The organism is Paraburkholderia sp. GAS448, from assembly GCF_050435685.1.
Taxonomy (GTDB): domain Bacteria; phylum Pseudomonadota; class Gammaproteobacteria; order Burkholderiales; family Burkholderiaceae; genus Paraburkholderia.
The window spans coordinates 1-53,896 of sequence record NZ_JBNDKT010000039.1 but is presented as its reverse complement, the minus strand read 5'-3'; the positions used below and the strand labels follow the sequence as shown (position 1 = coordinate 53,896).

Annotated in this window: 67 protein-coding genes and 1 pseudogene (1 of these 68 cut by a window edge); 28 read left to right on the top strand and 40 right to left on the bottom strand. The window is 61.1% G+C overall.

The window, feature by feature from the left end:
- The 18 genes from P3T23_RS39435 to P3T23_RS39350 all read right to left on the bottom strand — a co-directional run.
- On the bottom strand, window positions 1-242 hold the beginning of the coding sequence (locus P3T23_RS39435) for a hypothetical protein (RefSeq protein WP_429321467.1). It extends 535 nt beyond the left edge of the window; 242 of the gene's 777 nt are visible here — the first part of the coding sequence; the start codon lies at window positions 240-242; its stop codon lies off the left edge, out of view.
- Between the two features lie 111 nt (window positions 243-353).
- Window positions 354-2,780 (bottom strand): hypothetical protein, encoded by a 2,427-nt coding sequence (locus P3T23_RS39430; RefSeq protein WP_429321466.1) that lies wholly within the window; start codon window positions 2,778-2,780, stop codon window positions 354-356.
- Between the two features lie 283 nt (window positions 2,781-3,063).
- On the bottom strand, window positions 3,064-3,459 hold the full coding sequence (locus P3T23_RS39425; protein ID WP_429321465.1) for a hypothetical protein: 396 nt from the start codon (window positions 3,457-3,459) through the stop codon (window positions 3,064-3,066).
- Between the two features lie 139 nt (window positions 3,460-3,598).
- A complete protein-coding gene (locus tag P3T23_RS39420; protein WP_429321464.1) occupies window positions 3,599-3,826 on the bottom strand; it encodes a hypothetical protein in 228 nt (75 codons plus the stop codon).
- A 97-nt stretch (window positions 3,827-3,923) separates the two neighbouring features.
- Window positions 3,924-4,379, bottom strand: a complete 456-nt coding sequence (locus tag P3T23_RS39415; RefSeq protein WP_429321463.1) for a hypothetical protein — start codon at window positions 4,377-4,379, stop codon at window positions 3,924-3,926.
- A gap of 162 nt (window positions 4,380-4,541) precedes the next feature.
- Entirely contained in the window at window positions 4,542-4,820 is a 279-nt protein-coding gene (locus tag P3T23_RS39410) for a hypothetical protein (RefSeq protein ID WP_429321462.1), read from the bottom strand.
- A gap of 97 nt (window positions 4,821-4,917) precedes the next feature.
- A complete protein-coding gene (locus tag P3T23_RS39405; RefSeq protein WP_429321461.1) occupies window positions 4,918-5,148 on the bottom strand; it encodes a hypothetical protein in 231 nt (76 codons plus the stop codon).
- Between the two features lie 286 nt (window positions 5,149-5,434).
- Window positions 5,435-5,794, bottom strand: coding sequence for a hypothetical protein (locus P3T23_RS39400; RefSeq protein ID WP_429321460.1), 360 nt, complete (start codon window positions 5,792-5,794; stop codon window positions 5,435-5,437).
- A gap of 240 nt (window positions 5,795-6,034) precedes the next feature.
- The gene (locus P3T23_RS39395) at window positions 6,035-6,676 is read right to left on the bottom strand and encodes a phospholipase D family protein (RefSeq protein WP_429321459.1); all 642 of its coding nucleotides are present in this window, start codon (window positions 6,674-6,676) and stop codon (window positions 6,035-6,037) included.
- Window positions 6,594-7,589: a metallophosphoesterase family protein gene (locus P3T23_RS39390; RefSeq protein WP_429321458.1), complete on the bottom strand. Its 996-nt coding sequence runs from the start codon at window positions 7,587-7,589 to the stop codon at window positions 6,594-6,596. Before P3T23_RS39390 ends, P3T23_RS39395 begins: the two co-directional genes overlap by 83 nt.
- Window positions 7,589-7,942, bottom strand: a complete 354-nt coding sequence (locus P3T23_RS39385; protein ID WP_429321457.1) for a metallophosphoesterase — start codon at window positions 7,940-7,942, stop codon at window positions 7,589-7,591. The genes P3T23_RS39390 and P3T23_RS39385 overlap by 1 nt, the downstream gene beginning before the upstream one ends.
- A 127-nt stretch (window positions 7,943-8,069) precedes the next feature.
- Window positions 8,070-9,494, bottom strand: a complete 1,425-nt coding sequence (locus P3T23_RS39380) for a hypothetical protein (protein ID WP_429321456.1) — start codon at window positions 9,492-9,494, stop codon at window positions 8,070-8,072.
- 207 nt (window positions 9,495-9,701) lie between these two features.
- Window positions 9,702-10,595, bottom strand: a complete 894-nt coding sequence (locus tag P3T23_RS39375) for a hypothetical protein (RefSeq protein ID WP_429321455.1) — start codon at window positions 10,593-10,595, stop codon at window positions 9,702-9,704.
- Window positions 10,596-10,776: 181 nt separating this feature from the next.
- A complete protein-coding gene (locus P3T23_RS39370; protein ID WP_429321454.1) occupies window positions 10,777-10,911 on the bottom strand; it encodes a hypothetical protein in 135 nt (44 codons plus the stop codon).
- A 29-nt stretch (window positions 10,912-10,940) separates the two neighbouring features.
- Window positions 10,941-11,234: a hypothetical protein gene (locus tag P3T23_RS39365; RefSeq protein ID WP_429321453.1), complete on the bottom strand. Its 294-nt coding sequence runs from the start codon at window positions 11,232-11,234 to the stop codon at window positions 10,941-10,943.
- Window positions 11,235-11,465: 231 nt separating this feature from the next.
- Window positions 11,466-11,669 (bottom strand): hypothetical protein, encoded by a 204-nt coding sequence (locus tag P3T23_RS39360; protein ID WP_429321452.1) that lies wholly within the window; start codon window positions 11,667-11,669, stop codon window positions 11,466-11,468.
- Window positions 11,670-11,816: 147 nt separating this feature from the next.
- On the bottom strand, window positions 11,817-12,239 hold the full coding sequence (locus P3T23_RS39355; RefSeq protein WP_429321451.1) for a hypothetical protein: 423 nt from the start codon (window positions 12,237-12,239) through the stop codon (window positions 11,817-11,819).
- A 553-nt stretch (window positions 12,240-12,792) separates the two neighbouring features.
- Window positions 12,793-15,321 carry an adenosylcobalamin-dependent ribonucleoside-diphosphate reductase gene (locus tag P3T23_RS39350; RefSeq protein WP_429321479.1) on the bottom strand — a complete coding sequence of 843 codons (2,529 nt, stop codon included), beginning with the start codon at window positions 15,319-15,321 and terminating at the stop codon, window positions 12,793-12,795.
- A gap of 395 nt (window positions 15,322-15,716) precedes the next feature.
- Between P3T23_RS39350 and P3T23_RS39345 the strand changes: the two genes are divergently transcribed.
- Window positions 15,717-16,289, top strand: coding sequence for a hypothetical protein (locus P3T23_RS39345; protein ID WP_429321480.1), 573 nt, complete (start codon window positions 15,717-15,719; stop codon window positions 16,287-16,289).
- Window positions 16,290-16,331: 42 nt separating this feature from the next.
- A complete protein-coding gene (locus P3T23_RS39340) occupies window positions 16,332-16,559 on the top strand; it encodes a ribbon-helix-helix protein, CopG family (RefSeq protein WP_429321450.1) in 228 nt (75 codons plus the stop codon).
- Window positions 16,560-16,676: 117 nt separating this feature from the next.
- Here the strand turns inward: P3T23_RS39340 and P3T23_RS39335 are convergent, their stop codons facing one another.
- From P3T23_RS39335 to P3T23_RS39320, 4 genes are all read right to left on the bottom strand, one after another.
- Window positions 16,677-17,123 (bottom strand): hypothetical protein, encoded by a 447-nt coding sequence (locus P3T23_RS39335; RefSeq protein WP_429321449.1) that lies wholly within the window; start codon window positions 17,121-17,123, stop codon window positions 16,677-16,679.
- Window positions 17,124-17,168: 45 nt separating this feature from the next.
- Window positions 17,169-19,061 (bottom strand): ATP-dependent helicase, encoded by a 1,893-nt coding sequence (locus P3T23_RS39330; protein ID WP_429321448.1) that lies wholly within the window; start codon window positions 19,059-19,061, stop codon window positions 17,169-17,171.
- Window positions 19,058-19,951, bottom strand: a complete 894-nt coding sequence (locus tag P3T23_RS39325) for a hypothetical protein (protein WP_429321447.1) — start codon at window positions 19,949-19,951, stop codon at window positions 19,058-19,060. Before P3T23_RS39325 ends, P3T23_RS39330 begins: the two co-directional genes overlap by 4 nt.
- A gap of 83 nt (window positions 19,952-20,034) precedes the next feature.
- Window positions 20,035-20,439 (bottom strand): hypothetical protein, encoded by a 405-nt coding sequence (locus P3T23_RS39320; protein ID WP_429321446.1) that lies wholly within the window; start codon window positions 20,437-20,439, stop codon window positions 20,035-20,037.
- Between the two features lie 177 nt (window positions 20,440-20,616).
- Here P3T23_RS39320 and P3T23_RS39315 point away from each other — a divergent pair, with 177 nt between their 5' ends.
- The 6 genes from P3T23_RS39315 to P3T23_RS39290 all read left to right on the top strand — a co-directional run bounded on the left by P3T23_RS39315 (window position 20,617) and on the right by P3T23_RS39290 (window position 25,894).
- Window positions 20,617-21,789: a hypothetical protein gene (locus tag P3T23_RS39315; RefSeq protein WP_429321445.1), complete on the top strand. Its 1,173-nt coding sequence runs from the start codon at window positions 20,617-20,619 to the stop codon at window positions 21,787-21,789.
- A 57-nt stretch (window positions 21,790-21,846) separates the two neighbouring features.
- Complete coding sequence (locus P3T23_RS39310) at window positions 21,847-23,175, top strand: hypothetical protein (protein WP_429321444.1); 1,329 nt, start codon at window positions 21,847-21,849, stop codon at window positions 23,173-23,175.
- 16 nt (window positions 23,176-23,191) lie between these two features.
- On the top strand, window positions 23,192-23,734 hold the full coding sequence (locus P3T23_RS39305) for a polymer-forming cytoskeletal protein (protein WP_429321443.1): 543 nt from the start codon (window positions 23,192-23,194) through the stop codon (window positions 23,732-23,734).
- 244 nt (window positions 23,735-23,978) lie between these two features.
- Window positions 23,979-24,272 carry a hypothetical protein gene (locus tag P3T23_RS39300; RefSeq protein ID WP_429321442.1) on the top strand — a complete coding sequence of 98 codons (294 nt, stop codon included), beginning with the start codon at window positions 23,979-23,981 and terminating at the stop codon, window positions 24,270-24,272.
- Window positions 24,273-24,286: 14 nt separating this feature from the next.
- Window positions 24,287-24,787, top strand: coding sequence for an AAA family ATPase (locus tag P3T23_RS39295; RefSeq protein WP_429321441.1), 501 nt, complete (start codon window positions 24,287-24,289; stop codon window positions 24,785-24,787).
- Window positions 24,788-24,874: 87 nt separating this feature from the next.
- Entirely contained in the window at window positions 24,875-25,894 is a 1,020-nt protein-coding gene (locus tag P3T23_RS39290; protein ID WP_429321440.1) for a putative bifunctional diguanylate cyclase/phosphodiesterase, read from the top strand.
- A 24-nt stretch (window positions 25,895-25,918) separates the two neighbouring features.
- Here P3T23_RS39290 and P3T23_RS39285 read toward each other — a convergent pair whose 3' ends face one another.
- The gene (locus P3T23_RS39285) at window positions 25,919-27,295 is read right to left on the bottom strand and encodes a PfkB family carbohydrate kinase (protein WP_429321439.1); all 1,377 of its coding nucleotides are present in this window, start codon (window positions 27,293-27,295) and stop codon (window positions 25,919-25,921) included.
- 11 nt (window positions 27,296-27,306) lie between these two features.
- Window positions 27,307-27,966, bottom strand: a complete 660-nt coding sequence (locus P3T23_RS39280; RefSeq protein ID WP_429321438.1) for a phosphoribosylanthranilate isomerase — start codon at window positions 27,964-27,966, stop codon at window positions 27,307-27,309.
- Between the two features lie 523 nt (window positions 27,967-28,489).
- On the opposite strand from P3T23_RS39280, the gene P3T23_RS39275 reads away from it, so the two are divergent.
- The gene (locus tag P3T23_RS39275) at window positions 28,490-28,999 is read left to right on the top strand and encodes a hypothetical protein (RefSeq protein ID WP_429321437.1); all 510 of its coding nucleotides are present in this window, start codon (window positions 28,490-28,492) and stop codon (window positions 28,997-28,999) included.
- An 812-nt stretch (window positions 29,000-29,811) separates the two neighbouring features.
- Here the strand turns inward: P3T23_RS39275 and P3T23_RS39270 are convergent.
- From P3T23_RS39270 to P3T23_RS39255, 4 genes and pseudogenes are all read right to left on the bottom strand, one after another.
- Window positions 29,812-30,015 (bottom strand): annotated as a pseudogene (locus tag P3T23_RS39270) (IS5/IS1182 family transposase); the annotation flags it as partial.
- An 879-nt stretch (window positions 30,016-30,894) separates the two neighbouring features.
- Window positions 30,895-31,878, bottom strand: a complete 984-nt coding sequence (locus P3T23_RS39265) for a DUF932 domain-containing protein (RefSeq protein ID WP_429321436.1) — start codon at window positions 31,876-31,878, stop codon at window positions 30,895-30,897.
- Window positions 31,879-31,997: 119 nt separating this feature from the next.
- Window positions 31,998-32,339, bottom strand: a complete 342-nt coding sequence (locus P3T23_RS39260; RefSeq protein WP_429321435.1) for a hypothetical protein — start codon at window positions 32,337-32,339, stop codon at window positions 31,998-32,000.
- Between the two features lie 79 nt (window positions 32,340-32,418).
- Complete coding sequence (locus P3T23_RS39255) at window positions 32,419-32,883, bottom strand: hypothetical protein (protein WP_429321434.1); 465 nt, start codon at window positions 32,881-32,883, stop codon at window positions 32,419-32,421.
- Between the two features lie 305 nt (window positions 32,884-33,188).
- On the opposite strand from P3T23_RS39255, the gene P3T23_RS39250 reads away from it, so the two are divergent.
- Both P3T23_RS39250 and P3T23_RS39245 read left to right on the top strand, forming a co-directional pair.
- A complete protein-coding gene (locus tag P3T23_RS39250; protein ID WP_429321433.1) occupies window positions 33,189-35,189 on the top strand; it encodes an AAA family ATPase in 2,001 nt (666 codons plus the stop codon).
- 21 nt (window positions 35,190-35,210) lie between these two features.
- Window positions 35,211-36,020: a hypothetical protein gene (locus P3T23_RS39245; RefSeq protein ID WP_429321432.1), complete on the top strand. Its 810-nt coding sequence runs from the start codon at window positions 35,211-35,213 to the stop codon at window positions 36,018-36,020.
- 4 nt (window positions 36,021-36,024) lie between these two features.
- On the opposite strand, the gene P3T23_RS39240 is transcribed toward P3T23_RS39245, so the two are convergent.
- Window positions 36,025-36,702 carry a thiol:disulfide interchange protein DsbA/DsbL gene (locus P3T23_RS39240; protein ID WP_429321431.1) on the bottom strand — a complete coding sequence of 226 codons (678 nt, stop codon included), beginning with the start codon at window positions 36,700-36,702 and terminating at the stop codon, window positions 36,025-36,027.
- 168 nt (window positions 36,703-36,870) lie between these two features.
- Between P3T23_RS39240 and P3T23_RS39235 the strand changes: the two genes are divergently transcribed.
- Window positions 36,871-37,047: a hypothetical protein gene (locus tag P3T23_RS39235; protein WP_429321430.1), complete on the top strand. Its 177-nt coding sequence runs from the start codon at window positions 36,871-36,873 to the stop codon at window positions 37,045-37,047.
- A gap of 311 nt (window positions 37,048-37,358) precedes the next feature.
- On the opposite strand, the gene P3T23_RS39230 is transcribed toward P3T23_RS39235, so the two are convergent.
- The 6 genes from P3T23_RS39230 to P3T23_RS39205 form a co-directional block, all read right to left on the bottom strand.
- On the bottom strand, window positions 37,359-37,535 hold the full coding sequence (locus P3T23_RS39230; protein WP_429321429.1) for a hypothetical protein: 177 nt from the start codon (window positions 37,533-37,535) through the stop codon (window positions 37,359-37,361).
- A 135-nt stretch (window positions 37,536-37,670) separates the two neighbouring features.
- Entirely contained in the window at window positions 37,671-38,096 is a 426-nt protein-coding gene (locus P3T23_RS39225) for a hypothetical protein (RefSeq protein ID WP_429321428.1), read from the bottom strand.
- Window positions 38,097-38,309: 213 nt separating this feature from the next.
- A complete protein-coding gene (locus P3T23_RS39220) occupies window positions 38,310-38,642 on the bottom strand; it encodes a hypothetical protein (protein WP_429321427.1) in 333 nt (110 codons plus the stop codon).
- Window positions 38,643-38,983: 341 nt separating this feature from the next.
- Window positions 38,984-39,634: an LPD29 domain-containing protein gene (locus P3T23_RS39215; protein ID WP_429321426.1), complete on the bottom strand. Its 651-nt coding sequence runs from the start codon at window positions 39,632-39,634 to the stop codon at window positions 38,984-38,986.
- A gap of 142 nt (window positions 39,635-39,776) precedes the next feature.
- Window positions 39,777-40,100 (bottom strand): hypothetical protein, encoded by a 324-nt coding sequence (locus P3T23_RS39210; RefSeq protein ID WP_429321425.1) that lies wholly within the window; start codon window positions 40,098-40,100, stop codon window positions 39,777-39,779.
- Between the two features lie 115 nt (window positions 40,101-40,215).
- Complete coding sequence (locus P3T23_RS39205; RefSeq protein ID WP_429321424.1) at window positions 40,216-40,554, bottom strand: hypothetical protein; 339 nt, start codon at window positions 40,552-40,554, stop codon at window positions 40,216-40,218.
- Between the two features lie 443 nt (window positions 40,555-40,997).
- Between P3T23_RS39205 and P3T23_RS39200 the strand changes: the two genes are divergently transcribed.
- The 5 genes from P3T23_RS39200 to P3T23_RS39180 all read left to right on the top strand — a co-directional run bounded on the left by P3T23_RS39200 (window position 40,998) and on the right by P3T23_RS39180 (window position 43,035).
- The gene (locus P3T23_RS39200; protein WP_429321423.1) at window positions 40,998-41,288 is read left to right on the top strand and encodes a hypothetical protein; all 291 of its coding nucleotides are present in this window, start codon (window positions 40,998-41,000) and stop codon (window positions 41,286-41,288) included.
- 27 nt (window positions 41,289-41,315) lie between these two features.
- The gene (locus P3T23_RS39195) at window positions 41,316-41,630 is read left to right on the top strand and encodes a hypothetical protein (RefSeq protein ID WP_429321422.1); all 315 of its coding nucleotides are present in this window, start codon (window positions 41,316-41,318) and stop codon (window positions 41,628-41,630) included.
- A 92-nt stretch (window positions 41,631-41,722) separates the two neighbouring features.
- Window positions 41,723-42,202: a hypothetical protein gene (locus tag P3T23_RS39190; RefSeq protein WP_429321421.1), complete on the top strand. Its 480-nt coding sequence runs from the start codon at window positions 41,723-41,725 to the stop codon at window positions 42,200-42,202.
- On the top strand, window positions 42,199-42,654 hold the full coding sequence (locus P3T23_RS39185; RefSeq protein WP_429321420.1) for a hypothetical protein: 456 nt from the start codon (window positions 42,199-42,201) through the stop codon (window positions 42,652-42,654). The genes P3T23_RS39190 and P3T23_RS39185 overlap by 4 nt, the downstream gene beginning before the upstream one ends.
- An 84-nt stretch (window positions 42,655-42,738) precedes the next feature.
- The gene (locus P3T23_RS39180) at window positions 42,739-43,035 is read left to right on the top strand and encodes an HU family DNA-binding protein (protein ID WP_429321419.1); all 297 of its coding nucleotides are present in this window, start codon (window positions 42,739-42,741) and stop codon (window positions 43,033-43,035) included.
- Between the two features lie 45 nt (window positions 43,036-43,080).
- Here the strand turns inward: P3T23_RS39180 and P3T23_RS39175 are convergent, their stop codons facing one another.
- Window positions 43,081-43,743, bottom strand: coding sequence for a sigma-70 family RNA polymerase sigma factor (locus P3T23_RS39175; RefSeq protein WP_429321418.1), 663 nt, complete (start codon window positions 43,741-43,743; stop codon window positions 43,081-43,083).
- A 631-nt stretch (window positions 43,744-44,374) separates the two neighbouring features.
- Between P3T23_RS39175 and P3T23_RS39170 the strand changes: the two genes are divergently transcribed.
- The gene (locus P3T23_RS39170; RefSeq protein ID WP_429321417.1) at window positions 44,375-44,857 is read left to right on the top strand and encodes a hypothetical protein; all 483 of its coding nucleotides are present in this window, start codon (window positions 44,375-44,377) and stop codon (window positions 44,855-44,857) included.
- Between the two features lie 167 nt (window positions 44,858-45,024).
- On the opposite strand, the gene P3T23_RS39165 is transcribed toward P3T23_RS39170, so the two are convergent.
- Together P3T23_RS39165 and P3T23_RS39160 are read right to left on the bottom strand one after the other, a co-directional pair.
- Window positions 45,025-45,474, bottom strand: a complete 450-nt coding sequence (locus tag P3T23_RS39165; RefSeq protein ID WP_429321416.1) for a hypothetical protein — start codon at window positions 45,472-45,474, stop codon at window positions 45,025-45,027.
- A gap of 40 nt (window positions 45,475-45,514) precedes the next feature.
- Window positions 45,515-45,832: a hypothetical protein gene (locus P3T23_RS39160; protein WP_429321415.1), complete on the bottom strand. Its 318-nt coding sequence runs from the start codon at window positions 45,830-45,832 to the stop codon at window positions 45,515-45,517.
- Window positions 45,833-46,328: 496 nt separating this feature from the next.
- On the opposite strand from P3T23_RS39160, the gene P3T23_RS39155 reads away from it, so the two are divergent.
- From P3T23_RS39155 to P3T23_RS39110, 10 genes are all read left to right on the top strand, one after another.
- A complete protein-coding gene (locus tag P3T23_RS39155; protein ID WP_429321414.1) occupies window positions 46,329-46,625 on the top strand; it encodes a hypothetical protein in 297 nt (98 codons plus the stop codon).
- Window positions 46,626-46,799: 174 nt separating this feature from the next.
- Window positions 46,800-47,666: a hypothetical protein gene (locus P3T23_RS39150; RefSeq protein WP_429321413.1), complete on the top strand. Its 867-nt coding sequence runs from the start codon at window positions 46,800-46,802 to the stop codon at window positions 47,664-47,666.
- 68 nt (window positions 47,667-47,734) lie between these two features.
- Complete coding sequence (gene rnc, locus P3T23_RS39145) at window positions 47,735-48,439, top strand: ribonuclease III (RefSeq protein ID WP_429321412.1); 705 nt, start codon at window positions 47,735-47,737, stop codon at window positions 48,437-48,439.
- Between the two features lie 156 nt (window positions 48,440-48,595).
- On the top strand, window positions 48,596-48,895 hold the full coding sequence (locus P3T23_RS39140; protein ID WP_429321411.1) for a flagellar transcriptional regulator FlhD: 300 nt from the start codon (window positions 48,596-48,598) through the stop codon (window positions 48,893-48,895).
- Between the two features lie 351 nt (window positions 48,896-49,246).
- Window positions 49,247-49,663 (top strand): hypothetical protein, encoded by a 417-nt coding sequence (locus tag P3T23_RS39135; protein ID WP_429321410.1) that lies wholly within the window; start codon window positions 49,247-49,249, stop codon window positions 49,661-49,663.
- A gap of 145 nt (window positions 49,664-49,808) precedes the next feature.
- Window positions 49,809-50,432 carry a DUF7007 domain-containing protein gene (locus tag P3T23_RS39130; RefSeq protein ID WP_429321409.1) on the top strand — a complete coding sequence of 208 codons (624 nt, stop codon included), beginning with the start codon at window positions 49,809-49,811 and terminating at the stop codon, window positions 50,430-50,432.
- A gap of 124 nt (window positions 50,433-50,556) precedes the next feature.
- Window positions 50,557-50,841, top strand: a complete 285-nt coding sequence (locus P3T23_RS39125) for a hypothetical protein (protein WP_429321408.1) — start codon at window positions 50,557-50,559, stop codon at window positions 50,839-50,841.
- A gap of 135 nt (window positions 50,842-50,976) precedes the next feature.
- Window positions 50,977-51,393 carry a hypothetical protein gene (locus P3T23_RS39120; protein WP_429321407.1) on the top strand — a complete coding sequence of 139 codons (417 nt, stop codon included), beginning with the start codon at window positions 50,977-50,979 and terminating at the stop codon, window positions 51,391-51,393.
- Between the two features lie 164 nt (window positions 51,394-51,557).
- Window positions 51,558-52,076, top strand: coding sequence for a hypothetical protein (locus P3T23_RS39115; RefSeq protein WP_429321406.1), 519 nt, complete (start codon window positions 51,558-51,560; stop codon window positions 52,074-52,076).
- Window positions 52,077-52,200: 124 nt separating this feature from the next.
- Window positions 52,201-52,548: a hypothetical protein gene (locus tag P3T23_RS39110; RefSeq protein WP_429321405.1), complete on the top strand. Its 348-nt coding sequence runs from the start codon at window positions 52,201-52,203 to the stop codon at window positions 52,546-52,548.
- Window positions 52,549-52,617: 69 nt separating this feature from the next.
- Here P3T23_RS39110 and P3T23_RS39105 read toward each other — a convergent pair whose 3' ends face one another.
- Both P3T23_RS39105 and P3T23_RS39100 read right to left on the bottom strand, forming a co-directional pair.
- The gene (locus P3T23_RS39105) at window positions 52,618-53,049 is read right to left on the bottom strand and encodes a hypothetical protein (protein ID WP_429321404.1); all 432 of its coding nucleotides are present in this window, start codon (window positions 53,047-53,049) and stop codon (window positions 52,618-52,620) included.
- Between the two features lie 440 nt (window positions 53,050-53,489).
- The gene (locus P3T23_RS39100) at window positions 53,490-53,786 is read right to left on the bottom strand and encodes an integrase core domain-containing protein (protein ID WP_429321403.1); all 297 of its coding nucleotides are present in this window, start codon (window positions 53,784-53,786) and stop codon (window positions 53,490-53,492) included.
- Window positions 53,787-53,896 lie beyond the last annotated feature (110 nt).

Sequence of the window (53,896 nt, the reverse complement as noted above, 5' to 3'; positions counted from 1 at the left end):
GTCGTCACTTCCTTGTCGTACACCCGGCGGCGCGAGTCCTTCGTCAGGACATCCCATACACCCGATGCAGCCTTCACGAGTCGTGGAGCCTCAGCACGGAGGACCGCTTCGTCGATCAGGCGATCGATTTGCTTTTCCGACGCGTATCCGGGCCATTCGCCTCCCAGCGGATGCTGGTCGACGGTGGGGGACAACGCCACCGGCGGAGGAGCTGCTACTTCTCCAATCAGTTCCAGGTTCATGATGCTTCCCCTTTGCCTCAGAGAGGCCGTTGAAAACCGGGAAGCGAGGCCGGAGTCTTTCCCCAACCGCGTGGCAGGGGGAAGACCCGAAAGGGTCTTTCCAGGGATGACTTAGAGATCGGCTACGTTGATCACGTAGTCGGCCAACCCTTGTATTTCTTTCGTCTGAGTCACGAAATACTCTCGCGAGTATTTCCCTAGCTCGAGGACACGACGCTTGAGAAGGATGAGCTGCCGCTTCTTCTCCTCATCCAGCAGACCGTCGGTTTCGTCCGAGAACAGCGTATCGGAGCGGAACCGGGCGGCGCCAGCGAGGTAGAGAGCAACTGCGCGCATCAGACAGTCGTTGACGTACACGCACTGTCCGCCGCTCAGCTTCTGAACCGGCTTTTCCTTCCCGTCTTCGACGTCGAGGACCATGATCTCGAAGCCTTCACACAGGCCCCCGGAGCGCAGTTCGCGTTGCGTCTCGAAACGCACCGAAAACCGCCCGCCGTAGCAGACAGCCAGAAGGTCATTCGCAATCGCTGCGATACCGGGACCGGCATCGTCGATCGAGAACGCCACCAGACCGTCCCTGCCGAGCGCTTGGGAGGCGAGCTCCCATGCTTCGATTTCCTGGCCAAGCTTTTCAGCTACGTGAGACAGCGGCCCGAGTTCTGCAATCCCGGCTTCTGCCCGGCCGACACGCTCGTGAACCTGAGCTTGTTTGGCCTGTAGCTGAGCAATCTCTCCCTTGATCGCCAGCACCTGTGTTTCAGCTTGCGAAAGCGCCTTTGCGACACCCTCACGAACCGACGCATCGGCGCCCACGGGCAGAGCCTGCAGCTTTCCCTGATACCCGGCAACCGCTTGCTGATGTGTCTGCTGGACCTGGGCGATCGCAGCGGCACACGCGGTCGCTGCCGCGTCGATGTCTGCTATGGCGGTATTCCGCGTGGTTTCGTGTCGCTCAAGGTCCGCTTTCTTCGCGGTCAGGAGGTTCACGACGCCGGGGCGAGCCGCCTTGGCTTCGTCGATCAGTTGCGATTGCGATGCGAGCGGAACGAGACGATCCAGACTGCGGATCACTGCATCCAGTTCCTGCCCGACCTGAGCATCCTGAGCTTCCAGTGCGTCGAGTTTTGCAACCTCCACACCGGCCGACTTCAGCTCGTTGTTAATGGTCGAATACTGCTTGCGCTGATTGGCCAAGTCCGTCGTGACCTTGGTCAACTTCGCCCGAGCTTCGCGAGCATCCTTCAGGAGTTCGCAACCGGCAGCGAGTTCCATGCCTGAGCACGGCACCCGATCAGCAAGCGCGGCAACCGTGTTCAGTTGCGTTACTCGATCGCCAGTGGCTTTCCCTTCAGTCGCTACCCGCGCCATATCCGCCGTCAGGGTCATGGTCTTCGTCCGATAAGGACGAAGCGTCACGATCTGTCGTCGGATGCCGTCGAGGCTGCCTGTCAGGGCCGTTCGCCTGGACTGCAGCGGGACGACCTGGCCGGCCGCTTCTCGAACCGTCTTCTCTTCGGCGATCCTCGAGTCGATCGTCGTCAGCCGGGTTTCGGCTTCCGTGATCTCTTTCTGAAGTGCCTTGATCGACCTGTCCGCTTCGGCGTCGCGCTGTTTCAGGGCGGAGACTTGCTTGGCCGTCTGATCGCGAAGTTCCGATACGCGCGCGGTGGTCCGGCGATTCTCGGTCTCGATCAGTTCGTGCCATTGCTTGCGCTGCTCTTCCACACGCTGGAAGCCGGTGGCCTCCGTGTCGAGCTGCACAATCCGGGCGCGCAGCTTCTGTACGTCCCGTTCGACCTGGACGAGTGTGGCTGCGTTCGCCTGCCCCTGGCTGATCAGCTGTTGCGCTTCGGTGCGTGCGGCGCTAGCGGCGGCGCGAAACTCTGCGCCATCACGGATGCGGGCCTGTACCTCAGCCAGCTTCTCGCGAAGCAGGCTTGCCACTTCGGCGGCCGACGCGCTGTCGCGCAGCAACTCGTCGTGACCGAGCCAGGCACTCAAAAGAGCCTTCACGTCGGCGTGCTCGTAGTCCCCCAGCATCTTGCGGCGGTGAGCTGCGAACTGCGTAGTGAAGAACACTTCCGGGCGGCCCAGGATCGCCTCGATGCAGCGATCGTAAGTGGCGGCACTACCGTCAGACGTTGTTCCGTCCGGCAGGACTACCGGCGCCCAGTCGTCGCCATCCAAACGGTGCAGGAAGGCTTGCTGATTGCGGGTCTTGCCGGTGACTCGAAAGACCAGATCGGAGCGATAGCTGACGCCATCGTGCGACCAGTCCAGTTGCTTCTGTGCGAGGGGTTCCGCGATTTCGTCCCAGTAGGAAAACGAGGAAGGCTTGAGGCCTTCACACCGCGACGGCATGAGCCGATACGGTTGCAGGTTGTCCAGGATCGTCGTCTTGCCCTGCCCGTTCTTCCCCACAAGCGCAACAAGCGTTGCCCATTCGGGGATGACAGAGAGATCAAGCGTGACTTGGGATTTTCGACAGCCGGAGAGGATTCCGGCAAACCCCCTCAGAAAAAGCCTTGAGGGTTCCATTTTCGATCTCCATGCCGCGGAGCGGCGTTTCAGAAATCGGCGCGGGGCCGCGTCTCCGAAGGGATCGACGCAGAACTATCGCTCATGCCGGTGGCATGGGGAATCAGCTTCTGCGATTTTCATTTAGAGTTGCCGCCAGCGCGGCCTTACATGACGAACAGTACACGAGCCTGGCGGAGGATGCAACACACGAACGTTTTGATAGCGCAAACCTGACGGGGAGGTTTTCCCTGCGAGATTGGCGGGTAATAAGGATGACCGGGGCTAGCCGGTCATCCTGTTACTACTTCAATTTCACCTTCTCTACGGCATTGCTGCTGTTCGAGTTGGGTTTCCATGATCTTGATTTCCTATTTATGAACTTTTTAATGCCCTTAAACGTCGTCGCTGGAACGAGATGTTCCACCAATTTCCACAGCTGGATGAGAGTGATGAGAAACTCACCAAAATCAAGCAGCCTCTGGGTTTCGACACTCACGTGAGACTGTTCCACCAGCCACATCAACAAGCCCAAGGGAATCAAAGGGATGATGATGAGACTGTGTTTAAAGAACTCGAGCCATGCTTCGGCTGCGAGGTCTTTGGTTTGTTGCCAAACACCTTCCTTTTCGGGCTGGTGCGCTTTCCTGACAGTTGTTGAGGCTGTTGGTCTTTGATTTGTTGATACTTTTCGATTCATAGGCTTCTCCTTTTTGCTCGTCGCGAGCGGTTGAAAGGAGATGGACCGCGAGGCCCGGACAGATTTGAGGATCTGTCGAGGCCGCCGCGGACGCCCAAAGGCGCCGCAGCATGCGTTCACGAATAGCCGAAAAGTTACTTTAGTGCGCCGGTCCGGCCAGGTGTACGTCCGCGAAGTTGTTGTTGAGCCGGCCCTGCGGGGGATCGTCCTGGTGATCCATGCGGACGGTGCCGTAGCTCCACGAAACGCCTCGAGGATCGAGGTCGCAGGCGAGCGTGCGGACATCGTCCACCTTCTCCAGCGCGGCCACGTGGTTGTCAGCGAAAGGCCCGAGCAGGGGCACCCATTTCCGTCCGGTTTCGTTCATGGCGCATAGGCCGCATGGCCTGGACAGGCTGGCAGCCTGTCGGAGCCGCCGCCAGCGCCCAGAGGCGCTGCGGCATGCGTTCACGAACCCCGAATCGTTACTGCACGGGGTGAGCTTCGATGAGGTATTCCGAGTGGTGCTCGGTGTACGTGTGGTTACCCGCGTCGTCGTCCGCGATGTCCCGGGCTTCGTCGAGCGTTCGGGCCGACAGACGGGTCGGCCGCGAGCCGTAGCTCACGCGCGTCACCTGCACCTCGAACTCCTGCATCGGGAGCTCGTCTTCCTTCAGATCCTCAACCTCGATGTCGGCGAGCGTGCCGGCGACTTCGATCGTCAGGCCGTGCGGGCCCGAGGTGCCGACGATGCGGAACGTGATCTTCGACAGCCCGTCTACCTCACCAGTCGTCATCTCGGCGAGCCAGCTTTCGAGATCGTTGCCCGCCATCTCGAAGACGTTGCTCAGATCCGTCTCGAACGTCACCACGATCTGACCGTCGCCGTTGACGCGTGCGGTGTTGCCGTTCGGGAGTTGCACGTAGCGTTGGTTACTCATTGATGGTGCTCCTTTTATGTGCCCATAGAGGCGGTGGAAAAGGAGTGAGCATCATGCTCGGCGGAGGCTGCGGCCTCGGCGGAATGACATGCGTCAATGCGCTGCGTGGAAAGTCGAAAGTCCCCGGAGGGACTTTCGTTCAGTTTGCACGATTCAGGTTACTTAATCGACCTGGACGCAAACCCAGGAGCCGTCAATCCACACTTCGGTGAGCTTGCACCCGTTGAGATGAATGACGGAGCGCAGCGGTGACGTGCCGATAATCTGACGCACCGGCGTGTTCTTGCGCAGTTCACTTTGTGCATTCATGATTTCCTCTTTTTGCCTTGCAGGCGTTGAAAAGAGGAAGTCGCGGCACGGGGCAGCGACTTTCCTGAACCCAGAAGGCGCAGGAAAATCGTCTCCTTCGCGTACCTCAAGAGGCGTGAACGGAGTGGACATCATGCTCAGCGGAGGCTGCGGCCTCGGTGAGACGTGCTCAAATTTCTTGCGTGGAAGGTCGAAAGTCCCGGAGGGACTTTCGAATCGTTGCGAGTGATCAGCAGACAGCGACTTGCTTCGCGTGACGACGAAGCGGGCTCTGCAGAAGAGCAGAACCCATGGCTGCTGCAGGAGCAACGACGGCCATGAGCACGAGGCTGATGTGAATCGCTGCTTTGCTTTCGAAGATACCGCCACCGTAGATGAGGAGCATAAATCCGATGGTGTAGACGATCGAAAAGACCAGGAAGGCCCTCGAGAATTTGTTGCGCTTGATGATCGTGTTCATGATGATCTCCTTGTGCCACTTGAGGCGTTGAAAAGGAGTCAGCGCAGTGCGCTCAGCTTAGGCGAATGCCTTAGCGAAACACGCGGCGATTCACAACACGGTTGCCTGCATTTGATGCTTACCGAAAATGCCGATTTAACGGCTGAATGGACTTTACCAGAGGCCCCGAACGTCGAGCAAGTCGAAAGATCGACCAACACCCCCAAAGGGGCGCTGGTTCGTTCGATGTCACGTTGACGTTTCGATCACGAAGCACGGTCCGACACTCGGCGAGTGGCGGAACACGTCATTCCGCGATACGAAGACCGTTGCCCGCGGAGACAAGCATTACTGATGCCCCAAGTCGGGGTTGATGTGCGCGATATGCCATGGCGACGTACACCTCACCGTCCGCGACCTGCACTCCGACCTCGACGAGGTCCTGTACAGGTCCACGCAGCACGCCCTTCGCTTGCAGCGGAGTAGGAGCCGGTGCGAGGCGAACTCGTACGACAGTGCCGGTTACTCCGTTCAAAGTTCGCTGATCCGCTTGTTGCGCGGAGGCGCTCTCGCTGAGGCATCCGCTGGCGCTAACGAACGAGATGGCGGCGATCGAGACGATCAGGAAAGTCTTCGAACGGTTCTTGCGATTGATGATCGTGTTCATGATGAGCTCCTTTTGCCAATTGAGGCGTTGAAAAGGAGTCAGCGCAGTGCGCTCAGCTTAGGCAAACGCCTTAGCGAAACACGAGGCGATTCACAACACGCTTGCTTGGATTGATGCTTTCAGAAAATGCCGATTTGACGGCTGAAAGGACTTTAGCAGAGGCCCAAAACGACGAGCAAGCCGAGAGATCGGCCAACACCCCCGAGGGGGTGTTGGTTCGATGTCACGTTGACGTTTCGATCACGAAGCAGGGTCCGACTCGCGCCAGAGGCGCTGCCATGCCCCGGTGAAGCTTGCAGCCATACGCGGCGAATGTCGGAACACGCATGCGTTCTCCGCATGCTCGTTCGACGCAGCCGCCTTCGTATAGTTGAGGCTACCCGTTTCGACCGCCGTCCCGTCGAGCACCATGAACTTGTCGTGGAGCATCTTCAGGCGGTTGTCGAACTTCACCGGGATACCACTTTCCATCAGCATTCGGACCTTGGAGGCCGACTTCTGATTTTCCGTGGTATCCGCGACCACAGCCACCTTCACGCCACGCTCGTGCGCCGCGATGAGTGCGCGAGCGATGTCGAGCGAGGTGAGCTCGTAGGCCGCGACCAGGATGGTGGCATCGTCACCGGCACGCGCACGAACCTCGTTGATCGCATGGATCACGCGGGGATTCGCGCCGCCCTCCGGAGAAAAACCGCAGTCCCACGTGGCGCCCGGCTCGAAGGCGTGCTCTTCCGAGACGCCTTGGCTGCCATCCCCCTCGTACGACGTACGAACGAAGCGCGACACCTGCGGAGACGCGCTATTGAGCAAGTGCTTGACCGGCTGGATGATCGAATCCAAGCTCTGCGCATGCGAAGAGGTCCACGGCATGGCCAGCATCATCACGATGCTTATGAGAAAGACTTTCTGCTTCATGAAAAAACTCCTTGATAAGGTTTGTTGCGATTGATCTGACGTCGCCCGTCGCGAGCAAACGCACTCTCGGCACGACAACCGACGCATCGTTCTCTGTCGATTCGCACCACTTTCCTACCTTCTCCGCCAACGTCGGCAGCGTCGAAATCCCGCTGCAACGCTGACGCTGAAAGGCAAGCAACTTCGGTTCGATGCGAACCTCGGCCGCCTGCGCCAACATCTGTTCGATCGCCTGCTTGTCCACCGTGGCCGCCAGTTCGGCATCGACGGAGTAGCGAACACGAACGAACGACCCGACACATGCGGCGGCCTGCTCTTCGAGCCAGGCCATGTCGGGCACGCCGTCGAACAGCAAGTCGACCATCACGCGTGCCGGCGTCTCGTGGAACGCGAAGTCGCAGTCACGCGGCCCGATGCTCCAGACAAGAAAGCCCTTCTTCCCTTCTTCGCCGTAGTGGAAGCGCCCGATCGAACCCGGGTATGCCACACGCTGGACGAAGCCTTCGATTTCGCGTTCCCACGACTGATGCCGGTGGATGTGACCCAGCATCGTGGCAGTCGACTGCGCTGCGTACAGGCCGCCCGGTGAGAATTCGTGATCCTTGCCAGCCATGGGAACCCCATGCTCGGTCAACGACCCACTCACCGTGCCGTGGCCGACCGTGACGGTCGGCACGCCGGCGGCGCGTGCTGCAAGGTTTTGCGCAGCAAAGACCCCTTGCATCAGCCCAGCGAGCACATCGCCCATGGCTTGCGCCACGTGCTCCGCACCCACCGACGAGACCAGATCCGACTTGTTGACCGTCGGTACGCACGACACCAGCAGTCGCACGTCGTCTAGGGAATCCCCCGGCGACATGTAACGCCACTGCGTGCCCATCAAGGCCACCTGTCCGATCCTGTCGACAGTCTCCACGGGGTGCCTGCCACCCGCAAAGCGGTAGATGGCCAGCATCCGGGGTAGTCGTGCAGGAACGTGCCTTGCAGGATCAGGACCGGGCAGTGATCCGCCAGGCGCCTGATTTCCTGCATCAGCCGATGAAGCGCGGCCGAGTGCGCGTCCTGCTTGTGGTCCGTCAGATCACCCGAGATGATGGCGACGTCGACCCCTTCGCTGATCGCGGTGCTCACAGCATGGCCAAAGCAGCGGCCCGCCTCGAGCAAATTCCCGATCGAGAAATGCAGATCGCTGAAATGCGCGACCTTGATCCTCCTCCCCTGTTCCTGGTTCATGGGTTACTCCTTCTGCCACAACGTGGCGGTATGAAAGGAGTACAAGAACTTCCCGATGCCTCTGGTTCAGGGACATCGGGAAGCCTCCCCTTGGGGGGGGGTTGCCCACGGCATGAGCCGTATTCGCTTAACAGGTCGCAGCCTGCTGCATGGCACCGCACGCGGTTTCCATGGCAGCGATGCCGGCTTGCTCACCGTTGGCGAAGAGTTGCTTGATGTGCGAAATGAGATCGCGCATCTTTGGGAAATTGCGTTCCCAGTTGCCGACGACATGGCTGGCGTACTGCGCGAACAGATCCGGAGGAATCCGGTAGTCCACGGCCAGCAGGCGAGACTCGAGGTACACGTCCGCGTTTTCCCCGTAACGGGTCAACTGGTTGATGCCCTCCACCGCCTTCGCGAGCAGTTCTTCCTGCTTATCCCAGCCAGAGCCGTACTTGTGATCGAGGTAACGAAGAGAGAGTGCCTTGTCGCAGCCTCCCGAGCGGAAGACCTCTTCAAGCGCAGCGCGAAGCTGCGTTGCACGCTCACCGTTGCTCGCCACCAGCTCGGCGTCGATCACTTCCGCCGCGTGTACCGAAGCGGCCTCAGCCTCGGCGTGCTCGACCGGTGCTTGGGTAAGCCACGCCACAGGGGCGACATGCTCAACCGGGTTGCGCCCGATTTGCAGCATCGAAGCGATGTCGATGGCAGGCACAATCCGCGGCACCCACTGGAGGCCGGTCTTGCGCTTGCCGTCGCTGTCGAAGTAGGTGCGCTCCTCCTGAACCTTGGTGATCAAGAAGACGGGCTTGCCAGGCTCCTTCGGATTGAAGGTCGGTATGTGCCCCAGCGTGCTGCGGATCTGATCAAGGGTCGACCAGATGTTTTCCGCGGCGTACTCCGAGCTGGTTTCCATTTCAACGATGCCAAGGCCGACAACGCCGGGGATGTAAAACTTCAATTGGCCCCGAAACTGGCAGAGACCGGACTGAAATTGCTTGCACACCCGCGGCTCGCACAAGCTTCGAACCTCCCAGTCACGCGGGGGAAGACGCTTGACGCCAGCCTTGCGCTGCTCGACCACCTTCTTCGCATCGAGTCCCGGCAGGCACTCGCAAACTCGCTCACCGCGCTCGTTGAAAGCGGAGTGGTAACGGTCCTCGCCTTTGTGACTCTCGAAGCGGTGCGGGAAGAAGTCGAACAGCTCGTTGCTGTGGAAGAACACAGGGAATCGGCGGAGCTCGCGCTTGCCGTCCACGTCTTCACCGTACAGATCCAGGATCGTCTTCGGAAGTACCGACATCACGAAGTCGTCCACCGAGAGGTGAAACGCCTGCGTGTTGACCGGATACATCGGATTTTTGATGCCGGTCCTGGCGGTGATGTCCTTCTCGATCATGGAGGCGCGGCGCTGCTGAGCAATGCCGTCCTGGTAGATCTGTACTGCAATTGCGTTTTCCTGCGCGGTACGGGTCAAGACCTTGGTGCCGCAGCGGATCTTTCCGGATACGCGCGGGCCACCGAAATTGGTGGTCGTGCGCTCGGACAGAATCGATTTCGTCGGTTTCATGGTTTCTGCCTTCCTGGACTTACGTCCGTTCGGGTTATCGATGGCGAAATGCCTTTTCGATCCTCATGCCAGTGCTGGCGATTGAAGGAAGGCGTGCGCAGCGCGCACGGCAATGCGTGTGGCATTGCCGTACAGCCGCAGCGTGCTCATGCGATTTCGAGAGAGACGAGGAGACGACGGGCACATTGCCCGCCGTACCAATTTCGATTACGCGAGACCCCAGACGCCCCGCTCTTCCGACATGAAGTCCGGATAGATTTGCAGGGTCTGGCGGATCTTCTCGCGCCAGCTGCTGTTGGTGTTGACTCGATCCGTCGACGCCGAGACGGCCTCGTAGATCTTCGCCAGCGGGGCCTTGCCGCCGAGCTGCATCAGCACCGAGCGCACGATGTTGCGCCACGTTCCCTGAAGTCTCTTTTGCGCCTGGCATGCCATGGCGCTCAGGACCGCGAGGATCGCGCCCGTCTTGCGACGAAACAACACGATGTACTCGTGCATGATGAACGGCAGGTCCATCTTCCCGTACGACTGAAAGTTGCTCATCGCGTTGTGCTGCGCCTTGATGAGCACGCCAGCCAGCTCCTGCGCCGGCAGCCGCGCGATGATCTCGGCCTGGTACGAGGTGTACACCCCGTTGCGGCGCCAGTCACCGATGATGCAGCCGTAGTAGCCACCCGGCAGGGTCGCCTCCCGCTGGTTGAGCATGGCGAGGTGCATCTTCTGATGGAAGTCCTCGTCGTCCACGCAGCGCGACAGATCGTCGGGATGGGCTTCTCTGCCCCAAACCTCGCCCGAGTAACGAATCATCCCGTGATACGGCGGATGCGACAGCACCAGGTTGCCCTGCTCGCCCGTCGCTTCGACAATCGAGTCGCGCAGGATGTTGAAGTCCTGATGCAGGTCGAGGCCGTAGGCTGTGATACCCATCTCCTTGGCGACTTCGATGCTGGTGCCCGAACCCATCATGGGGTCGATGAACACCGGGCGATCGATACGACCGAGGATCTGCTCGAACAGTTGCCGGTAGATGTGACCGCTGCAATTGCCGCGCCACTTTGCGTTGCCCCACGGACCGCGATCCGGGAAAGACATGATGCTCATGATTGATCTCCAGTTAGTGCCATTGCTGGCGTGAAAAACCGGAGTGCCGTTGGCACTGCCATGCGGGAGACATGGCAGTGCGCGTGTGTGTTTCGACATGACCCGCTGTGAGATGGACCCGCCCGAAGGCAGGTCCACACAGCGTCACGTCAAGGAAACCGTGACGGTTGAATGCAGGGGCCTAGTCCGCGAGATGCGGCTGCGACCCCAGCCCCAGCATGCCCATGATGCAGCGGGCAACGGGCTTGAGCGGCTCGGACAACTCGTGCGCAAAGTCGATCAGTTCACCGACAAACGCTTTCGTGTACGTGCTCATGCTGTTCCTCCTTCAGAGTTGTGGGCCTATCAACCAAACCGCTTCACGAACCTTTTCAGGCCGCGAATGCCAATCCAGCCGGCAGCGGAAAGGTGCAGGGCGAGCATTAGCGCATGAAACGCAAACAGGACGTAGCCCTGAAACGGATCATGGGTTACTCGCTCCACTCCGGCGAAAACGCCGTTGAGGAGCAAGGCAGATGCACCGATGACGAGAGACAGCGCAGAGATGAGGACCACGTCCGCCAGAAAGCGCACGAACACGATCAGCCCCTCGTCCACTGACTCTCGGATTTCTTCCTTGAGCTGATGTTCCTGGCTCATAGACTTCTCCCGATTTAAGTTGCTCCAGTCTTTTGAACCACCTGACGTGATGCCGGTGAACGGCTGGAAAAATCGGAGCCCAGAGGGGCAAGGACAAGGGAACCTGTCCGTGCGCGAGAGGGCAGAGTCTTACGAAGCGCTGCCGCTGAGCGGGCAGGCTGGGTGGTGGGGGTGCGGTGCAGCGAGCAACATCCCGAAGGATGCTGCCGCTACACAGGTTGCTGGTGACGATTACGTACGAGCCCACTTTTCAGCGCGGCTCGCGATCTGGTACACAGTGCGGTTGATAGCCACAACTCCGCGGAACGCGAACCGAAGCAAACCGACCGAGATAACGATCGCTACGATGGGCAGATTCAGAATACCCAGCGAAGGATGAATCCACTTCGACTTGCGATTTTTCTGTTGCTGCTGTTGCGGCTGTTGCTGGTTCATGGTGATCTCCTGTTGCCGTAGCGGCGCGTAAAACCGGAGATTCGTTCTTGGCACAGCGTGCCTGGTACGGATGCGACATCCGCAGCAGAGACCCGTGTGAGGTGAAAATCCGCCTGCCCTGAGGAAGAGCGGATTTCCTGGTTGCGATTAACGACGACGGTAGCCCCAGCCCGACTTGAGGTAGGCCGAGATCGTCGCGCCTGCCAGGCTCAAGATGAATGCCAGCGGCACGATCCCGAATGCGATGATGATCCCCCACCCTTGCAGGACACCACCGATCAAGATCGAGTGTCCCAACAGAGCGTCGGACATCATCTGCAGGATGGTCAGATGCGCGGCGTGAACCGTCGCAAAGTAGCCATCCAGAGCAGCTTGGCCGCCAATCTGGAAGAGCTCTGCCCAACCCTGCGTTTCCTGAGCGATACCGAAGAACAGAACGACGATCCCCATGAGCCAGAAGGCTGCGAAGGGAATCCACATACCGCTGCTGAACTCACGCACAGCAGAGCCGAATGCGGCGATGGCACGGTCGAGGTTCGACGGAGTGGCGTAGATCGATTTCACGTTCATGATTAACTCTCCTTTGCCGTATCGGCGCGTAAAAACCTGGAGAGCGGAACTGGACGCGACAAGCGCCCTGTCCTTTCCGGACGAGCTGTCGAGGAAGGACTCCGTTGGATTGCTGAGGGGGGTGGGAAGACTCGGGAGAGTCTTCCCTGGTCGCGATTGACGTTGTGGCCGGCGTGATGAGGATCACGCGCGTCCAGTCTCTGGCGTACCGGGCGGATATCCGGACCGAAGTCGCGGGCAACGGCGACGGGGCGAGAGATGCGGATTCAGATTGCGGTTGATGATTTTCCAGTCGTGCCAGGAAGGCGCGTAAAACTGGGAGGGCACTGGTTCAGCCACTTTTGCAACCCAAAGGATTGCAGAAATTGCTGGGGCGCCGTGAGTCTGCACATGCTGCCGCCAACGCGGCGAAGCCCATTCTACGTATAGCTATCGGTTCTTGCAAACCAAAATTGAAGAAGGAAAGGACCTTTCGGCCCTTCCCAGGTACATTTCCACGTAATGGTTACTATGAAGATTCCCCGCACGATCCTTCAATCGCACGGGGAAGCCTTCAACCGCAACTACCGACATCGCCGCAGTTCAGGCACTTCAGACAGCCGTCGATCTTGTGCATTTCGTGCGCACCACAGGTGGGGCACTTCTTGCCAAGACCAACGCCGTAGAAGGGTTTGCTCTTCTCGACCGGTTCTTCGTTCGTTTCCACGAACTCCGAAACCGCACCGATGCGACGTGCGTAGGCTTGCGCCAGCACACGAACAGGCACCTGATTGCCATCGGCATCCAGGAACCCGCGTTTCGCGAGGATGCTCTGCAGCGCGTACGTGATGGCCGCTACTTCCGAGTCGTGATAGCGCGGGATCTCCACCCCGTCCTCACGCACGATGTGACCACAACGAACAGGGCCCTTGTCCCAAACCGTTTGTCGCAGATTCGCGAGCAGCTTGCCGATCGAACCGCCTTCACGTGCAACCATGGACAGCGAACGCATCGTTGCCGTGATCCACTGCTGACCTTCCGTGAGCTGACCAGCCGGTACGAAAAACTCCACCGGACGCTCGATTTCCACTTCCTGGCCGCCGAAGATGCCCTTGACGGTTGCGAAACTGATCGAGAGATAGGCGGTCTGCTTGCCTACCGAATTCCAGTAGATGGTCTTTCGCGTGAGCGACTCGAGATCGCCATCCGGGCGAGCCGAAAGACGTTTCACGAGCGGATCATCGTCGAAGACCACAACTGGCCCTGCAGCACCCGGTGCCACGGCAGGCGCGTCCGAGAGGACGGAGCCCAGCGTGTCGTTCGGACGATACGTTGCCAGCCCCTTGAGCCCCGCCTTCCAGCCATCCAGATAGAGGTTTTTGAATTCCTCGTACGGATAGTCTTCGGCGACGTTCACCGTCTTGCTGATCGACGTGTCGATGAACGGCTGCACGGCTTCGAGCATTTGCATGTGCTCGGTTGCCGAAATGTCACGTGCGTGGACAAAGTAGTCCGGCAGACCATTGAACTCGATCGAACCGTCCTCCTTCACCAGCACCTGACCCAGGCCCAATTGCTCGTGATACACGCGCAGCGCATGGTCATAAACCACTTGCCACTTCGTCGAGCCATCGTCCTGACGCACCTTGCGGTTATAGCCCCAGCCAAAGGCCGGTTCGATACCGTTCGATGCGTTGTCGGCAAACACCAGCGTGATCGTGCCCGTGGGTGCGATCGACAGCAGGTGCGAGTTGCGAATGCCATGCTCACGAATACCAGCCTTGATGTGTTCCGGCAGACGGCTAGCGAAGCCGCTTTGGAGATACTTTCCCGCATCCAGCAACGGGAAAGCACCTTTTTCCTTGGCGAGTTCGATCGACGCTTCGTAAGCCGCGTCACGCATCACTTCCGAGATACGAGCCGCAATCAGGCGAGCGTCCTCCGCGTTGTACTTCACACGCAGCATCACGAGCGCATCGCCCAGACCGAGAAAGCCCAGACCGATACGACGCTTGGCCTGTGCTTCCGACCGTTGCTTCTCGAGCGGCCAGTACGACACATCCAGCACGTTGTCGAGAATACGAATACCGGTCTTGACGACCGCCGCAAAGCCTTCGTAGTCAAACACGGCGTTCTGCTTGAACGGGTTCAACACGAACTTCGTCAGGTTCACCGAACCGAGGCAGCAGCAGCCGTAATCCGGCAACGGCTGTTCGGCACAGGGGTTCGTCGCTTCGATCTTTTCGCAGTAGTAGAGGTTGTTTTCCTCGTTCATGCGATCGATGAAGAGCACGCCCGGCTCCGCGTGATCGTAGGTCGACTTCATGATCTGTTCCCACAGATCACGGGCGCGCACCTTGCGATAGACATACTTCCCGTCTTCTCGCTGGTATGTGCCTTCGAGATCCGGATGCGGGGCTGCGACGTGCGCGAGCTCCACTTCCTGATCTGCGACCACGGCTTGCATGAAAGCATCCGTGACGCCGACCGAGATGTTGAAGTTATTCAACTTCCCTACCGTACGCTTCGCGTTGATGAAGGTCTCGATGTCCGGATGATCGCAGCGCAGCACACCCATCTGGGCGCCACGGCGAGCACCGGCCGATTCCACCGTCGTGCACGAGGCATCGAACACATCCATGAAGGATACAGGCCCCGAGGCACGCGAATGCGTACCCTTGACCCACGCGCTCTTCGGCCGGATCTGCGAGAAGTCGTAGCCGACCCCGCCACCGCGACGCATTGTTTCCGCCGCTTCAGCGAGAGCCGTGTAGATACTCACTTTCCCGTTAGCCGTTTCGTTTACCGCATCCCCCACCGGCTGCACGAAGCAGTTGATGAGCGTGGCCTTGATGTCGGTACCAGCGGCGGAATTGATGCGACCGGCCGGGACGAAACCATCGTTGAGCGCCTGCAGGAAGCCGGTTTCCCACTCGGCACGAACGTCGGGCTGTTCAGCCTGCGCGAGCGCATGAGCCACCCGGGCGCGAACGTCCGCGATCGTCTTCTCGTCGCCCTTCGCGTACTTTCTCTCAAGCTGCTCGATCGAGATGGTTTGCGGGGGTAACGTGCCGGCGATAATGCTGTCATTTGCATTCGTGATAAAACTCCGTAAATGATGCGCCCAAGGCGCGTTTGAAAACCACTCCGGATGAGGCAGGCGCACGAACGCGCATGACACAGCCGCAGAGGTCTTTGACGGACGCTCAGGTCGATTACGGAAATGGGAAATCACGACACCCGGGCGGGCGCGTTATTGCGGAAGCGAACCAGTGCTCGGATTGCTTGGGCGGCCAAAAATCTGGCGCGATAGGAAATCAATGCCGACAACTCGGCGTGTGTCGATAATAGTTGAACTTCCCTGAAACTACAAATTGCGAAAATTTGCCAGATAACCCAAGCATTCGTCCCGACCTGCTAAATCCTCGCGGGGAAAATCCGGAAAGACACTTTGGGCGCGCGCCGCGTGCAGCAAGCTCACTAAACGGACGACTAGCCTTGAATACCGCCGATCAGTCCCAACTGGAGGATTCCTGGGCCGATGTGCCCATCACGATCCCCAAGAACCTCGAACGCATCGAGGCGATCCGCACGAACATCGCGTCGCGCACCGAGATGCGCGTCCGCTCCCTGCTCATTCGCCGCTGGGTGGATCGCGAGTTCTACTTCGTCTCCGAGCGACTGTTCATCCGCAGCCGCGGCCTGAAGACGCGAGAGGCAACGGCCAAAGCCCTGCCCGGGCTGGTAAAGGATCTCAAGTATGCGGCGCTGGGCCTTCAGGTGGACGCCGAGGCCTACGAGGGCGAGTTGAACGAGGCCATCGCCCGTAAGACGCGGTTCGATCTGATCCTCGTCATGCCGATGCTGTCGACGCTCTACCGCGAGTTGCAGCGGGCCGATCTGGCCATCGCCCAGTTATACATGTCTGAGTACAACAGGAAGATCACCTACGAGCAGCGCGAGGCCATGCTCCAGCCCCTCCACCTGGCGCTCGTCGCCATCAAGCAGCACGCCATGGGTGTCGTGCCCAAGACGATGGCGGAACTGGCCGAAGAGCTCCAGATTAGCTGATTCGACACTGGCTCGCCATCCGTACTTGCTGAAGGAAATAGAATGCGCCCCCCCAGAAAGCGGCCGAAGACCCGACTCAATCTGGATATGCACCCGGAGGTCAAAGAGCAACTCGAAAAGCTTCGTGACCGTATTCATGCCGATAGCATGGGTGAAGTCATCAGACGTGCACTAGCCGTGTACGACTACTTGCACTGCGAACAGAGCAACGGTGCGACGATGGTGATTCGCACCCGAGACGGGACAGAAAAAGGCTTGCCGATCCTTTGAGCAACATTGTACCGTATAGCCGGAGCAGCGTTCCGCCGAGATTGCCGCCGCCGATGGCACGTCGCCAGTATCTAGGCCGTAGTGGAAATGCAGGTTTCCATCGGACTCGCGTTTTCGTTACCCGAAGATGCGCCTGAAGAACAGCGCCAAGGATGATCCCACTTGCTTACCCCGGCGCGATCCAATGCCGACAGCTGTCGCATACTGGTCCGCAATTCCAGGCGGGATCCAGAACCGGGCTCCCGATGCCACATAGGCACTTCTATCCTCATCGCGGGACGGAATGTCTGGCGGGAAAGCAAACATCGGAAACCCTTCACGCCTGAACACGCCAACTGCGGTAGCGACGTCCTGATCCAGTTCCTCATCGAACATATTCGCGAGGTTCGAGTTCTCCGCACGCCTCGTCACCCCGTGAGGGACGTTGTGCAGCGCGTCAGCCAGGTCATGGATTGCGGCCATGGTTTTCGGGGTGACGGGTTGTCTCGCCAGGATCCGAATCTGGACGAGTGCGGCCTGAGTGATTTCCAAGGCCTGCACCTGCTTCTCGGTCAATTCGACCATCTTCCCCTCCTTGTTGGTGATCCAGCTTGATGAATTCCCGCCTAGTCAGGCGTCCACGAGGTTCGCGTTCGCTTCCTCGGGATCCACGATCCGCTCGATTCCGCTTTCCTTGAGGAACATGCTGGGGGGCTTCCCTCCACCAGTGGACAGCATCAGGTCCTTGCGCGCGCGCGTCATCGCCACGAACATCAGGCGGCGCTCCTCTTCCAGCGTGCCGTCTTTCGATGGGAACACCTCGTCTTCGGCGCCGACGACCCAGACATAGCTGAACTCGAGACCCTTCGAACCGTGAGCCGTCATCAGTTCGACGACCCTCGGAGCGTCTGCGCCTTCGGGCTTCTTCTCCTCGCGCTTGCTCTGGGCCATCTTGATCGCCGTCAGGCGGTCTTGAACGGTCTGGGCCATGATGCCCCGCTCCGGGTCGGCCCGGCGCGGCATGAACATGTCTCGCGCGATCTGAAGGACGTTTTCGCTGCGCTTGTCCGGCGCATAGGTGGACAGCCACTCACAGATGCCGTAGACGAGCAGCGTGTCGGCGCCGGCCGCCAGCGACGACTGCCAGCCGGTGAAGAGCTTGACGAACTCACGCCACTTTTCCTTGACCGAATCCTCGATCTTCGCCCGGGCGAACTCCTCCGACTGGCCGAGCAGGAACGCGCCGCGGAAGAGCTTCTCGAGTTTGACGATGCTCTGTTCGTCAACGCGGCACCAGGACAGCAGCTGGTCAATGGCCTTCTTCTCCGGCTTCACGACGGCTTGGACCGCGGCGCAGAAGATCATCACCTCGACGCTGTTCAGGATCGACTCGCCCGGCGGGCGGCGGTACGGAATGCCCAGCGACTGGAGCCGGGCCTCGACTTCGTCCAGACGACGGTTGTTTCGCGCGAAGATGGCCACATCGCTGCCGACCCGGAGCGCCTCAGCGGCGTAAAGCGCGGCCGCGTGGGCCTCTTCCTCGCGCGTCTTGAAGGTCTTCCACGCGGTCTTGCCGCCTGGACCCTTCATGGCGACGAGGGTCTTGTCAACGCGGTCGAGGTTGTGGTTGATGACCTTCGTGGCCGAGCTGACAATCTCGGCGTGGCTCCGGTAGTTGTTGCCCAGCATCAGGCGCTCGGCGTTGAAGCTGCGCTCGAACATCAGCATGCCCTCGTAGCCGAGCGCGTTCCGGAAGCCATAGATCGACTGGTCATCGTCGCCCACGCCCGTCAAAATGACATTTGCGCGATGGTGCGAGGCAGCCATGTCGAACTGCGGCTTATCGGTGTCCTGGTACTCGTCAATGAAGAGTCGGGTGATGTTGAGCGGCGGCACGGCGCCGGACTCGAGACCGGCGTTCGTCTTCAGGAGGATGTCCTGGAAGTCGATGACCTTCTGCCGGTTCATGATGTCCGTGTATATCTGGCTCATCTGCTCGTGGCGCACTTCCGTCGCCGGCCGGCCGGACTTCACGTGCTCGATGATTCGGCTGGCGTCTTCGAGCGTGATGTCTTCGATCGCGAGTTCGGCCAGCGCGCGCAGGATGAAGCTGCGGCGCAGCCCTTCCTTGACGATCTTCCACTTGGTCTTGCCGAACGGCCACGGCCGGCCGGCGATAATGTCGCGACCGAAAACCACCTCCCGCCCGTTGTCGGTTGCCAGATCCGGGAACGACATGAGGTTCATGACCGAGTGGAAGGTGCCGACAAGGAGCCGGGAGGAGGCTTCTTTGCCAGCGAGCGCGATGGTACGGGCTCGAAGTTCGAGGGCCGCTTCTCGCGTGAATGTGACCGCGGCGATGCGTTCGGAGCGATTCTGCAAGGTCGCCGCGATCTTGCGCGAGATGGTGTTGGTCTTCCCAGACCCCGGGCCCGCGATGACGAGGCAGTTGCCTTGGCAGTTGGCTACGGCCATCTGCTCGTCGTTCAGGGGCGCGAGGATTCGCGCAATCGTGTCGTTCATGCCGCCACGGCTTCGTCAGCGTTCGCGACTTTGGTCTTTTTCGCAGGCGCCGGCTTTTCATTCTCGCCCGCGCGGCGACGCAGCGACTGGTTCACGTGCGACGCGAAACCGTAGACCTTGCCGAGAGCCTGCTTGGCGAGCAGTTGGCGCTTGCCGGTTTCGCCGTCGCTGATGAGCTCGTTCCACTCGAGGCCAGCCATCTGCTCCAGCGACTGGTCGTACTTCATCACGCCCTTCAACATCTTGATGCCGAGGCGCGAGCGGAACAGCGCCTTCATGTCGACGGCCGGCGACAGGACTTCCGGCTTGATCCACGGCATGCCTTCGGCCTCGACCTGGACCTTGCCTTCTGTCACGAGCATCGCAACGCGGCCGAGTTCCTTCTCGGCGTCGGCGTGGAACTCCTCGATCATCGTGCGCAACTGCTCTTCGACTTCCTGGTACTTCTTGCCGAGCACCATCTCGCCGTAGCGCTGCAGGTTGTGCGCGCAGTAGTCGATCGCTCCAAGGTAGCGCTCCAGCGCCGAGCCGACGACGCGATCCTTCACGACAATCTGTTGCGCGGCCATCACGATACCGGCTTCTGCGGTCGTGAGCGCCTTGCGGCCCTTCTCGCGTTGGTTGGCCGCCTTCTTCATCAGGCGTGCGCGCGTCGCTTCCGGATCCTCGTCTTCGGCGGGAGCGGGAGCCGGCGCCTTCGTGCGGCCGCTCGGGCTGCTCTCGCCTGTCGACATCTCGACGGCCGCGTCGAGATCGCGGAGAGCCGCTTCCGCTTCGAGCTCTGCGGCGGTCTTCGGCTCGAGAGCCGCGTCGCCTGCGTTGTCTTGACCGCCGAGCCCGGCGGACACAATCTTGCTGATACTGCCGGGCACGATGTTATCGGCGCTCATACTGACCTCACTCTGTTGGAAGTCCCGATAGCTTCGCGCTGACCGCTAAACAAGCCGAATGGAATATCACGCCGTCTGCATCTTTATTCGGCAACGCCGGCAGGCTGAAGAACCGGGTTCGACACCAGTTCGAGCCGGATGTCGATGAAGTCCACGTCGCTGGCGTAGGCCTGCGTGGTGGGGCGCAGCGGGCTCATACCAACCCGCATGTCGTCGATCAGCGTGGCCGACGGCGCCTTTGCCCAGCGCACCGCGAAACGAAAGGTAGCGCGGCGGCGCGTTGTGTCGATAGCGTTACCGAGCGCACGCAGTTCGACTGGCTTATTTTTGTGGCGGAAGCCCAAGGCGACCACCATCTCTTTTACATTGGACTCAAGACTCACGAGGGCTTTGCTCTTAATGAGGATGATGTCAGCACTGTAGCCGGGCGAGGAGCGTGCGTCGAAACGAATGCCAAGCGACGTGCGCGGCGTATGTGCCGCTACCACGTTCGAGCCTGACGCTGCCGTCGCTGCACGCTATTGTCGCAATGAGCTTTTTCCATTCTCGATGCTCAATACTCGGCGGCGAACGCATATTGATGAATGCGAGAGGAAACGAATGTAGCCGCATGGGGCCAGGTCATTTGCCTCGGACGGAAACGCGCCGCTCTCTACTCTCCCGGCATGGCTCACGAATCTCGCTTCCGGGTCGTTCACCCGATCCTCCTCTTTGCCTGCCTGTTCTCCTGTGGCGTACTGTGCGCCCGTCCACCGTTTGCGGCCGCGGGCTATATCGTGCTGCCCACTGCTCTGTGGTGTCTGCGCGAGCTCGGCAAAACTTCCTTTCTTTACCTGCTCGGATGGTTCCTTGGGGCACTCAGCAGCGTGGCGATCGGCGCCGTGGACGTGGGCGCCGGCCTCCCGATGGCCCTGACGATCTGGTTCGCGCTCACCCTGCTCTCGACGCTCTGCACGGTGCCAGCCTTCAGCCGCCGCGCTACGCCGGCCGAGCGTGCGGCATGGGTCTTCATCCCGGTGTCGCTGCCACCCCTAGCCTTGATCGCTCCTCTGCCGCCCGCCGCTGCGGCCGGCTGGTGGTTCCCATCGACTGGCGTGCTGGGTGTGCTGTTCACGATCTTGACCGCGGGGGGCGTGCTTGAGGCGGTCAAGCGCGCGTCGTGGGGGCCGCTCGTAGTCCCGGCGCTCTGCGCCGCGCTCCTGAACCTGCACGCCGTTTTCGTGCCGCCCAAGCCGTCTCGCGTGGTGGCTCTGAGCCTGCCGGTCGACAAGCCGCCCGTGGACTTCGGCGGGTCGATCCGTGCCGCGCTGCTGTACGGGCCGCTCGTGCGGGGCGCTGCAGAGATGTCGCACGCGTCCGGCGAGCCGGCGCCGACCATCATGTTGCCGGAGAACGTGCTGGGTCCGGTCTCGCCCGGGCAGGGCAACGCGCTCCACTTGCCGCCGGCCTCCCGGTTGATCGCGGGAGGATCAGGAAAGGTGCCTTGGGCCGAGCATCTGCAGAAGGGCGTATGGGTCTTGCCGGACCGGGTCTTCTATCCGGCCATCCAGCCGATTCCCATGATCGAGGATGGACTCAAGCCGCACTGGAGCGCGATCGGGCACACCGCGAAGATCGGCGACGACCGCTATTCGCTGCTCGTGTGCTTCGAGGCCGTCGCTTCTCTGCCCCTCTATCATCTGCACTACAGAACACCGATGCTGTTGCTCGGAAACGGATGGTGGGATCGCAGCGGAACCATGGATATCGAGGTCTCGCTCGCGCACGCATGGGCCCGTCTCTTCAACGATCCAATCGCGATGGCGCGCGGTTTTCCATTTCTGGGAAAGGCTCCTTAATTCCATAGGTATTCGAGCGCCACGCGCGGAGGCTTCTCACGTATTGTCGCACTCATCATGAGTGACGCGATCCATCCACACGGCGTAGCGAAACCACGGCCCAACATCACGGTGGTCAAGACGGGCCCGTTCGTCGTTCGCCACCTGGCACCCGGCAAGCCCTTCCTGACGTTCAAGGACGGGAAATATGCCCTCGTCTACCCGAAACACCCGGACGAGATGCCGAGCCTGCCGATTTCGGAACGGCTTCGTTATCGCATCAATCAGTGGCTGATTTCGCGTCAGGCGACGTGGTATGTCCCGCCGCTGAACTTCTCGACTGTATCTTCGCCAATTACGCATAAAGGTACTTCCGCTCGACCGGCAGCATCTCGCTCACGTGTCGCGACTCAAGGCAAGGTGCCGGGCCGCATGCGTACCAGCGTGGCGGCCGTCGCGAAGGCCGTCGGCCGAGGTGCTCTGATCGCCTTTCTCGGATTCATGGCGCTGATAGGCGTTACCCGATTCGTGCATGTCGACGTGCAAACGGTCTTTCAATCCGTCCACTTCGGCATCCCGCACTTCCTTACGCCTTGGCGCAAGGCAGACGATCCCGTCGATCAGGCGCTGCATGGCCAGCGAAACGCGTACTCGGCAATTCCGTACTACCCGAGTATCACGCCGAGTACCTTCACGACACCCGGGGCCGGCGACAACTCGCCCCAGGCACGAGATGACGCTCACATCGTCCATGATGCCGCCAAGGGCTGGATACCGCTGCCGGGCGGCGGACCGTTCCCCATGAACATGCCAGCCTATGGTGACGACGGCCAGAAGGGGCCGATCCGCCTGACAATCCATCGGCCGACCTTCACCTCCCCCGATGATCAGGGCGATGAGGAGGGCAGCGGTGATGCAGTGACACTGCTCGGCGCGACGCCCGCGCCCGTGGTTGCGCCGGCAGAGTCCGAACCGGCACATGTCGCCCCGAAGAAAGAGAGCGGACCTCGCGTTCTGGTCGTTCACCCCGCTCGCGAGCCAGTCACGCCGCGCGTGGTCAATCACCCAGCACCGCAGCCTCAACCGGTTCAGCAGCCGCAACCGCAGAGCCGTGACACGGTCGACGTTCAGCTTATGCCGGTCCCGACGCAGGCCCCGTCGGTTGCAACGCTGCAGCAGGGCGATGGCAGCCAACAACCGCAGCAGGAGAGCGCTTCGGCCATTAGCCCTGCCATGCCCAAGTTCAATGTCATCACGAAGAACGGTGACGCACTGGTCGTGATGGATCACGGCCAGATGAAACAGGTTTCTGTCGGACAGTCCCTGCCCGACGGTTCGACGCTGCTTTCCGTCCAACAGCACGGCGGCGGCTTCTCCACCTCCCGCGGCAACTACGTCGCCTACTGAAGACCAGGAGCATTCCATGCAGAACGCAGCACAGCAGCAAGACGACCTCGATACCGGCGCCGCCGTTTCGTATCTCGACAAGTTCCGCCCGGCGGAACAGCAACACGCCGAACAGCATCAGGCTCCGGCCCGCTCGCCCCGCTCGCGTACCCCGCTGCCGAACCTGCGCACGATGTTCGATCGCCTGATCAACAACTTCGGCCGCGACAATGACGGCGTTTTCTACCTCGACCACGAAAAGCACAACATCCGTTCGACGTTCTCGGGCGACTTCGAGCTCGAAGGGACCATCAAGACCCGCGCGGGCGCGCTCTTCAAGGGCACGATGCACAGCCCGGAATCGCTGATCAAGTCGGCCGGCACGGTCGTCATCGACGTCGACGCAGACGTCTCGATCAACATCGAATGTGAAACGCTGATCGTGCTGGGCAAGCACTCGGGTAAGGCCACCGTGAAGGGCACGCTCATCAACATGGGTGCGATCAAGGGCGAGTACATGTATGGCGCTCTCGAATCGTTCGGCCGCATCGAAGGCATGGTCGAGCAGATCGCTAACTGATCACCAGTCTCGGCATGCTCTTCCTGGGTCTCTTCTCGCCATGGTCGCGCCGAGTCGCGACCGTGGCTGTCCTGATCTGGTGGACATTGCTATCGTGGCAACACCGTGCCGTGTTCCAGACGGCCGCTGTACAGGCCGGCGTGCCCCGAGTGACATCCGAGATCCAGTGCGTCATCAAGAACGGAGCGAGCGCTGCTGCTATCTGTTCGAAGATCATCCCGCAACCCAACCAGCAGAGGCAAAAATGAGTCGCAACTGGGAAAGTGTCTACGCGAATCTCGGCGACGTGACAGACTGCCTGCGTGACGCAGTTCGCACGCTTCGCAAGGAACTTCCGCGCGCGGTGCCGGGCAAGGCCCGAGGCATCCCCACCGTCGACGTGAAAGCCAATCTGGAGCGGCGCATCGCGTTAATCCAGGAGATCATCCAACTCGTCGAACAGGACCGCTCGGACTTCTACGTCTCGCACACGGCCGAGGTGCGCAGCGCCCGGCCACAACCGAACTTTCTGTTCGGCGCCCCGCCGGCCGAAGCCTGAGCGACTCGCCTGCCATGAACATCATTGTCGGCTCCCATGTCTTCCTGCTGGGCCCGCATGGTTGTGGCAAGAGCACCATCGGTCGCAATCTAGCTGCGCAGGGGTATGTCCACCTGAGCATCGGCCTGATTGGCCGTCTCGCCCGCCGCGGGGCTCGCCCGGCTGACATACCCGTGCGCCTGCTTCAGGTGATGGCCCGCCACGTTCCCGGAGAGGCGCTCGATCCTCGTGCCGCGACCGAGATCCTCGACTACGCTCGCAGTCTCGAGAAGGTCGTGATCGACGGCTTCCCGGCCCACGTTGAGCACCTGGCTCTGCTGAACGACATCGAGCGATGGCAGTTCGTCTACGTGCTGACGCCCCGTCAGATCCGGGAGCAACGGCTGACGGCACGCGCCGAGACCACGAAGCGTGGCTGGACTCCCGGCCTCAAATCGGCCCGCGACGGCCTCCTTCCCGCTCTCTGCTGGCATTTACGATCGAAGGGGCAACTCCTTCGATATTCAAACGGTTGACAGGCTCGATTCTGTAATCATGGTGGACGGCACACCTCCGCACGTCGGAGGCCTTCACGATCCCACCTACATTGAGAGCCAACTACTGTGACGCCTTCCCTCTCCGTAGACCAGGATACCCGCGGCAGCACCGAACTGATCGAGACCCTGCTGGAATATGTGATCAAGTACGCCGTCTCGTATGCGGAGCCGCGTGACGGAACTTGCTGGGAAGTCATCAGTTTCGCGCGAGACTATCTGCAAAGAGTTGCGCCAGGGCGTAGCGGCCCAGGCCGACTAGCACCCCATATCGATTCGCCCTGGCCGGAACTCCAGCACGAGCTTCTGACGGGCCTGTACGAAGGCCACTTCTCCATCCACTATCAGCCGATCTGCGAAATCAACTCGCATACCGTCGTGGGCGTCGAAGCACTCGCTCGGTGGACCCATCCGAAGCGCGGCAGCATCTCGCCGGTCGTGTTTATCCCGGCCGCCGAGCGCACCGGCTGCATCCACGCACTGGGTCGCTGGATTCTCCTGAAGGGCTGCGAGCAGATGGTCGCGTGGGAGCGGGAAGGCCTGTTCATCCCCTACCTGTCGGTGAACGTGTCGCCTCTGCAGTTCAATCGCGAAGAATTCCTCACCTATCTCGACGAGGCGCTGATCGTCAGCGGCCTGACGCCGTCTCGCCTGGTGCTTGAGGTGACCGAGAGCCTCAGCCTCGTGCACGACAGCTACGCGGCCGACCAGACCTTCAAGGAGTTGCGTGACCGCGGCGTCCGGATAATGATCGACGACTTCGGGACAGGTTTCTCGAGCCTGACCTACCTGCAAAACCTGCCGTTCTCGGCCATTAAGATGGATCGGCAGTTCGTGTCGAAGCTGCCCTCCTCGCGCAACGATCTGGAAATCATCAAGGCGATCGCAGAGCTCGCGCGTCAGCTGGGCATGGACATCATCGCGGAAGGCGTCGAGACGCAGGAGCAGAAGGAAACGCTCGTCAAGCTCGGCTGCAATCTCATTCAGGGCTGGTTGATCAGCTCGGCGCTGCCGGCGGCTGACCTGCAGCGCGAGTTTGCCGAGGGGCGTCTGGCCACGAAGAAGCCTCGCGTGGCAATCGCAGCCTGACGGCCGCGGCCGCCGCTGGCGGCCTCAAATCGCCTCGACCTCCTCAGCGATGTGGAAGGAATCGCGCCCGGCCTGCTTGGCCCGATACATCGCAGCATCGGCACGTTGCATCAAAAGCCCGAGTGTCTCGCCGGGCCGACTGGTCGCGATACCCATAGATAGCGTCACCCCGTAAAGTTCCGCCTCACGCGCGAGTATGCGGATACGCTCCACAACCCGTACCGAGTCTTCCGCGCTGGTGTGCGGCAGCAGGATCACGAATTCGTCCCCACCCCAGCGGCACGGCATGTCTGACGCGCGCACGCTGTTCTCGAGGACGGCCGCCACCCCCTGCAGCACCAGGTCGCCAGTGTGATGCCCAAGCTGGTCGTTGACCCGCTTGAAGTGGTCGCAGTCGACCATGATCAGCGTGTGGCCCCAGCCCTTCTCGAACCGGGTGTACTCGATCTCGAACGCTGATCGGCGCATCAACCGCGTGAGCTGGTCGTTGCGAGCGGTCTCGTAGAGCGCACTGACGATGTTGTTGAGGGCGTTCATGGAGAACGCGTTGCAGGCTGTCTGCCGCGCGATCTCACGGATGAGCTCGTGGGCCCGGTGCGCGGCCGCCTCGTAGGACATTCCGTCCTGCACCACACCGTCGATGATCCCGATCGAGAAAGCGTCACCGACCCCAAGCAAGGTGTCGATGTGCTCGAGCGGCGGCGCGGAGATCTTCAGGCGGGTTTCGTCCGGCTGATAGACAACGGCGCCGCGCTCGCCGCGCGTGACGACGAGCGTCGAGCCGGTGATCGTGGCCAGGTCGGCAGGGTCGATGGCCTGCATGACCTCCATGAGGCGCTCGGCCTCGGCGCCGTTCATGAAGGCAGCCGTCACGTTCGGGAGGACGTGCGCCAGGCGCTCGACCTTGTCCTGCGAAACCGCGAGCGCGAAGACCGGGATGCCAGCTTCCTTGGCGACGGTAATGATTGAGCGCAAGGACTGCGTGTTGAGGTTCGCTTCGACGATCACATACCCGATGCCGTTCATGGCCTCGCGGATCCGCGCCTCATGGAACGTGTGCGTGTCGACGGGCGTGGCCGAGACAGCCGTGTGCATGTCGCCCTGCACCGTCAGTTGCGCGACGAAGGCGGCGAGCGGCATGCCATCGATCTCGTCGGCAATCAGGTCGACGCCTTTGTCCTGGATATGCCCGCCCATCAGGCGCTCGATTGGCGAAGCACCCCACGCCGTCAAGAGCCGCACGGGCCGCCCGAGCCGGCGCAAGTTGAAGGCGAGGTTGCAGGCTGTGCCACCCGCCTCGATCGTGACTGACCCGATGCGGTCCTTGTGCTCCGACTCGGTAGCCGGCCGCGCAAGGATGTCGAGGTGTGCGGAGCCTATGACAAGTCCCGTCTTTATCATGGAATCGCCCGCTAACTTTCTAGAAGAGCATGACCGGCCACCGCGAACTGGCGGATTTTCTTGGACGACTTGCTGCCGTCCAGATGCTCCAGACCGGAATTTGCGTCGATGCCGGCAGGCTTGACCAACTTTATAGCGCTTTCGACATTCTCCGGATTCAACCCACCCGCGAGAATGACCGGGACTCCAACCGATTCGACGATCCGCCGACTCACATTCCAGTCATGCGTAAGCCCCGTTCCACCCAGGCGGTCCTTTGTCCGGGAATCCAGGATCAGCGCGTCCGCGTAGTCGGCCAGTGCCTTCGCATCGACCACTGCAGTCTCACTCATCACGTGAACGGCCTTAATTAACTCGCGGCCGCGGAGGCGCTTGCGCAGCTCGAGCAGCCCCTCCACCGGCAGATCGTCGTGGATCTGGATCGCCGACACACCCGTGAATTCGGCGATCGACGCAATCTCCTCGACATCGAGTAGATGCGTCACCATAACGGTCCGAATTCCTTCGGGGACCGCCTGAACGATCAATTTGCCTCGCTCCACCGTGATCTTATCCTCGGCCACATGGGTGATGCCCATCAGGAGACCGATCGTGTTGACGCCAGCCTCGATCGCGGCCTCCGCCTCAGATATCGACTGGATACCGCACGCCTTGATGACAGAATTCAGCATATGTTCCTGGGTTCAGTTATATGAAGTTCGTATGCAACCGACACCATAACGGGATCGTATTCTTACTCGAAGGGGTTCAGGGTGCGACCCATGTCCCAACGAAATCGTGGAGCTCGCACGTTACTACCGTTAGCTCGTGGATCAGCCCGCGGCAGCTATCAGCTTTTCGAGGGCATGTTCGTATGCGGAACCCTTAGTTGAATCATCGTCCCTCGCCTTGTACATTTTTCTGATCGCTAGCAAATTGCCCAGCTATGGTGATTTTGGGGCGAATCGAATGTTTCCTTTCACAGAAAACGTATCGAATCAACGACCATATTCCTTCGCTCCGGCGTCTCTTCAAACCCTCTCATGGCCCCGGATCGCGCGCATTCGCGGTCCATGCCGCGTGCGCTTGCGGCGCACAAGTCTCAAGCACCCTTTATCCTGGCTTGCCACTGCCGATATCAAGGCATGTCCTCACCTCCCGCGGACAGATGTGAATGCTCCCCCAATACGTTCTGTGACAAGGAAGACTCTGCCGATGACTCAAAACGTCATGCCGCTAGCGTTCCCACCCGCTTCGCGGACCCATATTGCAGCGCTGCTCCAGACAGTGTTTAGGCCGCTAGACACGCGCATCACGGTCCCCCTGAAAAGCATCCCCTTCCTGTATCCTGACGGGCGGCCAGGCCAGCCAGCTACCCTCGCGACAAAGCAGCTCAGCAGAGGCCGACAACGGAAGTCCACCGAGAAACAGGCCATTCCGGCTTTTGCGACCGAGTACGCAGCGGAGCAAACGATCGTGGCGACGGAAGCGCGCTGCGTCCTGTTCTTGCCAGCCGACAGCGATCGACGCTTTCCTGTGCGCGTTACGATGCGCTCGGCTGCCGGCGGGAAGGTTCCGTGGTATGAGATCGAGACGTACCACATCAACGTTAAGCGCTGGGTGGTCCGCCAAAGGGAGACCGATCGGAGGCGTGCATTCGAGGTCGCACAGGCGATGCGCTTGATGGATGAACCAGATGATGAGGATGAGGGGAGCGACGAATAGCGTCATGGCCCGACGCGGCTCACCTTGAGTCATGCGACGTTGCGTGGAACGAATAGAAGCGTGAAGTCTCGTTTCATTCGCATGACTCTGACGCGGGACGTAGCGCCGCCATTTCCGATGAACATACCTAGCGTGTGGCATTCCAAGACGTTTTCGGCCTCGCCACGGCAAACATTCTCGTAATAGTCTCGCGAGCGCGTCTTTGTCAAACGAAGATGTCTACGAGGGTGCCCAACGAAGCGATTGCCGGTGCCGTCTTCGCTGCGACGTCGTAAATATCACCTGCGACGGTCTCGGTTGCGGATGCTACCTTCGTTGCGACACTGGAAATATCGCTTACAACATTCTTGATTGATTGAAGTGGATTTGAGCTCGATTTTGATGACACCACCGTTTGCGGATACGTCGGTGTGGTCGCCACGGTGCTCGCTACGGAACTGATATTCACGTACGCCTCTAGGAAAATTGAAAGCAGTTGGGAGCAGCCGCCCGAAGAGCAGATTCCAGACACAGAAACCCACTAGGAGCTGCCGCCTATGCTCACCGCGCTGTAATACGGAGTCCTTCGAGTAGAACCTTCGTAGCGTGCAATCGCTGTGGTCTGTGCGATGACGCCATCACCAAGCCTGATACACAAAATATATTGGATGCCGGTCCATCAGCGCATGCAGAAAACGCTGAAATAACTTCGACAATTGACTGACGGGCTACCGACCTTGTTAGAGGCTGGCGCCGTTTCGCGTGTTTGCGTTTTGGGCGCTGATTGGCGGCGCGGTGAATAAGCGGCTCCGTTTCGCGCTTGGGGTGCGGGTCAGGTTGCACCAGTGCTGGATGAAGTGAATCCGCGGCATGCGCTCCAGGCAATCGGCGGGCGACCGTTACCGCGTTTCGGGCAAAACGGCTCAAACACCGTGCACAGTTCGGCCCACGGCACGATCGTGTTCATCGTGTCGAGAAACTCGTCGCGCCGCGCGCGTTTGCGTCGTCTCGAATACCGCTCCTTGATCTGCGGCCATCGCGAGTTCTACTGCTTCGGCGTCCTTTGTCTTTGTCCTTACCAGTCCGCTCTATAAGGCGCGAGGCGTACAAATCGTAGAGTCAATCATCGTTGCCTAAGGTCATGAACATGCATTTGCTTCTGCCCGAAGGAGCTACGGGTCAGCAGGCTCTTTTTGCAAGGCAGTCGCTCAACGTTATCCCAACTCGATTTTTTTACAGAGGCGGCGTTCCACTCGGCAGGTGTTCTGCCGGCGAGACGCCACACGAGATTGGCATCCAGCAATCATCATTGAAGAATCCCGTTGCCGCGCCGCCCAGCCAGCAGACCAAGCGATCCCAGGCCCTCAACGAGTGGTCATAATTTTCCGACGCGTACATCTGGCAGTAGAGGCCATAAGAAGCGTGGTCTCGCATATCTCGCCAAACTTTTTCAATCGTCCGCCGATGAGGCTTCGTGCCGGCCCGGAGATCGGCGGAAATGGGCCCGATTCGGGGCTAAGAACTGGATTGCCAGCTCCCAGGCTTCGCCTTCGCTTGAGGCAAGCGGAATCTCCACGACTTTGTCAGCGAGTGGCGAATCGTGCGATGCGGACACAAACCACTTCTCTGCCTCGCTCGGCGTCAGATCGTCGGCCCCGCAATCATTTTCGACGGGATACACCGCATCCGCGCGCGATCAGGTCGACCGTGATTGCCGCGATCTCGCCGACGTCGCCTTTCACGGCACGGACGCCTCTGGTCCCCACAGTCTTCGGAATACTATTCATGACTTTTCCTTCGTGCCTGATGGGCGGTTGAAAAGGATCGTTCGTCAGTTCGGCGGGGCGACGCGGCCCGGCGGAGTGTAGGCGAAATCCCTCCGCGCCTTGCGGCGGGAGGGAAAGTTACTTCAGGGATTACACGAGGTCGAGCAACTCCGAGACGATTTCGTCCTTGAGGCGGGCCCCCGGACCAAACCACGCGCTGTTCAGGCGCGTCTCGTTGTTGCGCGCCTGGCGCTCGAAGTCCACGTACTGCGTGACTGCGTTCACCAGACCCCAGGCGGTGTTGCGCACACCGCTCATTTCCGAGCCGCGGCCCGAACCGTTGAAGAGCTCCATGATCTTCTTGTAGCCCCGCGTTTCGGTCGCAGCAGTCGCGACGTTGTCGGCTTGTTGCTTTGCGAGCACGCCCGCCAGCACGATGCCGGCTTCGGTGCTACCCATCGGCGTGTCCGCGAACGACTTCATGCGGGTGACGAAGGTGCTCCACGATTCGCCGGCCAGGATGCCGAGTTGGCTCTTCACCACGTCCGGATCGAACTCCGCATCGTGGCGAATACGCACCTGGCTCTCGACGTCCCGGTTCAGCGCGAGACGCAGCATGTTGTTACACGCCACGCGCGTGCTCGTGTACATCGCTGTCGTTGCGATCGCGCTGTCGTATGACGTCGCGAGGAGCAAGTAGCCCTTCACGTTGTCGCCCGGCACGATGTCTTCCTTCAGACCCGTGTTCGCGAGAACCCAGATTGTCCGGCCTTCTCGCAACGAGCCGGCCGTTTCGATCTGGAAGCCGGCGCTCTTCGTCAGGTCGCGGAAGAACCCGAGAACCGAGTCCGGTTGAACGACGCGATACTTCTTCGTCACGACCGAAAGGCCCTTTAGGTTGTCGCTTCGCACGAGCACGTCGTGGCCGTCGAGCTTCAGCGTGTCGCCACCCTCCTCTTCCGAGGAATTGAAGCGAACCGGCCGGCGCAGGATCTCCCACTCCAGACCAGCGGCTTGACGCCACTCGTCGATCGAAGCACCGTGCTGGACCTGTTGGCCCAGACCGTGCCACGGCTTGTCACCGGCCCAAGCCATTTCAGCGCGACCGAGGTCGTTGATGGTGAGTTGATGCATTGCTGTTCTCCAGAGTTACGCGGGCTTGCGCCCTTCATGATGAAAAAAGGCAGCACATCGTTTCCGATGACTGCCTTGTTGATTGCTTGCTGCGGATAGTGCCGACGGACCTCCGCGGATTACCACTCGACTTCAAGGTGCTTGATTTCGTCGAATCGCACGAGACGTGTCGCACCAATCGGGTCGCCTCGATCCAGATGCCACAGATCGAGGTTTACCGTCTTCGTGTGCTCCATGTCGTCGAACGAATCGCCCATGACCGCGCCGCGCAGGGTCTCGCCGGAACGGAGCTGAACGCGGAGCAAGAATGCATGCCCGCTCGCGTCCGCTTCCCGGATCGTCTCCACGATGCCGCTCATGCTGTCATCGACATGACAGGCGCCCGTTGTGCGGCGGTCTTGCCTACCCCCGAGAATTCGAACGATGCTCAGCACAAAGGCCGAGCCGATAGCTTTTGCCATGTTGAAAGTTCCTGGGTGAGAACCGGTCCAGAACGGAGCCGGGTGTTGCGAGGGAAGATTGCTCGGGGAGTGAGGCGTTTCAGTGCAGCCGGACGTCGAGAGAGCCGGGAGTGCACAGCGCACGCAGCAACGGATGAAGCACCGTGCGACGTTGCTCGAGACGCGAGCCACCGATGCAGTAGTCGATCAGGTTCAGGCTGCTGTCGGTAATCACAGTGCCATAAACAAACTGCAAGGTGGACGTCTTCCGGTGAAACTGGAAAACACGCGCCTCGTCGTAATCGAACTGCGTAGATTTGAGGATGGTGCGCGCGATGAAGTCCGGATATTCGAACTCGTACTGCGTTCGAAGCTCGCGAAGGTCGCGCTGTTGAAGTTGCCCGACGTCGAAGAGCTGACCGGGGGCATTGATTGGGTCGTAGTACCGATGTCTGGGGGCCACAAACTTCGTAACTTGGCCCGGACCTACGACCTCTTTCACTTGAATGACTTTCAGGATTCGCTCATACGAGCGGTTCCCTATGTCAGGAACAGGAATTTCCATTTCGTCCTCCCTTTTTCACTTGATGCCGCCAGCGCGGCTGCTGAGAAAGAGGACGCCACCCCTTGGATGGATGTCGGGATCATACCCCAAGAACTTGCGTGTGGAAACACCCGTGCTTCGGGCCAGTTGCTCGGCCCTGACACTCAACCAACCCTAAAGTCCAGATCAGGAATGGCCGCTATCCATTCACAGAGCGGTTATCTCTGCGCTCATTTGCATTTCGTAGAATGGCCGGACAATCAACGTATGAAGACGGTATGGCAATTGGGCCTGCCGTGATGAATGAGGTGGTTATGAATCCACTTATGCCCCTGGTCACTGTTGGCTGGGTGATCCGCATCATCGGTCTGTGCGTCTGGGCGATCGCCTTCTCGCACATCTCGCATGGTGGCCACGTCACGCCGACGGACATCGACAAGCTCACGTTCGCGACGATTGTCGTCCCAGTTCTGATCGCGCTCCCGGACTTCTACAAGGCCTGGAAGTTCGTGCTGGCCTACGCCCTGGTGGCGGTCGGCGCGATCACAGTTGCCACGCTGCCGCACGCGGGCTGGTCGACCATGCTGACGGTGTTGGGTATCTGGACGTTCCTGCTCTTCGCGCACCCGCAGATCCGTCCGGCGTTGCTCAATGCACGGGCGCGTGCGTTCGGCGGTACGCCGCGGCCGGTGAACCCGGTGCAAGCCCATGCCCCGGCTCAGGCTGCTGCCGCTCCGGCGCAGCGTCAGGCGCCGCAGGGCGGCCAGAATCAGCCGCCGCAGCCGCCGACGCCGACCTACGATTTCTCTGACAGCATGAGCACGCCGCGCTACAAGTTCGCGGACGTGGTGGGTATGGCCGAGACGAAGGACCGCCTGCTCGCCGCCGCCAAGGACGTGATCGCGGCCCGCGCCAACCCGCGCAACGGCATCCTGCTGTTCGGTGAGCCGGGTAACGGCAAGACGATGTTTGCGGAAGCGCTGGCGGGCGAACTTAACGTGCCCTTCTTCTCGATCGCGTACAGCGATATCGCGTCGATGTGGGTCAACGAGTCGGTGCAGAAGGTAAAGGCTGCCTTCGCGGCGGCGCGCAAGACGGGCTTCGGTGTCTTCTTCATCGACGAGATCGACTCGTTCCTCAAGGAGCGTGGCGGAAACGGCTCGCACCACATGGACCGAGACCTGACGAACACGATGCTGACCGAGATCGTGAACCTGCGCGGCACGAAGATCGTGCTGGTAGCGGCGACGAACCATCTGGACGACCTCGACAGTGCTGGTATCCGCGAGAAGCGGTTCGACTTCAAGGTGGAAATCCCGGCTCCGGACCACGAGGCTCGCCAAGCAATCCTGCGCCGTGCGATCGGCAGCACCGCCGGTTACGACGTGGCCGAGCCTGCCGTGGTCGCGACGCTGGCAGAACGTTGGGCGGGCTACAGCGCGGCGCGTCTGGCCGCCGTGGGCGAGCAAATTGGCGAAATGCGCCGCGGCGGCGAGTTCGCGGGCAAGCTTACCTTCGAGATCGGTATGCGTGCGCTGCGCTTGGTTCAGGGCCGCAAGGGCAAGCTTCCGGAGACGGTGAAGGGCATCGATGAGATCCTGATGCCGGAAGAGTCGCGCAACGTCCTCAAGGACATGGCCTTCAAGATGGCGAACGTGTACTCGCTCGAAAAGATGGGTAGCCGCCTGCCTACCGGCCTGATCTTCGTTGGCCCGCCGGGTACTGGCAAGACCCAGGCCGCGATGGCGCTCGCGAAGCAGGCCGATTGGGCGTTCCTCAAGATTACCGGCGCGCAGATCGTGTCGAAGCCCGAGGAGTGGGACAAGGTCTACAAGACGGCGTGCGATATTCGCCCGGCGATCGTGTTCCTCGACGAAGCGGATGGCATCCTGCGTGACCGCCAATACTCGCACTACGGCATGCTGACCGAAAAGATCCTGACCACCATCGACGGCGCGGGTGGCCGCGTGCGCGATCTGCTGTTCATCGCGGCGACGAACTACTACGACCGGATCGACAGCGCGGCGGTGCGCGGTGGCCGCTTCGAGGAAAAGATCATTTTCGACGTGCCGGAAGCCCAGGACATGCAGGCGTATATCCGCGCCAAGCTGGACGGTCTCGACGGCTGGACGCTCGAAGCATCGGTCGAATCGCTGCTCTGCGAGCACCTGCGTGGCCACTCGATTGCCGATGCAGACGCCGTGATCCAGAAGGCGATCGACGCCGCAGCGGTTCGCCGCTTGCGCGAAGAAACGACCGACATTCGGGAATCGGACGTGGAACAAGCCGCGAAGGTAGTCCTGCGGGGTCCCGCCGGTTCGATGTGATCGTGACCGGGGCGCGGCCTCGTGCCCGCCCCGGTTTTGGTTCGCCTCTTTCCTGATCTGTTCGATATGCACACTGCCCAATCCGCTCAATCCGAAGCCGTTGATCTCGAAGCGCTGGTGCCGACCCTCCTCAAGCGATTCGGCGACCCGACCGACCCGAATGTGGGCTTCCCCGACAGCCAGATCCGAGCCGAGCTGCGCGGGATGGGGGTTGTGCTACGTGCCCGCGACTTCAACAAGCTCGCGCTGGCTCTGCGTCGTACGCCGATCGCGCCGACCGCCGAGGCCCTTGCACAGGTGCGGGCGCAGCTCGGCGAGCGCAAGCCGACGAAGACGAACCTGCGACTCGCCGTGGAAGAGCTTGGGTTGTCTCTGACATACCGTCAGATGATCGGTCTATACCTGCATGTCGTCGACCGAGAAACGACCGCGATCACGGATGAAGTGCTGGGCAACCTGCGGGCCAAGAGCGTCGGTCGGCCACTCACGCGCGAGAGCGTCGGCGAGCTGGCGGTGTCGCTCGGCTACAAGTTCCTGCAGAAGGACATCGCTCAGGTCACGCGCCTGCTGCGCCTCGACGCGGCGCAAGAGCCGGTCGTGATGAACCGGCCGACGTTGGAGTTGGCCAAGATGCTGGCCAAGAAGACCGGCGCGTCGATCGAAACAGTCTTTCACCGCGCGTTGGTCGACAGTGCCCTCAGAATGCTGGATCACCAGCGCTTCCAGTTCGATCCCCGCGGGCGCGATCCGCTGAGCGTCCAGCAGGTCCGCCTTCGCGTGCAGGTGATCGACCCGGCCAGCCTCCCGCGCGAGGTGGACGTCGCCGTCTGAAAGATCAGGGGCCCGGGATTTCCACCGCGCTCAGGGCGCCCGTCATCGCGCCGGGCATGCCTTCGATACTGCCGGCCGTGGCTGCCGTGACGATCCAGCGGCCGCGCACGGCGATCGCCGGAACAGCAGACAGGTCCCTCGCGCGGAACGACTTGTCGCCTGCGTCGATTCGCTCGTGCATGTCCGGCGCATGATACGCGTCCACCAGGCGCCGAGGGTCAATGCCCGCCTCCGTTGCCCATTCGGCCAGGTCATGATCCGATGCCGGGAAGTCGGCCTTACGCGCGATGGTCTGGAACGCGGCTTCCTGCAAGAGCGGGATCGCGCCGACGCTGTCGAGCGCGTAGAAGAGCGCCGCCTCGCGGGTCAGCTCCGGGCGGCCGCCCGTGACGGGGACACGCTTGAGGGTGATGGCCGGCCCCTGCTGCTTGGCCCACGCCTCGAGCATGGGCTCGAAAGCGCGGCAGTTCGGGCAGCCGTAGTAGAAGTAGTCGATTACGACGTCGCGTTCGGCGGCCGCGGCAGCGGGCAGAATGGACCGGGTTTGCGCTGTCTCGTAGCCGGTGTTGGTGCGCTTGTAGTCATCGTGCGGGAGCGTCCATACTGCGATGCCAGCCGCAATCAGTGCGCCTATGGCTGCTGAGATGACCGGTGCCTTCCAGTCTTTCGTCCACTGGCTCAAGATTGACCTCGAGTTGGGGGTTGGGTTGGAATGAGTGTGCCGGAGGGATGTGGCACTGGAAGCGCGAATGAGAGGGTATCTAAGGGGCGATTTGCGGTCGACATTTGTTTGCATTCCCGTCCGGTGGGGAGATGCTAGGCCCATGTTCATCACCAACTAGGGAAACACATGGGCTACCACCACTTCAGCCTCGCCCACGAGATCGCGATCGCTGCCGTGCGCGGCGTCATCTACGAAGGCGAGCGTCACCTGTTCCGCGGCATGGGGCTTGGCGAGATCATCGTGATCGGCCTCGTGATCTTCACGGTCGTGAAACTGATGACGCGCCGCCGTCCCACCTACTGACCCGTCCGAGCCGTATCAGGCTCTCGAGGCCGCCCGCGTGTCTGCGTGGGCGGCCTTGTTCGTTTAGTCGATCGCCGAAGCGCAGGCATCGGTCGGGCCGCGAGCGTGGCCGACGACCGGGATCATGTCGAGTTGATGCGGCACGGCTCCTCGGCCGCGCCGCCGATGAGGGCGGCCGAGAGAGCTTTGATGGTGAACTTCAAGGATCTTCTTCTGAGCAGGGTTGGTCGACCCTAGCCATTCTAGGAAAGGCTCTTCTAGGCATCTTGAATCCTCGCCTATACCGATGCCCTTGCGAATGACGATGCCCGTCAGATCCAGCCCAGCTTCTTAGCCAGGGCCACCAGCGCGATGATGCCCAGGCCTATTGCAATCACCTCCGGCGTGCTCATCCCGTGGAACAGGCGGTGCTCGCCTTCGTAGACAACGCCACGGACGGCGGCGCCCGCAATCTGGCCGCCGAGGTCAAAGCTGTGGTGATGAAACATGTGAGTCCTCTCAGTGTTCTGAAGGGAAAGAGAGCTCAGGCGTGAACCTGTGCTTGAGTGAACGGGCCGCTCACACAAACGCCGGTTGGGAGGGGGCACCGGGGACGGGTGCCCCGGTGCTGCTGCTGTTTATGACTACGCGAACACCTTGCGGTACGCGCCGACGAAGCTGCGTGCCGAAAGCATCGAAATCTTCGTCATCAGCGGGGCCGTCATCGGGACGATTTCAGCGTCGCCGAGGAACGAATCGCCGTCCGCCTGCCGGGTCGTGCCGAAGACCTGCAGGGATGCCCCTGCCGAAATCTCTTCGTGGCGCTCGACGAGTCGGACATTCCATTCCGGGGTGATCCGATCAGCCGTGGAGTAGTGAAGGACCTTTGCGCGATCCGTCGGGATCACCTCGACCAGCGCGGGTCGAGAGAGAGTCCGATAGATCGAGCTGCCGCCCTCTTCCACCATGATGCGGCTCACACGAACTGTCTGGCCAAGGTATCGCCGGAAGTCCGCGAGGATCTTCGTTTCGAGGACTTGAGTTGCGCGGTCAATCGGCTGCGAGTTCATGACATGCTCCAGATTCAACGTGGAGCACGCCCTGGTGGGAATGCCCACACAGGGTTGCAAAAATGCCGGTAACGGCGGTGAAAATCTGGAGTGGTTCGCATCCGCGCCGCCAGCAGGCGGCCGTTGCGTACCGCATGCCGTGGTCGCAGACCATGGGATGCGCGATGGAGGGGCGCGGCACACACTTTCGTGTGGCCGCGCTTCCGGTTTCGCTTAATGCAGCGTGCGGTCCGCCTTGAGACGAGCGTCCGGCGCCGGGTACATGCTCGAGCCCGCGAGGATTTCGTCGAGGTGAGCCTCGATTTCCTCCGACGCGGTGTCGTACGAAGACACTTTCACATCGCACAGCGCCACGCGGGCGCCGCACTCGTGACGATCTTCGCAGTCGGCCTTGGCCTGGCCGAACAGTTCCTCGGCCTTGAAGGACGAGTAGAACCATTCAAAGCTCCAGCCAGCGGCGGACATCCACGCGATGACGGAAACGGTAACACCGGCTTCGACATTGGCGGATGCTGCGACGACATGTTCGATTGCTTGGGTATTCACTTCTCCTGCTCCTTTCGAAGAACGGAGCAGCCCCTGGCGGAGGACGTGCCCCGCGTGGGTTCATGATCAAAGAGTGTGCCAGAAAGCTGGCGGGTAAAACCGGCACGCCTGAACGTGAAACGAAACAGACTGTGGCGTGAATACCTTCACGGCACATCCCGATACGTGCTGGAGAATTGCTTGCGCTCGAGCGAGCGATGATTTCGAACGGGCCGGGCGCGGTGCACGAAAGCGCGGTGATCAAACGGATGCCTGCAGTCAGGCTTGGGCCAACTATACCGCAAATTCGACAAGTGGAACAACCGCGCCGCCCGTTCTGGGCGGGCGGCGTTCAGTTGCGTTTAATCCTTCAGCACGGGAGGCGCGTGGGGGCGCCCGTCCGTATGCGTCACGAAGATCCCGGCTGCCGTCTTGCTCTTCTCGACCTTGAGCACGAAGGTGTGCTTGCCGGCCGTCAGACGGATCGAGTCCTGCAGCGTATCGCCGCCGTACTGGCCGTGGACACCCTGCAGGCGAACGTTGAAGAGGCTGCCGTTACGGTAATCCCGCACCGTCGGCATCTCCATGTTCGCGTCACGGAAGTTCCCATAGTAGCGGCGGAACACCGCACTGATCGCACGCTCCAGCGCTAGGTCGCTGTGGTAGCGGCTCAGGTGGATGAAGTCTGCGCCGAAGGACACCTGCTCGAGGCCTGCCTCCGTCGTCACCATCGCGAAGCGACTGCCCTTGCAGTCCTCCATCCCGTCGAAGTACGCGCCGCGGTATCGGTCCACGATCGGATCGACCTGTGCCTCGCACGGACCGTCTTCCCAGTTGACGTCGATGCTCGCGCCGCCGGAGTACGTGCTGCCGCGAACGCTGAACTTGATCCCTGGGAAGGCTTCCTTCAGGCTTTGCCGCACGAGCTTGGCCGTTTCGGTGCAGCTCAGGTAGCGTCGCTCCGACTTTGCGGGACGGTTCGACGCGGACGCTGCGGAGAGGTTGCGGTTCATGATTGGCTCCTATGCCGGAATGCCGGCGGTTGTGAAACCGGAGCCGCAGTCGATAGTTTCGACCGCCTGCCGATGCGTGGGCATGGACAGGCGTGGGGCGAGCAGACGCGTCCCGAAGGACGACGTCTGCTGTGATTCCTGGTCAGTTGAGCGACATGTGCGTGCCGCTCGCCGACTGGTTGAAGCTCACCGCGCGTGCTGGCGCGGTTTGCCCCAGGTTGCTGGCAAATGCCTTCTGATAGCCCTTCACGATCGCGATCGACTGCTCCGGCCGCGCGGTCGGAGCAGCGACATCGTCTGCCCAGGGAATCGAGCCTTCACCGTAGTGATGCCAGATCTGGTACAGACCGTCGGCCATCAAGCGGACCTCGGCGACAGCGTCGTAGACCGGATGCATCTGCACCGACCAGACGAGCTTGCCGGGCATGAGGGAATCGGTTTGGCTTGCCACTTCGTTGCTTTTCATGGTGCATCCTTTCTGCCGGTATCGGCGCTGAGAAAGGATCGAGTCGTTTCCGAGCTCAGTTGAGCTCGCGGCAAGCTGAGCCCCCTCGCGTGGAGGGAGCAGTGTTGGTGGTCGCTCATGCGTGCGTCGGCAGCAACACGCGGCCGTCGTCGATACGAGCGAAGTTGCAGCCGTTGTACTGCTCGCGCCAGTCGATGACTTGCACGATCGCGGCGTCGAGCATCTCGAAGTGCTTGCCTTCGTGCGCGGTACTGGCCGACACGAAAATCGCGGCATACCGGTGATCCGGCATGAGGCGAACCTCGTAGTGCGGGCTTCCGTTCGAGTCGGCCGGGGTCGACCACAGCAGACTGCCCCGCTCGTCGACCACGCCGTGGCCGTGGACGAGCAGATGCAGGACAGCTGCGGCGAGGCCGCGGGCGTGCAGGGCTGCGCGTTCAAATTTTCCGTTCATCGTCTTCTCCTTGCGTGTGCCAGGTCGGCGGTTGAAAAACCGGAGACGGACTAACGGCTTTGGAGGATCCGCTAGGTGTTTGCGGGGCCGGCGGCCGCGGAAACAGCGAAAGCGTGACGAGGCATGCAGGTGCGATGCCGAGGACGATTTTGGGAGGTTGCTTTGGCCCGAGAGTGGCCTGGCGGTACGTTGGTGCCCTGAGGCTGAACCTGAGAAAGGGATGCCGACTGAACGGCTGGAACGGACATTAACACGGCATTTCGGGGAATGCAATCGTCCCCCAGATTTGCGTTTGTTTGAGCGCGATGCAGACTCAACGCATTTGCTACAGACCATTCAGCGATGGGTTGTAGACGCTTCCGCCCGGCCATTCGATCAGCGGATGGCTGGCCGTTCGCTTAGGATGGCAGCGTTGCGACTCGCTTCCCTTTTCCGGAGGTCAATTGTCCGTTCGATCCGTGAGATTTGCCCGCAGGCGCAGGCGGACGTGCGACGGCTCACCTGAACCGTCGCACAGTCTGCTGGTGCGCGTGCTTGCCGTGATTGCGTGCACGGCTATCGTGGCGGCTGCGTTCGTGACGTCGCTAGCCGTCTTCTGGCGCGCGTCCAACACACCGACCGCGCTCGACCCACTCTTCGCGAACTGGTCCGGCGAGGTGCTGATCATGCTGGGCGGCGGCTTGCTGCTCGCTGCCATCGGCGCCGTCCACCTCGTCCGCCGGGTCCTCAAGTAACCCTATCTTCTACCGGAGCTCCGCAGCTTGTTCGCCATCGCCCCGACCGACAGCCCTGCCATCGAAACCCGCTCTGCCGCCTACCCGTTCGGCGAAAAAGTACCTTCCAAGGTGCTGATGCTGCGCACGTGTGTGCCCGAGGCTCCTTTGTACGTCGAGCCTCAGCATTACCCGATCGCCTACATCGGTACACGCTACCCGTGCTTCGTCGAGTCGAATGGCGAGGTGGCGGTGATCCTGCCCGGCGACCAGTTGATGCACGTGCCGCACGACGCCTTCATGGTCGTGGGCTTCCACTCTGGCACGGCCGACACGAATAGAGCCAAAATTTTTCTGTCATAGGGGGCGAAACTTTTATCGTTTCTGCCGTATTGTGGGATTGAGGGCGCGACATCGCGCCGACCGATCCACAGCCCCAGACCCAGGAACTTTGCATGATCACGGATGCTTTCCAGCTTCCTCACCTCGAACAATCGCCCCGCCTGTGGGCGCTTGCGCTCAACCTCACACTCGCGCCGTGCGTGGATGAGGTTGAGGAGGAAGTGTCCGATCGTGTGGTGCTGGTGATGATGAGCGAGAAGCGTCTCGATCCCGCCCGTGTGGAGGATCTGCTGAAGCAGGCCCTCGCCGATCACCGCGGCGAGCGTTTGCCTGCCCATCCGAACACCCCGATGCTCGACGAGTTCATGCAACGCTCGTCGTGGCGCCTCGCGATCCATGGTGCACAGACCGCCAAGCGGCGCTCATTGCACACCACCCAAACCGAGATCTGGCTGCGCGACGAGGCTGGCGATGCTTACCCCGTCCTGTGCCAGGCCTTCTCCCCTGACCCGGCTCGCATCGACGAGATACTCAACGCCACGAGTGCCTTCCGCTGGGTGCCGCCGGAACAGGCTCTTCGCGAAGCTGCATGAAGCACGTCCGTCCAGCCATCGTCACCCTCGCGGGTCTCATGGTTCTGTCTTCGGCGCACGCGGGCCAGCAGGAGGATGAGCAAGCGGTCCGGCAACGGGTGATCGACTACGTGACCCAACAGTACGGCGATGGCACACCGCTCGCCGCGGCCGCGCTGAGGTACGCGCAGGCTGCCAGCGAGTTGTGGTTAGCGACGGCAAAAACACAACAATACGATCAGGGGATGACCCAACGCACGGGCATTGCCGAGATTTGCTTTCGGGGACAGCTGGCCGAAGCCGGCGTCGCCGAGCCCGATGGTGCAGTCGCCGAGCTCGAGCGCACGATCGCTTCGAACCCGGCCCTGTACGCTGGCGAGCTGTATTCATTAGCGCTCGCCCAGCAGCACCCGCTGGATCTGGCCATGACGCCCACGCAGGCCTGCCGCCAATCTGATGTCCCACTTCCCTAGTCGCCCTGCCCGGGCGAAGCAGAGCAACCTAACCGCGTCGACGACGCATAACCCGGCCAGGCCGGAATTCAAAGGAGCACACGCATGAACAAGTCGGAACTCATCGAAGCGATCGCAACCCGTACGGGCTCGAGCAAGGCGGCCGCCCAGGATCACCTCGAGGCGACGCTCGAGACGATCTCGGCCGCGATCGCGGGCGGTAACTCGGTTCAGCTGGTCGGCTTCGGTTCGTTCGGCGTCGCTGACCGTGCCGCCCGCACGGGCCGCAATCCGCAGACGGGCGAGGAAATCCAGATCAAAGCGAGCCGCACGCCGAAGTTCACGGCCGGCAAGGCGTTGAAGGACCGCGTGAACGCGGCGCCGAAGTCGAAGAAGAAGTGAAGTCGGCTGGCCGGCCGAGGCTCTCGCCTTCGGCCGGCAGCAGCCTTAAGCGGGGACGAGGAATTTGCGCAGCTTCTCGACGCCACGCTGATGCAGTGCAGTTGCTCGACTTTCGCCGATGTTGAGGAGCTTGGCGATCTCACGGTTCGTGAGGCCATGGTAGTAGCGGAGTTCGATGACTTCCCGGTCACGCTCCGAGAGTGTTTCGATGGCGTCCAGCAGCTTCTGGATGCTCTGTTCGAGGATGAGGGTGTCGAGGGCATTGTCCGTGAAGCTCTCGATCTCGGCTGCCTCGATCTGCTCGCTCGAGTAGATGATGACGTCGGTGTGCAGGCGATAGATCATGTCGTGCACCTCGCCGACCGTCAGCCTCAGCTCCTGTGCAAGTTCCTTTGCCGTCGCCTTCTTCCCGGTCCGTCCGGACACGGCGTGGGCGGCCGCGCTGATCTTCTTCGCCTGAACGCGTCGCGTGCGAGATAGCGGATCATCCGCGCGCATCTCGTCGATCACGGCGCCGCGGATGCGAGCCATCGCTCGCGGGATGAAAACCTCAACGGTCAGATCCTGGTTGGTCTGGGCATACTGGATCAGTTCGGTCCATGCCGACTGCATGCGGTCGTCGAGGGTCTGGCCGAACCCTCCGCAAAGCCGCTTTACCATTCGGGAGATTTTGTCCGCAAACAGGTTACAGAGCTGCGCCTTGCTCAAATCTGAAACTCGGTGATCCATTCTTCTTTGGCTCGTCGTGGTCTAACTGCTGTTTCATTGTTCTCATTGCATCGCCATACGTGGCAGCCGAACTCGGCTTAGCTGACGAACCAGTCTGGTGCACACCACACACCTGATTGCTCGTCAGTTGCAAGCGCCCCATCCTCCTCTTGTGCGGCCCTCTCCCCGTTCGAGAGACCTGACACAACCCCGTCTGCACGAGGAGGTTTGAAACGATTGCTTATCTTAACAATTTTTTAACAATTGCAAATAGACGTTCAACCAAAAAAATCGCAATTATTCACGCTTAATTAGAATGGCGAATCTAATGCAAACACCTCACAATGCGTTTTGACTCAAAACGTTTCGTCATCCAAAACTTACCTTTCAGAACGCTGTCATTACAAAGCGTTCGTATTACGCGGTCCCGAAGGGGCAATCTGAGGCACCATGCGGCGCAAAAATCCAGCCCACAGAACTGTTCACCACCACTACTACTACGGGGGCCGCCGCCGCTCGCGCTTCGGCATCGTCCGTATCCTGATCGCGACCGTTGTGCTGTTTTTGGCTTATAAATCAGCCACTCACATCCTCGCCGGATCGGGGTCGCACCTCTACCACTACTAACACCATGTCCAACTGGAACAACCTGCCCCTGCGCAAAAACGACATTTCTCGTACCGGGTACGGTTACAAGAACGGTCGCTTTGCCTTGCTGTCCTGGGCCAGTTTGATTCTCTGGGGGCTGGTTGCCCGCAGAGCAATGAAACTGGGCCGAAACGTCGTTGTTACCGGTGCGCCTGACTCGGGTGCCAATACTGTATTAACGTTCGTTTCCGGAAAATCTTTAGGCCCGGACGCGAATGACCGGGGGGTAAAGAAGAACTATTCGCCTTCGCTTGAGGATTTGCAGGGAGATCAGGCACTGAAGTTCATCGGTCCTCGGAGTTTTGACCCGAACGCTTGGCGCACGATCATGCAGCACCTCGGCGAGCAGGGCCGCCCGTTCTCGATCGCGACGGTGAGCCGCCACTCGGACTGGCTTCGTCACGAAATGGACCTGTACGCTGCGACGAGCAACGCGCGCGGAATTTTCTGGCTGACGCTAAAGTGACTTTTTGGCTGGTCCGCGACGGCCCAGCTTCGAACCGTTGAACCCCGACTCCGCAGGTTGGTTTCGAAGCAGGTCCGCAGGTATGGCGGGCAGGCAGTGGGCGGGGTTGGCGAACCGGCCCATAGGCAACCGGCAGGCCCGAAGGCCTCCGCTTCCATGCCCACCCGTTAATTGCGAGCGAAAGCTTGAGCCGGTGGCATCAGGCGGCTCGCGCGACGCTTGGTCCAGTACATCTCGGCCGTGGCCGTCAGGAGCAGCGAGGCGATTGCGTTGAAGGGTACATGCTGGACAAACGCCTCGGTCGCGTAAATGATGAAGTTCCGGGTCGGAAGGTCCATCACAAAGCGCTGCGCGTAGTCGCCGCCGACGAATGACGAGTTTGCGACGAGCAGGATTGCGTGCAGCAAGACACTTCCCAAGTCGATCAACGAGATCAGGGCGAACACAATAGTCGAGGCGACAAGCACCTGGCAGATGAACCCGACGAGGCGCAGCTTGCCCCGGCTGCCATGGAAGTACACGCCGAGCTCGGCGAGCGCCTTTTCCGAGGCTGATACCTTCCGCTCGCCAGCAGGGTGCTCGGCAACGTGCGGAACGCCAGGCATGGCTTCGTTCATGAAGTGTCTCCAGTAGTTGGGGGAAAGCAGTAGTGCGAGCTTAGTTCGAGCTCGGAGAGAGCATGTCTTGAACAAACTGGGCCGTCCCGTCGACGAGAGTGGCCATGGCGCGTCCTATGCGCTGACCGACGGTCGACACAAGGCCGCCGTCGTTGGACGGCGTCGAGGCCGTGATCGCGGGCTTCCAGGTCAGCGAGGCGCTGCAAATCAGCATGCCGTTGTCGCCGTAGGTGGCCGCCACCCCGGGCGTGCTGCAGGTGCCGCCGGGTGACGCCGAAGGCAATTGCTGGGCGCTGGCCGCGCTGCCGGTGAGCAATGTAGCGATGATGAGGGCGCCACGAATCGGGCCTACTCGCATGGCGACTCCGTAGTCTTCAAGATAGCCCCTCAAGGCCGGGGCGGAACATTGAAATTTTCTGTGCAAATGGGATAGCTCTCGATCAGAAAGCACCCTGCCACGGATACACATTCGCACGCGATCCCCCGCTCAATCCATTCTCTGCGATTTGCGCGAGCGCGCAATTAGCGATTCAGGAATGGGATTGCCTAGTTGGATCAGTCGCCTACGTTCTCGCTCGCGTCACAGCCTGACGCGGGCGAAAAAAAAAAGCCATGCGCCTGGGGGAGACGCATGGCTTGTTGAGAGTAAAACCACGAGAACAGATCAGGCCGGGTCCGTGTGCGGGGAAGACCCAAGCCTGAAAGGATAGTGCCACCGAGGACCTCTGCCGCGTGGACAAAAGGCTTCCCGGATCACCATTCATTTCCCCGCGGCGCCGAACGACGCCCATCGACTTGCAATCCCACTTTGCCCCGTAGCCTACGGACATTACCCTTCCTTATCCGGAGTCCGTATGTTGCGCTTCTCATTCCTGATGTGCCTGCTGATGTACTTTTGCGGTAGCTTCTTCCGCACGTCGATCGAAGACATGCTCTTCCACGAAGCGCTTCAATCCATCTTCCCGGCGGCTCACCACTCCGAGCGCCGCTACAACGACGGTCGCGAGGATCGCCCCGAGCGCACGCTCACACGTGGGTGTGCTGATGGCGATGTGTGCCACCAGGGGCAGCGCGAGATCAGGCGGCCGCAGCACACGGACGACTTCGGCGACAACGGCCCGCTCGACCGCCGCTACGCCGATCCAACCTGATTGCCCATCCTCCCTCACCCTCGCGCGGGCAGCCCGTCACACGGCTGCCCGCTGTCGTTTTGAAGGCCAGCAAATCGACTGCGCTGACCTGCGTTTGCATTGCACTGACCCACCCGTAGCCTGAATTCAGCCGGCGCTATCGCCGGTGCCCTTCATTGAAGAGGAATCCTGCTCATGGGCGACGCTGATCAATTCTTCCCCCTCCATCAGATTCACTTCCGCAGCCACCGTCACGGGGCTGAGAGCCGGGCGCTGGCCCGCGAGCTCGCTCTGCGGTGGACGCTCGCGCGACGATCGGATGGTTCCTTCGACTGGAGCGAGCTCCCGCCAGCAGCGGGCGTTGGCGCAGCTTTCACAGCTCAGTCGCAGCGCGGGTCGGTGTCCGTACTGCAGGGCATCGACACAGGCCTGTGGCTGATGCGCCGCGATAGCATCGATCCGAAGGTCGAAGGCCGCACATGGCGGCACGATATCTTCGTGGCTGACGGCGACTCGGCTGACGTGATCGGCGTGCGCACGAGCGTTGCCTTGGGCCGCAACATGGTCGCCCCGGTGCGGCGGCCATCGGTGATCGCGGCGCTCGTGCGGAACTGCGCCTTGCTCGACGACAAGACACAGGTGCAGACCAAGCCGCTCACGGTGACGAAGCACGACGTGACGCCGGTATTGGACCTGCTCGCCTCACCGGTCCGCACCCTTCCCGTCTTGTTCATCACCCGGTCCATCCGCGGCCGCACGCCGCTCGACGCGCAGAAGGTCGCGGACAAGCTGGCTGGCTTCGCGCACGTGCTCGTGGTCATGCCCGACGCCGCGCCCACCGTGAGCCAGCATCTGGCCAAGGAGATGGGGGTGCAGTTCGATGCCGTCACCCTCTGCTGGCCGGTGCCGGCGGCCGCTCGCGGCGCAGCCCATGCGAGATGGGACATGATGCAGGTGAAGGACCCGGCTTTCTGGCCGTTCCTCGAGGCGGGCGTGATCCGCTCGTCCGTCGGCACGAAAGAGGACTGGCTCGGCTCGCTGGTTGCCCGGCTTGCGGTCTGACGCGCGGTTTGGGACCACTGAACTCAAATGTTGTGGTCCCGATTTCCGGTATTCGTGCTGGGCCAGCATTGGCCGGCCTCTATACTCGCCGCATGACTCCCACCGCCCTCGAACAGCTTCTGGACTACACGTTCAGTAATCGCTCCCTTTTCGAGCTGGCGTTGACGCATCAATCCTATTCCGAGGATCACAACGAGCGCCTCGAGTTCCTGGGCGACTCGATCCTCAGCGGTTCGGTCGCCGCCCTTCTATACGAACGTTTTCCGCGCCTTTCCGAAGGCTGGCTGTCGCGCATCCGCTCGAACCTTGTGCGCGAGTCGACGCTCCATGAGATCGCTGTGGCGCTGAACCTCAGCTCGTGGCTGCGATTGGGCGAAGCGGAGATCAGCGCGGGCGGCCTTGAGCGTCCCTCGATCCTCGCTGATGCCTTCGAGGCGGTGCTCGGCGGTGTGTTCCTCGACGGCGGCTTCCCGCCAGCCGAGCGTCTCGTGCGCCGCATCTACACGCCGATCCTCGACACAATCGATATCCGCCACTTCGGCAAGGATCCAAAGTCCCGCCTGCAGGAGTTCCTGCAGGCGCAGCACATCCCCGTACCCGCCTACCGCATCGTCGCGGTCCTCGACGACGAACAGCCTCGCCGCTACGAGAGCGAGTGCGTCATCACCTCCTTCCGTCTGCGCACGACCGGCATTGGCCCAAATCGCCGTGTCGCCGAGCGCGAGGCAGCCCAACGCATGCTCTCGATCCTCGAGCAACGCACCGCGGCCTGACAAAAGGTCACATTTGCGTAAAAACCTCGTCACCGGGGCTTGCATTCTTACGCAATCGTTTCGCGGTGCGGACTATTCTCCTCACTCAGCGGCCTGTGTGCCTTTTATCGCGATCCGTGGCTCCATGCCTGGCATGGCCACGCAGATGGAACCAGCATGCTGCACGACACAACAATACTCGGCGAGATTTACCAACTGAATCGGGCGTACCTGACGATGCTGCACCGCAACCTCCAGGAGGATTTCGCGGCGGCAGTTGACGCATTCGGGCTGTCTGAAGAGATTGCTCGCGCACTGGTGAAGAACACGCCGGAGAAGCTGGACAGGCTTGCGCGGTCCTCCCAGCTGCTCCTCCGGTTCAAGTTCAACGACGTGCAGTTCCTGCATGCGCTTGGCGAGAAGATCGGCCCGGGAGTCGCTCGACAGATCGAGACCAAAGAGACCTTGTCCGCGTAGCAGTCGCCGTGCAACTTGTCCGGAGTCTTGGCCTATCCACCTCATGCAGCACTTAGCCGACGCACTTCGACCAAAAGTTTGTTCGAACAAACTTAACCGGGCGAGTTAACTCGCGCAGGTTTTGGAGGGTGCTTGCCCCCCCGGCCGCTGTCGCATAGAATGACCCCAGCCGTTAGCTCGGCATTGTTTGCACTCCGTCAAGCACCATCCCGTCTTCACACTCAACTGAACCGCGTTCAGTCGAGCGTCGACCTCCATCCGGCACTTCGAACCCCGTGCAAAATGGGTTCGCCAGTGTCCACGGCGCTCTCTCCTTTTCAACCGCCACACCGTGGCAATCAGGAGAGCACCATGAACCGCAATCTTCAAGCCTTTGGCGTTATCGGCACGCAGCATGAGGTCCTGTTCAGCGACCAGCTCATCCACGTGCAGGAGTTCCGCACGGATCTGAAGCAGGCCATGGCAGACGCGCGCGTCGGCACGCTTATCGAGCATCTCGAGGGCGGTGCCAACGTGACTCAGTTCGACGAGGACACGTGGTGGACGATCGTGGACGACCTGAAGGCCTATCTGGGCAGCCAGTGCGCCAACAAGGCCGGCGATTCTCGCGGCGAGCAGGAATCGGCGCTGGTCGCTGCGGAAACGTGGGTCGAGGACAACATCTCGAACACCACCCGCGCCAAGATCGTCGCCGCGGCCGTCGTTCTCTACGGCTACGCCAAGGCAGAAACGATGATCCGCGAACTCAGCTCGGCTGTCGCGGCATAACTCGCAAGTATCAAAGTAACTTTCGGCGGTGCCTGTCCTTCGGGACAGGCATTGTCCGAATAATCTGCTAGGCCCCGGAGAGCACGTCTCCTCAGGGCTCCCGCCCTCTCCTTTTTCAACGCCGATTCGGCAAAAAAGGAGAATCATGAACACCACCATCTACCCGAAACACACTCCTTGGGGCGCCCCGCATTCGACCCGCTTCGTTGCCGAAGGCATCGTGCGCTACACGACTGGCGGTCACGGCGGGTACTGGCTGAGCCCGGAGCGCGTCGCATCCATGCCCGATGGCCTGCGCCCGAAGGAACTGGAGGCGGATTGTGGCGTCTGGTTCGAAGAGGACGAGCAATGGACGCTCGTCGCCCTTGCCTTCCCAATGTACTTCGCGGAAGACGTGATCCAGGCGGCTCTGCGCACGGTCCTGAACTGGATGCCGGAAGTCTGGGAAGCCTGGACGGGGGAGACGGTCACGCCTGCGATGAGCCACCGTCGTGCGCGCGAAGTCTTTCTGGAACAGCACAAGAACGACCAGATTGTCGTGGCGGCCTTCGGCAGCTGGGACAAGACGGTGCCGAAGGGCATGGTCGGCGTTGTTGCGGTGACCGGTGGCCGCAGTGCCGGGACGCTCAATCCGCCCGAGACGTTCTGGCTCGTCGACGAAACCGAATATGCCGACGCTCGCAAGCAGCCCGGATATACCGGCGACTTCGTCATCGACCCGGCGCGGCATCAGTCCTGGTCGCGCGAGGTTCTCGTCAAGGCAGCGTAATCATCAATCGGCGGCGCCTGCACCTTCGGGTGCGGCGCTTCCGGTCCATCCCAGGCCACCAGGTCCGGCATGGCAGGAACTGCCATTTCTCTTGTTCAAGCCCTTGAGGCACCAGGAGAAAATCATGATCATGACCATCGCCGCCGCCGCCGTCGCGTTCTTTCTGATCGCAGCCGCGCGCGCAGGAGCAGGTTCGAACCAAACTGAAGAAGCATCGGACGCACTCGACCGCTGCCCTCGGTGCGGACATTACCTCCCCTGTAACTGCGACCACTACGAGGACACCTCGTACCAGCATCAACGCCACCATGACCAGTGGGCCTACGACACGATGAACCAGTCGTCGCAAGACGACTCGGGATTCGGTCACAGCCATCACCATCACGGCGGTTCCGATGACTGGAGCTGAGCAACAGGGGCGCTCCGCAAGGATGCGCCCCACCTACCCGCCGCAACGTTTGCGGATCCCGCTGAGCGCCGCTCAACAGGGTCTCGGCCCACTCCTTTTTCAACGCCCCATGGGCATCTAAAGGAGAAACATCAAATGGCAAACTGGAGCGGAATTGCGCGCACGAACTACGTCCTCCCCGACAACGTCGAGGAACTGGAGAAGGTCGCGAAACGCTTCGATCTGCGCGTCATCCGCAAGGACGAGCGCATCGGTTTCGTGGCAGAAACGGATGGCGGCGGCTGGCCCTCGAACTTCTACGACGCGGAGCTCGAGGACGACGTCGAGTTCGACGTCGAGACGATGCTGATGCCGCACATCAAGGAAGGCGAGGTGCTGGTGCTGATCGAGACCGGTAGCGAGAAGACCCGCTACGCATCGGGATACGCGCAGGCGTATATCCGCAACGGCGATACCTGTCGCACGGTGAGCGTGTCGCTCAGCGACATCTTTGCGAAGGCGGCCGTCGAGTTCGCCGTGGACGTCAAGTCGATCACCGACGCTTCGTACTGACAGGAACCATGAACGGACGGGGCTTCGGTCCTGCCCTGCCGGCAATCTTGCCGGCTCCTCCGGAGCCTCTCCGGACGAGCTCGCTCACTCCTTTTCAAAGCCACACCGTGGCATCAAAGGAGAGCACCATGAACCAGAAATCTGCCTTCACCCCGACCCCTCGCATGATCGCGGCGGTCGAGACGTACCTGGCCTCACGTCTGTGCGTGGAGGAAATCCAGCCGATCGTGATCGGCTACGAAACTGAGATCCTCAGCCGGTACCGCTTCAAGGCCAGACGATCGGCCCTGGCCGGCCAGGAGGAGATCATCCTCGACCCGAAGAAGTCGTATCGCATCAGCGATGCCGATTCGGAGGTTTACTTCGCGGAATGCCGCAAGGCCCGCACTGCCGAACGGATCACGATCGAAGGCGAAGACCCGGACACCTGTGCGCTTCTCAAGGCTCAGCATGCGGTTCTGCTGGCCGAGAACGAGGTGATCAAGTCCATGAGCGATCTCCCGCAACTGGCGAGCCTTGGCGACAAGCTCTTCCTGCTGACGCTGGAGGATCGTAAAAAGGCGATCGAACTGTCCCTCGGACTGATCACGCCGTTCGTGAGCAAGGACCGCGCGATACGGTTCGCCCACGCAACCCTGGTGCAGTACCCGCGGTTCGCAGCGCAAGCACTACTGCCGCACTAATCGCAACATCGTCCGCCCGGCTCGCCCGGGTGGACTTCTCTCTCGCTCCGCCAGCCGACCGGCTCGCCGAGCGCACACTCATCTTCTTTTCAACCGTCCCATGAGGGCATCAAAGGATGAATCCATGAACAGCAACCTTTACTCCCCGGACGCCGGCGTCGAGTGCTTTAACCAGTTCGCGACCACCGCGGCGATTCAGCCCTTCGTCGACCACGGCCGCACCGCCGAAGTGTTCTTCAACGGCAAGACCCTTGGCTTCGTCGACGCGCTCGGTACGGACGGGCTACGGCGGGCGCATCGTGGGGCTGTGAACAATGCCCTTTACTGCAACGAAGAGGGCGATGTTCCGGACTGGCTTCGCCGCCCGCTGCCCTCGAAGGAAGCTCTGGCGGACTACCCGGAGATGGAAACGCGGTTCCCTCGTGCGTACGCGCGTGTGATGAACTCGCAGCAGGGCGTTCTGGCGCTCTGACGTAACAAGGCCCGCCGCTCAACTTGAGACGGCGGGCCTTTTCGTTGAGCCCGGCAGGCTGAGAAACGATCATTGGACGAAGCGGCGATCGAGCAGCCACCGGCTCGGATGGCCGTCGCGGCCGTAATGGATCTCGCCCTGCAGGCAGCCGCCGTCGTCGAAATACTGCTCCTTGCTGCCGTAGTGCACGCGCTTGCTCGGCACAACCGAGAAGGCGTGCGCGGGCACCTCGATCAGCGGCCGCACGGACAGGCCTTCCGCCAGCACCTCGCGCGCCCACGCGTCGAGGCTCGCCAGGCTGGCCGCGTCGCTGCCGACGGCGCTCGTCAGGTCCAGCGCCTGGACGAAGCCCTCAGGCAGAGCCACCGCGCCGCCCGTGCGCTCGAGCAACTGGGCGCTCGTCGGCGCCGTGGCCTGGAAGAAGATCAGGCTGCGGGGCTTCACGCCCGCATCAGCCGGTACTGCAACAACCCACAAACGCTTCAATTCGGAATCGCACATGTTGTTCTCCGTGGTCTTTTAGCCTCGTTGGGCTACGACTGGGGCCCTATCGCCCCGTGAAGGCAACTGCCTTGACGGGAAGTCAGCAACGTCGAACGTGCGCACAGCAAATTGCGATGCCGCGGGTGCTCCGCAGTGCAAGCGCTAAGTATTGATTGCGTTACGTGTGGTGATGTTCTGCCGGAACCCTGCGAGGAGGACGTCATGGACGTGAGCAGGAGCAGACTTAGGTTTGATGCCGAACGAACGGCGTGGCCGAATGATACTGCGAATTGTCTAAGGTCGACAAGTGGGCGCAGCCGGTTCGCTTGCGAACATCCAGGCAAGGCCGACCGGATAGGCGGGGGGACGGGGCAAGGGTGCGAACTGACTTTGCTTTTATTTTCCTGGGCGCTCGATTATATGTACCGGCTCGGATTGTCTGGACACGGTTTTGCAACTCAGGCGGCCTCTTTCAGGGTGGCTGCCTGACGGGCTTCATGGGGTGACATGAAGCCCAGTTTTTCGAGACGCCAGTGGCGATTGTAACGATCCTTGAACTCGATGACCGCAGCCCGGACTTCCTCAAGATTCCTGAAGATACGACCGTGTATGGCCTGTTCCTTCAGCGTCCGGTTGAAGCGCTCGGCGACGCCATTCGTTTGTGGCTCGGCAACGAAGGCGAAGCTCGGCGTGACGCCCCAGAACCTGACCTGGTTGAGGAAGTCATCGGCCGTGTATTGCGAACCGTGATCCATGCGCAGCGTCAGGCCCCGACCTCGGCACCCGTGCCGCCGAATTCGCCCAGCAGTCCCTGTGCGATCGGCTGCAAGGCGGCGAACCGGTTGCCCGTCTTGACTGCATGGAT

Bases quoted from the DNA above. Each gene is read 5' to 3' on its own strand.
- P3T23_RS39285 (WP_429321439.1), bottom strand. From the start codon at position 27,295: ATGATAAAGACGGGACTTGTCATAGGCTCCGCACACCTCGACATCCTT.
- P3T23_RS39380 (WP_429321456.1), bottom strand. From the start codon at position 9,494: ATGAAACCGACGAAATCGATTCTGTCCGAGCGCACGACCACCAATTTC.
- P3T23_RS39225 (WP_429321428.1), bottom strand. From the start codon at position 38,096: ATGAACTCGCAGCCGATTGACCGCGCAACTCAAGTCCTCGAAACGAAG.
- P3T23_RS39250 (WP_429321433.1), top strand. From the start codon at position 33,189: ATGCCCCTGGTCACTGTTGGCTGGGTGATCCGCATCATCGGTCTGTGC.
- P3T23_RS39305 (WP_429321443.1), top strand. From the start codon at position 23,192: ATGCAGAACGCAGCACAGCAGCAAGACGACCTCGATACCGGCGCCGCC.
- P3T23_RS39155 (WP_429321414.1), top strand. From the start codon at position 46,329: ATGTTGCGCTTCTCATTCCTGATGTGCCTGCTGATGTACTTTTGCGGT.
- P3T23_RS39425 (WP_429321465.1), bottom strand. From the start codon at position 3,459: ATGAATCGAAAAGTATCAACAAATCAAAGACCAACAGCCTCAACAACT.
- P3T23_RS39235 (WP_429321430.1), top strand. From the start codon at position 36,871: ATGGGCTACCACCACTTCAGCCTCGCCCACGAGATCGCGATCGCTGCC.
- P3T23_RS39410 (WP_429321462.1), bottom strand. From the start codon at position 4,820: ATGTCCACTCCGTTCACGCCTCTTGAGGTACGCGAAGGAGACGATTTT.
- P3T23_RS39395 (WP_429321459.1), bottom strand. From the start codon at position 6,676: ATGATGCTGGCCATGCCGTGGACCTCTTCGCATGCGCAGAGCTTGGAT.
- P3T23_RS39255 (WP_429321434.1), bottom strand. From the start codon at position 32,883: ATGGAAATTCCTGTTCCTGACATAGGGAACCGCTCGTATGAGCGAATC.
- P3T23_RS39165 (WP_429321416.1), bottom strand. From the start codon at position 45,474: ATGAACGAAGCCATGCCTGGCGTTCCGCACGTTGCCGAGCACCCTGCT.
- P3T23_RS39150 (WP_429321413.1), top strand. From the start codon at position 46,800: ATGGGCGACGCTGATCAATTCTTCCCCCTCCATCAGATTCACTTCCGC.
- P3T23_RS39385 (WP_429321457.1), bottom strand. From the start codon at position 7,942: ATGAACCAGGAACAGGGGAGGAGGATCAAGGTCGCGCATTTCAGCGAT.
- P3T23_RS39300 (WP_429321442.1), top strand. From the start codon at position 23,979: ATGAGTCGCAACTGGGAAAGTGTCTACGCGAATCTCGGCGACGTGACA.
- P3T23_RS39365 (WP_429321453.1), bottom strand. From the start codon at position 11,234: ATGAGCCAGGAACATCAGCTCAAGGAAGAAATCCGAGAGTCAGTGGAC.
- P3T23_RS39430 (WP_429321466.1), bottom strand. From the start codon at position 2,780: ATGGAACCCTCAAGGCTTTTTCTGAGGGGGTTTGCCGGAATCCTCTCC.
- P3T23_RS39400 (WP_429321460.1), bottom strand. From the start codon at position 5,794: ATGAACACGATCATCAATCGCAAGAACCGTTCGAAGACTTTCCTGATC.
- P3T23_RS39340 (WP_429321450.1), top strand. From the start codon at position 16,332: ATGCGCCCCCCCAGAAAGCGGCCGAAGACCCGACTCAATCTGGATATG.
- P3T23_RS39360 (WP_429321452.1), bottom strand. From the start codon at position 11,669: ATGAACCAGCAACAGCCGCAACAGCAGCAACAGAAAAATCGCAAGTCG.
- P3T23_RS39390 (WP_429321458.1), bottom strand. From the start codon at position 7,589: ATGGGCACGCAGTGGCGTTACATGTCGCCGGGGGATTCCCTAGACGAC.
- P3T23_RS39160 (WP_429321415.1), bottom strand. From the start codon at position 45,832: ATGCGAGTAGGCCCGATTCGTGGCGCCCTCATCATCGCTACATTGCTC.
- P3T23_RS39135 (WP_429321410.1), top strand. From the start codon at position 49,247: ATGAACCGCAATCTTCAAGCCTTTGGCGTTATCGGCACGCAGCATGAG.
- P3T23_RS39260 (WP_429321435.1), bottom strand. From the start codon at position 32,339: ATGGCAAAAGCTATCGGCTCGGCCTTTGTGCTGAGCATCGTTCGAATT.
- P3T23_RS39115 (WP_429321406.1), top strand. From the start codon at position 51,558: ATGATCGCGGCGGTCGAGACGTACCTGGCCTCACGTCTGTGCGTGGAG.
- P3T23_RS39335 (WP_429321449.1), bottom strand. From the start codon at position 17,123: ATGGTCGAATTGACCGAGAAGCAGGTGCAGGCCTTGGAAATCACTCAG.
- P3T23_RS39265 (WP_429321436.1), bottom strand. From the start codon at position 31,878: ATGCATCAACTCACCATCAACGACCTCGGTCGCGCTGAAATGGCTTGG.
- P3T23_RS39190 (WP_429321421.1), top strand. From the start codon at position 41,723: ATGATCACGGATGCTTTCCAGCTTCCTCACCTCGAACAATCGCCCCGC.
- P3T23_RS39210 (WP_429321425.1), bottom strand. From the start codon at position 40,100: ATGAAAAGCAACGAAGTGGCAAGCCAAACCGATTCCCTCATGCCCGGC.
- P3T23_RS39110 (WP_429321405.1), top strand. From the start codon at position 52,201: ATGAACAGCAACCTTTACTCCCCGGACGCCGGCGTCGAGTGCTTTAAC.
- P3T23_RS39405 (WP_429321461.1), bottom strand. From the start codon at position 5,148: ATGAACACGATCATCAAGCGCAACAAATTCTCGAGGGCCTTCCTGGTC.
- P3T23_RS39230 (WP_429321429.1), bottom strand. From the start codon at position 37,535: ATGTTTCATCACCACAGCTTTGACCTCGGCGGCCAGATTGCGGGCGCC.
- P3T23_RS39275 (WP_429321437.1), top strand. From the start codon at position 28,490: ATGACTCAAAACGTCATGCCGCTAGCGTTCCCACCCGCTTCGCGGACC.
- P3T23_RS39185 (WP_429321420.1), top strand. From the start codon at position 42,199: ATGAAGCACGTCCGTCCAGCCATCGTCACCCTCGCGGGTCTCATGGTT.
- P3T23_RS39140 (WP_429321411.1), top strand. From the start codon at position 48,596: ATGCTGCACGACACAACAATACTCGGCGAGATTTACCAACTGAATCGG.
- P3T23_RS39375 (WP_429321455.1), bottom strand. From the start codon at position 10,595: ATGAGCATCATGTCTTTCCCGGATCGCGGTCCGTGGGGCAACGCAAAG.
- P3T23_RS39205 (WP_429321424.1), bottom strand. From the start codon at position 40,554: ATGAACGGAAAATTTGAACGCGCAGCCCTGCACGCCCGCGGCCTCGCC.
- P3T23_RS39330 (WP_429321448.1), bottom strand. From the start codon at position 19,061: ATGAACGACACGATTGCGCGAATCCTCGCGCCCCTGAACGACGAGCAG.
- P3T23_RS39310 (WP_429321444.1), top strand. From the start codon at position 21,847: ATGAGTGACGCGATCCATCCACACGGCGTAGCGAAACCACGGCCCAAC.
- P3T23_RS39130 (WP_429321409.1), top strand. From the start codon at position 49,809: ATGAACACCACCATCTACCCGAAACACACTCCTTGGGGCGCCCCGCAT.
- P3T23_RS39325 (WP_429321447.1), bottom strand. From the start codon at position 19,951: ATGAGCGCCGATAACATCGTGCCCGGCAGTATCAGCAAGATTGTGTCC.
- P3T23_RS39120 (WP_429321407.1), top strand. From the start codon at position 50,977: ATGGCAAACTGGAGCGGAATTGCGCGCACGAACTACGTCCTCCCCGAC.
- P3T23_RS39280 (WP_429321438.1), bottom strand. From the start codon at position 27,966: ATGCTGAATTCTGTCATCAAGGCGTGCGGTATCCAGTCGATATCTGAG.
- P3T23_RS39170 (WP_429321417.1), top strand. From the start codon at position 44,375: ATGTCCAACTGGAACAACCTGCCCCTGCGCAAAAACGACATTTCTCGT.
- P3T23_RS39125 (WP_429321408.1), top strand. From the start codon at position 50,557: ATGATCATGACCATCGCCGCCGCCGCCGTCGCGTTCTTTCTGATCGCA.
- P3T23_RS39415 (WP_429321463.1), bottom strand. From the start codon at position 4,379: ATGAGTAACCAACGCTACGTGCAACTCCCGAACGGCAACACCGCACGC.
- P3T23_RS39295 (WP_429321441.1), top strand. From the start codon at position 24,287: ATGAACATCATTGTCGGCTCCCATGTCTTCCTGCTGGGCCCGCATGGT.
- P3T23_RS39215 (WP_429321426.1), bottom strand. From the start codon at position 39,634: ATGAACCGCAACCTCTCCGCAGCGTCCGCGTCGAACCGTCCCGCAAAG.
- P3T23_RS39355 (WP_429321451.1), bottom strand. From the start codon at position 12,239: ATGAACGTGAAATCGATCTACGCCACTCCGTCGAACCTCGACCGTGCC.
- P3T23_RS39105 (WP_429321404.1), bottom strand. From the start codon at position 53,049: ATGTGCGATTCCGAATTGAAGCGTTTGTGGGTTGTTGCAGTACCGGCT.
- P3T23_RS39315 (WP_429321445.1), top strand. From the start codon at position 20,617: ATGGCTCACGAATCTCGCTTCCGGGTCGTTCACCCGATCCTCCTCTTT.
- P3T23_RS39370 (WP_429321454.1), bottom strand. From the start codon at position 10,911: ATGAGCACGTACACGAAAGCGTTTGTCGGTGAACTGATCGACTTTGCG.
- P3T23_RS39100 (WP_429321403.1), bottom strand. From the start codon at position 53,786: ATGGATCACGGTTCGCAATACACGGCCGATGACTTCCTCAACCAGGTC.
- P3T23_RS39180 (WP_429321419.1), top strand. From the start codon at position 42,739: ATGAACAAGTCGGAACTCATCGAAGCGATCGCAACCCGTACGGGCTCG.
- P3T23_RS39420 (WP_429321464.1), bottom strand. From the start codon at position 3,826: ATGAACGAAACCGGACGGAAATGGGTGCCCCTGCTCGGGCCTTTCGCT.